Origin of the sequence: Escherichia sp. WS338 (genome assembly GCF_046486405.1) — a bacterium.
Classification (GTDB): domain Bacteria; phylum Pseudomonadota; class Gammaproteobacteria; order Enterobacterales; family Enterobacteriaceae; genus Escherichia; species Escherichia coli.
This window is the reverse complement of sequence record NZ_JBJQLL010000027.1, coordinates 1-43448: the sequence shown is the minus strand read 5'-3', so window position 1 is coordinate 43448 and position 43448 is coordinate 1. Positions and strand designations below refer to the sequence as shown.

General features: G+C 51.2%; 41 protein-coding genes. 22 read left to right on the top strand and 19 right to left on the bottom strand.

Annotation, left to right across the window (positions count from 1 at the left end):
• The first annotated feature begins 179 nt into the window (after window positions 1-179).
• The 6 genes from pabC to ptsG all read left to right on the top strand — a co-directional run bounded on the left by pabC (window position 180) and on the right by ptsG (window position 6182).
• The gene (gene pabC, locus ACJHWT_RS19485) at window positions 180-989 is read left to right on the top strand and encodes an aminodeoxychorismate lyase (protein WP_000478679.1); all 810 of its coding nucleotides are present in this window, start codon (window positions 180-182) and stop codon (window positions 987-989) included.
• Between the two features lie 2 nt (window positions 990-991).
• The gene (gene yceG / locus ACJHWT_RS19480) at window positions 992-2014 is read left to right on the top strand and encodes a cell division protein YceG (RefSeq protein ID WP_000756841.1); all 1023 of its coding nucleotides are present in this window, start codon (window positions 992-994) and stop codon (window positions 2012-2014) included.
• Window positions 2004-2645 carry a dTMP kinase gene (tmk, locus tag ACJHWT_RS19475; protein ID WP_001257002.1) on the top strand — a complete coding sequence of 214 codons (642 nt, stop codon included), beginning with the start codon at window positions 2004-2006 and terminating at the stop codon, window positions 2643-2645. Before yceG ends, tmk begins: the two co-directional genes overlap by 11 nt.
• Window positions 2642-3646, top strand: coding sequence for a DNA polymerase III subunit delta' (holB, locus tag ACJHWT_RS19470; RefSeq protein WP_001267936.1), 1005 nt, complete (start codon window positions 2642-2644; stop codon window positions 3644-3646). Before tmk ends, holB begins: the two co-directional genes overlap by 4 nt.
• Before the next feature lie 10 nt (window positions 3647-3656).
• Window positions 3657-4454: a metal-dependent hydrolase gene (locus ACJHWT_RS19465; protein WP_000480245.1), complete on the top strand. Its 798-nt coding sequence runs from the start codon at window positions 3657-3659 to the stop codon at window positions 4452-4454.
• Between the two features lie 294 nt (window positions 4455-4748).
• Window positions 4749-6182, top strand: a complete 1434-nt coding sequence (gene ptsG, locus ACJHWT_RS19460; protein ID WP_000475719.1) for a PTS glucose transporter subunit IIBC — start codon at window positions 4749-4751, stop codon at window positions 6180-6182.
• 59 nt (window positions 6183-6241) lie between these two features.
• On the opposite strand, the gene fhuE is transcribed toward ptsG, so the two are convergent.
• Window positions 6242-8431: a ferric-rhodotorulic acid/ferric-coprogen receptor FhuE gene (fhuE, locus tag ACJHWT_RS19455; protein ID WP_000953492.1), complete on the bottom strand. Its 2190-nt coding sequence runs from the start codon at window positions 8429-8431 to the stop codon at window positions 6242-6244.
• Between the two features lie 333 nt (window positions 8432-8764).
• On the opposite strand from fhuE, the gene hinT reads away from it, so the two are divergent.
• From hinT to ACJHWT_RS19415, 8 genes are all read left to right on the top strand, one after another.
• Window positions 8765-9124 (top strand): purine nucleoside phosphoramidase, encoded by a 360-nt coding sequence (hinT, locus tag ACJHWT_RS19450; protein WP_000807125.1) that lies wholly within the window; start codon window positions 8765-8767, stop codon window positions 9122-9124.
• A gap of 2 nt (window positions 9125-9126) precedes the next feature.
• Window positions 9127-9504 carry a YcfL family protein gene (locus ACJHWT_RS19445; RefSeq protein ID WP_001225292.1) on the top strand — a complete coding sequence of 126 codons (378 nt, stop codon included), beginning with the start codon at window positions 9127-9129 and terminating at the stop codon, window positions 9502-9504.
• Window positions 9505-9517: 13 nt separating this feature from the next.
• On the top strand, window positions 9518-10159 hold the full coding sequence (gene lpoB, locus ACJHWT_RS19440; protein ID WP_000164455.1) for a penicillin-binding protein activator LpoB: 642 nt from the start codon (window positions 9518-9520) through the stop codon (window positions 10157-10159).
• Complete coding sequence (gene thiK / locus ACJHWT_RS19435; RefSeq protein ID WP_001116587.1) at window positions 10140-10964, top strand: thiamine kinase; 825 nt, start codon at window positions 10140-10142, stop codon at window positions 10962-10964. Before lpoB ends, thiK begins: the two co-directional genes overlap by 20 nt.
• Before the next feature lie 10 nt (window positions 10965-10974).
• Window positions 10975-12000 carry a beta-N-acetylhexosaminidase gene (gene nagZ / locus ACJHWT_RS19430; RefSeq protein ID WP_000529306.1) on the top strand — a complete coding sequence of 342 codons (1026 nt, stop codon included), beginning with the start codon at window positions 10975-10977 and terminating at the stop codon, window positions 11998-12000.
• Between the two features lie 22 nt (window positions 12001-12022).
• Window positions 12023-12565 carry an alpha/beta hydrolase YcfP gene (gene ycfP, locus ACJHWT_RS19425; RefSeq protein WP_000587933.1) on the top strand — a complete coding sequence of 181 codons (543 nt, stop codon included), beginning with the start codon at window positions 12023-12025 and terminating at the stop codon, window positions 12563-12565.
• A 330-nt stretch (window positions 12566-12895) separates the two neighbouring features.
• On the top strand, window positions 12896-14200 hold the full coding sequence (gene ndh / locus ACJHWT_RS19420) for an NADH-quinone dehydrogenase (protein WP_001295966.1): 1305 nt from the start codon (window positions 12896-12898) through the stop codon (window positions 14198-14200).
• Between the two features lie 226 nt (window positions 14201-14426).
• A complete protein-coding gene (locus ACJHWT_RS19415; protein ID WP_001043460.1) occupies window positions 14427-14966 on the top strand; it encodes a glycine zipper 2TM domain-containing protein in 540 nt (179 codons plus the stop codon).
• Between the two features lie 61 nt (window positions 14967-15027).
• Here ACJHWT_RS19415 and comR read toward each other — a convergent pair whose 3' ends face one another.
• On the bottom strand, window positions 15028-15660 hold the full coding sequence (gene comR / locus ACJHWT_RS19410; RefSeq protein WP_001298465.1) for a TetR family copper-responsive transcriptional repressor ComR: 633 nt from the start codon (window positions 15658-15660) through the stop codon (window positions 15028-15030).
• Window positions 15661-15900: 240 nt separating this feature from the next.
• Here comR and bhsA point away from each other — a divergent pair, with 240 nt between their 5' ends.
• Window positions 15901-16158: a multiple stress resistance protein BhsA gene (bhsA, locus tag ACJHWT_RS19405; RefSeq protein ID WP_000800153.1), complete on the top strand. Its 258-nt coding sequence runs from the start codon at window positions 15901-15903 to the stop codon at window positions 16156-16158.
• An 82-nt stretch (window positions 16159-16240) separates the two neighbouring features.
• Here the strand turns inward: bhsA and ldtC are convergent, their stop codons facing one another.
• From ldtC to ACJHWT_RS19390, 3 genes are all read right to left on the bottom strand, one after another.
• Window positions 16241-17203 (bottom strand): L,D-transpeptidase LdtC, encoded by a 963-nt coding sequence (gene ldtC / locus ACJHWT_RS19400; protein WP_001300895.1) that lies wholly within the window; start codon window positions 17201-17203, stop codon window positions 16241-16243.
• A gap of 143 nt (window positions 17204-17346) precedes the next feature.
• Window positions 17347-20793, bottom strand: a complete 3447-nt coding sequence (gene mfd, locus ACJHWT_RS19395; RefSeq protein WP_001317768.1) for a transcription-repair coupling factor — start codon at window positions 20791-20793, stop codon at window positions 17347-17349.
• 127 nt (window positions 20794-20920) lie between these two features.
• On the bottom strand, window positions 20921-21994 hold the full coding sequence (locus ACJHWT_RS19390) for an acyltransferase family protein (protein WP_000810221.1): 1074 nt from the start codon (window positions 21992-21994) through the stop codon (window positions 20921-20923).
• Between the two features lie 261 nt (window positions 21995-22255).
• Between ACJHWT_RS19390 and lolC the strand changes: the two genes are divergently transcribed.
• Genes lolC through cobB form a run of 5 tightly spaced genes read left to right on the top strand, consistent with a single transcriptional unit; the run spans window position 22256 to window position 27170 of the window.
• Window positions 22256-23455 (top strand): lipoprotein-releasing ABC transporter permease subunit LolC, encoded by a 1200-nt coding sequence (gene lolC / locus ACJHWT_RS19385; RefSeq protein WP_000284714.1) that lies wholly within the window; start codon window positions 22256-22258, stop codon window positions 23453-23455.
• On the top strand, window positions 23448-24149 hold the full coding sequence (gene lolD, locus ACJHWT_RS19380) for a lipoprotein-releasing ABC transporter ATP-binding protein LolD (RefSeq protein WP_001033695.1): 702 nt from the start codon (window positions 23448-23450) through the stop codon (window positions 24147-24149). The genes lolC and lolD overlap by 8 nt, the downstream gene beginning before the upstream one ends.
• Window positions 24149-25393: a lipoprotein-releasing ABC transporter permease subunit LolE gene (gene lolE, locus ACJHWT_RS19375; RefSeq protein WP_001251361.1), complete on the top strand. Its 1245-nt coding sequence runs from the start codon at window positions 24149-24151 to the stop codon at window positions 25391-25393. Before lolD ends, lolE begins: the two co-directional genes overlap by 1 nt.
• Before the next feature lie 28 nt (window positions 25394-25421).
• Complete coding sequence (gene nagK, locus ACJHWT_RS19370; protein WP_000291301.1) at window positions 25422-26333, top strand: N-acetylglucosamine kinase; 912 nt, start codon at window positions 25422-25424, stop codon at window positions 26331-26333.
• Between the two features lie 15 nt (window positions 26334-26348).
• Entirely contained in the window at window positions 26349-27170 is an 822-nt protein-coding gene (gene cobB, locus ACJHWT_RS19365; RefSeq protein ID WP_000952746.1) for a Sir2 family NAD+-dependent deacetylase, read from the top strand.
• A gap of 125 nt (window positions 27171-27295) precedes the next feature.
• On the opposite strand, the gene ACJHWT_RS19360 is transcribed toward cobB, so the two are convergent.
• From ACJHWT_RS19360 to potA, 6 genes are read right to left on the bottom strand one after another with little or no spacing between them, the layout of a single operon-like run.
• A complete protein-coding gene (locus ACJHWT_RS19360) occupies window positions 27296-28084 on the bottom strand; it encodes a hypothetical protein (RefSeq protein ID WP_000723292.1) in 789 nt (262 codons plus the stop codon).
• The gene (locus ACJHWT_RS19355) at window positions 28081-28542 is read right to left on the bottom strand and encodes a DUF3592 domain-containing protein (RefSeq protein WP_001317769.1); all 462 of its coding nucleotides are present in this window, start codon (window positions 28540-28542) and stop codon (window positions 28081-28083) included. The genes ACJHWT_RS19360 and ACJHWT_RS19355 overlap by 4 nt, the downstream gene beginning before the upstream one ends.
• Window positions 28543-28599: 57 nt before the next feature.
• Window positions 28600-29646 carry a spermidine/putrescine ABC transporter substrate-binding protein PotD gene (potD, locus tag ACJHWT_RS19350; RefSeq protein ID WP_000759310.1) on the bottom strand — a complete coding sequence of 349 codons (1047 nt, stop codon included), beginning with the start codon at window positions 29644-29646 and terminating at the stop codon, window positions 28600-28602.
• Window positions 29643-30437: a spermidine/putrescine ABC transporter permease PotC gene (gene potC / locus ACJHWT_RS19345; protein WP_000580316.1), complete on the bottom strand. Its 795-nt coding sequence runs from the start codon at window positions 30435-30437 to the stop codon at window positions 29643-29645. Before potC ends, potD begins: the two co-directional genes overlap by 4 nt.
• Window positions 30434-31291, bottom strand: coding sequence for a spermidine/putrescine ABC transporter permease PotB (gene potB, locus ACJHWT_RS19340; protein WP_000799412.1), 858 nt, complete (start codon window positions 31289-31291; stop codon window positions 30434-30436). Before potB ends, potC begins: the two co-directional genes overlap by 4 nt.
• On the bottom strand, window positions 31275-32411 hold the full coding sequence (gene potA, locus ACJHWT_RS19335; protein WP_000531594.1) for a spermidine/putrescine ABC transporter ATP-binding protein PotA: 1137 nt from the start codon (window positions 32409-32411) through the stop codon (window positions 31275-31277). Before potA ends, potB begins: the two co-directional genes overlap by 17 nt.
• Window positions 32412-32660: 249 nt before the next feature.
• Between potA and pepT the strand changes: the two genes are divergently transcribed.
• The gene (gene pepT, locus ACJHWT_RS19330; protein ID WP_000359447.1) at window positions 32661-33890 is read left to right on the top strand and encodes a peptidase T; all 1230 of its coding nucleotides are present in this window, start codon (window positions 32661-32663) and stop codon (window positions 33888-33890) included.
• 145 nt (window positions 33891-34035) lie between these two features.
• Here pepT and roxA read toward each other — a convergent pair whose 3' ends face one another.
• The 8 genes from roxA to rluE form a co-directional block, all read right to left on the bottom strand.
• Window positions 34036-35157 (bottom strand): [50S ribosomal protein L16]-arginine 3-hydroxylase, encoded by a 1122-nt coding sequence (roxA, locus tag ACJHWT_RS19325; RefSeq protein WP_001295435.1) that lies wholly within the window; start codon window positions 35155-35157, stop codon window positions 34036-34038.
• Between the two features lie 75 nt (window positions 35158-35232).
• Window positions 35233-36693 carry a two-component system sensor histidine kinase PhoQ gene (gene phoQ / locus ACJHWT_RS19320; protein ID WP_000735412.1) on the bottom strand — a complete coding sequence of 487 codons (1461 nt, stop codon included), beginning with the start codon at window positions 36691-36693 and terminating at the stop codon, window positions 35233-35235.
• The gene (phoP, locus tag ACJHWT_RS19315) at window positions 36693-37364 is read right to left on the bottom strand and encodes a two-component system response regulator PhoP (RefSeq protein ID WP_001265481.1); all 672 of its coding nucleotides are present in this window, start codon (window positions 37362-37364) and stop codon (window positions 36693-36695) included. The genes phoQ and phoP overlap by 1 nt, the downstream gene beginning before the upstream one ends.
• Window positions 37365-37532: 168 nt before the next feature.
• Complete coding sequence (gene purB / locus ACJHWT_RS19310) at window positions 37533-38903, bottom strand: adenylosuccinate lyase (protein WP_000423742.1); 1371 nt, start codon at window positions 38901-38903, stop codon at window positions 37533-37535.
• Window positions 38904-38906: 3 nt separating this feature from the next.
• Window positions 38907-39548, bottom strand: coding sequence for a high frequency lysogenization protein HflD (hflD, locus tag ACJHWT_RS19305; protein WP_001317771.1), 642 nt, complete (start codon window positions 39546-39548; stop codon window positions 38907-38909).
• A 35-nt stretch (window positions 39549-39583) separates the two neighbouring features.
• Complete coding sequence (gene mnmA, locus ACJHWT_RS19300; protein ID WP_001317772.1) at window positions 39584-40690, bottom strand: tRNA 2-thiouridine(34) synthase MnmA; 1107 nt, start codon at window positions 40688-40690, stop codon at window positions 39584-39586.
• 53 nt (window positions 40691-40743) lie between these two features.
• The gene (nudJ, locus tag ACJHWT_RS19295; protein WP_000476093.1) at window positions 40744-41205 is read right to left on the bottom strand and encodes a phosphatase NudJ; all 462 of its coding nucleotides are present in this window, start codon (window positions 41203-41205) and stop codon (window positions 40744-40746) included.
• A 9-nt stretch (window positions 41206-41214) separates the two neighbouring features.
• Window positions 41215-41868, bottom strand: coding sequence for a 23S rRNA pseudouridine(2457) synthase RluE (rluE, locus tag ACJHWT_RS19290; RefSeq protein WP_001248691.1), 654 nt, complete (start codon window positions 41866-41868; stop codon window positions 41215-41217).
• Window positions 41869-42039: 171 nt separating this feature from the next.
• Here rluE and icd point away from each other — a divergent pair, with 171 nt between their 5' ends.
• On the top strand, window positions 42040-43290 hold the full coding sequence (icd, locus tag ACJHWT_RS19285; RefSeq protein WP_000444487.1) for an NADP-dependent isocitrate dehydrogenase: 1251 nt from the start codon (window positions 42040-42042) through the stop codon (window positions 43288-43290).
• Window positions 43291-43448: the final 158 nt, after the last annotated feature.

The window sequence follows — 43448 nt, the reverse complement described above, 5'->3', positions numbered from 1 at the left end:
ACGAAGTTGGATGCAAATGTCAGATCGTGTGCGCCTGTTAGGGCGCGGCTGGTAAGAGAGCCTTATAGGCGCATTTGAAAAACCTCCGGCTATGCCGGAGGATATTTATTAGCTTTTATTCCGACTTGTTCCGTAGTGAACATGCTGCCACACTAACAATTCTCTGATAAGGAGCCGGTATGTTCTTAATTAACGGTCATAAGCAGGAATCGCTGGCAGTAAGCGATCGGGCAACGCAGTTTGGTGATGGTTGTTTTACCACCGCCAGAGTTATCGACGGTAAAGTCAGTTTGTTATCGGCGCATATCCAGCGACTACAGGATGCTTGTCAGCGGTTGATGATTTCCTGTGACTTCTGGCCTCAGCTTGAACTAGAGATGAAAACGCTGGCAGCAGAACAGCAAAATGGTGTGCTGAAAGTGGTGATCAGTCGCGGTAGTGGCGGGCGAGGATACAGCACATTGAACAGCGGACCGGCAACGCGGATTCTCTCCGTTACGGTTTATCCCGCACATTACGACCGTTTGCGTAACGAGGGGATGACGTTGGCGCTAAGCCCGGTGCGGCTGGGGCGCAATCCTCATCTTGCAGGTATTAAACATCTTAATCGGCTTGAGCAAGTATTGATCCGCTCTCATCTTGAGCAGACAAACGCTGATGAGGCGCTGGTCCTTGACAGCGAAGGGTGGGTTACGGAATGCTGTGCGGCTAATTTGTTCTGGCGGAAGGGCAACGTAGTTTATACGCCGCGACTGGATCAGGCAGGTGTTAACGGCATTATGCGACAATTCTGTATCCGTTTGCTGGCACAATCCTCTTATCAGCTTGTCGAAGTGCAAGCCTCGCTGGAGGAGGCGTTGCAGGCAGATGAGATGGTTATTTGTAATGCGTTAATGCCAGTGATGCCCGTACGTGCCTGTGGCGATGTCTCCTTTTCGTCAGCAACGTTATATGAATATTTAGCCCCACTTTGTGAGCGCCCGAATTAGTCATGAAAAAAGTGTTATTGATTATCTTGTTATTGCTGGTGGTACTGGGTATCGCCGCTGGTGTGGGCGTCTGGAAGGTTCGCCATCTTGCCGACAGCAAATTACTTATCAAAGAAGAGACGATATTTACCCTGAAGCCAGGGACCGGACGTCTGGCGCTCGGTGAACAGCTTTATGCCGATAAGATCATCAATCGCCCACGGGTTTTCCAATGGCTGCTGCGTATCGAACCGGATCTTTCTCACTTTAAAGCCGGGACTTACCGCTTTACACCGCAGATGACCGTGCGCGAGATGCTGAAATTGCTGGAAAGCGGTAAAGAAGCACAGTTCCCTCTGCGACTGGTAGAAGGGATGCGTCTGAGCGATTACCTCAAGCAATTGCGTGAGGCCCCCTATATCAAGCACACGCTGAGCGACGATAAGTACGCCACCGTAGCGCAGGCACTTGAACTGGAAAACCCGGAGTGGATTGAAGGTTGGTTCTGGCCAGACACCTGGATGTATACCGCCAATACCACCGATGTCGCGTTACTCAAGCGAGCGCACAAGAAAATGGTGAAAGCGGTCGATAGCGCCTGGGAAGGGCGTGCGGACGGTCTGCCTTATAAAGATAAAAACCAGTTGGTGACGATGGCATCAATTATCGAAAAAGAAACCGCCGTTTCCAGCGAACGCGATCAGGTTGCCTCGGTATTTATCAACCGTTTACGCATTGGTATGCGCCTGCAGACCGACCCAACCGTGATTTACGGGATGGGAGAGCGTTATAATGGCAAACTTTCTCGTGCAGACCTGGAAACGCCGACAGCGTATAACACCTATACCATTACCGGTTTGCCGCCAGGTGCGATAGCGACGCCGGGGGCGGATTCGCTGAAGGCTGCTGCGCATCCGGCAAAAACGCCGTATCTCTATTTTGTGGCCGATGGTAAAGGTGGTCACACGTTTAATACCAATCTTGCCAGTCATAACAAGTCTGTGCAGGATTATCTGAAAGTGCTTAAGGAAAAAAATGCGCAGTAAGTATATCGTCATTGAGGGGCTGGAAGGCGCAGGCAAAACTACCGCGCGTAACGTGGTGGTTGAGACGCTCGAGCAACTGGGTATCCGCGACATGGTTTTCACTCGGGAACCTGGCGGTACGCAACTTGCCGAAAAGTTAAGAAGCCTGGTGCTGGATATCAAATCGGTAGGCGATGAAGTCATTACCGATAAAGCCGAAGTTCTGATGTTTTATGCCGCGCGCGTTCAACTGGTAGAAACGGTCATCAAACCTGCGCTGGCTAACGGCACCTGGGTGATTGGCGATCGCCACGATCTCTCCACTCAGGCGTATCAGGGCGGCGGACGTGGTATTGACCAACATATGCTGGCAACACTGCGTGATGCTGTTCTTGGGGATTTTCGCCCCGACTTAACGCTCTATCTCGATGTTACCCCGGAAGTTGGCTTAAAACGCGCGCGTGCACGCGGCGAGCTGGATCGTATTGAGCAAGAGTCTTTCGATTTTTTTAATCGCACCCGCGCCCGCTATCTGGAACTGGCAGCACAAGATAAAAGCATTCATACCATTGATGCCACCCAGCCGCTGGAGGCTGTGATGGATGCAATCCGCACTACCGTGACCAACTGGGTGAAGGAGTTGGACGCATGAGATGGTATCCATGGTTACGACCTGATTTCGAAAAACTGGTAGCCAGCTATCAGGCCGGAAGAGGTCACCATGCGCTGCTCATTCAGGCGTTACCGGGCATGGGCGATGATGCTTTAATCTACGCCCTGAGCCGTTATTTACTCTGCCAACAACCGCAGGGCCACAAAAGTTGCGGTCACTGTCGTGGATGTCAGTTGATGCAGGCTGGCACGCATCCCGATTACTACACCCTGGCTCCCGAAAAAGGGAAAAATACGCTGGGCATTGATGCGGTACGTGAGGTCACCGAAAAGCTGAATGAGCACGCACGCTTAGGTGGTGCGAAAGTTGTCTGGGTAACCGATGCTGCCTTACTAACCGACGCCGCGGCTAACGCATTGCTGAAAACGCTTGAAGAGCCACCAGCAGAAACGTGGTTTTTCCTTGCTACCCGCGAGCCAGAACGTTTACTGGCAACATTACGTAGTCGTTGTCGGTTACATTACCTTGCGCCGCCACCGGAACAGTACGCCGTGACCTGGCTTTCACGCGAAGTGACAATGTCACAGGATGCATTACTTGCCGCATTGCGCTTAAGCGCCGGTTCGCCTGGTGCGGCACTGGCGTTGTTTCAGGGAGATATCTGGCAGGCTCGTGAAACATTGTGTCAGGCGCTGGCATATAGCGTGCAATCGGGCGACTGGTATTCGCTGCTAGCAGCCCTTAATCATGAACAAGCTCCGGCGCGTTTACACTGGCTGGCAACGTTGCTGATGGATGCGCTAAAACGCCATCATGGCGCTGCGCAGGTTACCAATGTTGATGTGCCGGGCCTGGTCGTCGAACTGGCAAACCATCTTTCTCCCTCGCGTCTGCAGGCTATACTGGGGGATGTTTGCCACATTCGTGAACAGTTAATGTCTGTCACAGGTATTAACCGCGAGCTTCTCATCACCGATCTTTTACTGCGTATTGAGCATTACCTGCAACCGGGCGTTGTGCTACCGGTTCCTCATCTTTAAGAGAGACATCATGTTTTTAGTCGACTCACACTGCCATCTCGATGGTCTGGATTATGAATCTTTGCATAAGGACGTGGATGACGTTCTGGCGAAAGCTGCCGCACGCGATGTGAAATTTTGTCTGGCAGTCGCCACAACATTACCAGGTTATTTACACATGCGGGATCTGGTAGGCGAACGTGACAACGTCGTATTTTCTTGTGGCGTGCATCCACTCAACCAGAATGATCCCTACGATGTAGAAGATTTACGCCGTCTGGCGGCAGAAGAGGGCGTTGTTGCGCTGGGTGAAACCGGGCTGGATTATTATTACACGCCGGAAACTAAAGTACGTCAGCAAGAGTCCTTCATCCATCATATCCAGATTGGTCGTGAACTGAACAAGCCGGTTATCGTCCACACCCGTGACGCCCGCGCCGATACGCTGGCAATTCTGCGCGAAGAAAAAGTGACGGATTGCGGTGGCGTACTACACTGTTTTACAGAGGACAGAGAAACGGCGGGCAAATTACTGGATCTCGGATTTTACATCTCCTTTTCCGGCATTGTGACCTTCCGTAATGCGGAGCAACTGCGCGATGCTGCGCGTTATGTCCCCCTGGATCGGTTACTGGTGGAAACTGACTCACCTTACCTTGCGCCGGTACCGCATCGAGGAAAAGAGAATCAACCTGCGATGGTTCGTGACGTTGCAGAATACATGGCTGTGTTGAAAGGTGTTGCCGTTGAAGAACTGGCGCAGGTAACCACCGATAACTTCGCCCGTCTGTTTCACATCGACGCTTCCCGCCTTCAATCCATCCGTTGAATGAGTTTTTTTAAAGCTCGTAATTAATGGCTAAAACGAGTAAAGTTCACCGCCGAAAATCGGGCGGTGAATAACCACGTTTGAAATATTGTGACATATGTTTTGTCAAAATGTGCAACTTCTCCAATGATCTGAAGTTGAAACGTGATAGCCGTCAAACAAATCGGCACTGAATTATTTTACTCTGTGTAATAAATAAAGGGCGCTTAGATGCCCTGTACACGGCGAGGCACTCCCCCCTTGCCACGCGTGAGAACGTAAAAAAAGCACCCATACTCAGGAGCACTCTCAATTATGTTTAAGAATGCATTTGCTAACCTGCAAAAGGTCGGTAAATCGCTGATGCTGCCGGTATCCGTACTGCCTATCGCAGGTATTCTGCTGGGCGTCGGTTCCGCGAATTTCAGCTGGCTGCCCGCCGTTGTATCGCATGTTATGGCAGAAGCAGGCGGTTCCGTCTTTGCAAACATGCCACTGATTTTTGCGATCGGTGTCGCCCTCGGCTTTACCAATAACGATGGCGTATCCGCGCTGGCCGCAGTTGTTGCCTATGGCATCATGGTTAAAACCATGGCCGTGGTTGCGCCACTGGTACTGCATTTACCTGCTGAAGAAATCGCCTCTAAACACCTGGCGGATACTGGCGTACTCGGGGGGATTATCTCCGGTGCGATCGCAGCGTACATGTTTAACCGTTTCTACCGTATTAAGCTGCCTGAGTATCTTGGCTTCTTTGCCGGTAAACGCTTTGTGCCGATCATTTCAGGCCTGGCTGCCATCTTTACTGGCGTTGTGCTGTCCTTCATTTGGCCGCCGATTGGTTCTGCAATCCAGACCTTCTCTCAGTGGGCTGCTTACCAGAACCCGGTAGTTGCGTTTGGCATTTACGGTTTCATCGAACGTTGCCTGGTACCGTTTGGTCTGCACCACATCTGGAACGTACCTTTCCAGATGCAGATTGGTGAATACACCAACGCAGCAGGTCAGGTTTTCCACGGCGACATTCCGCGTTATATGGCGGGTGACCCGACTGCGGGTAAACTGTCTGGTGGCTTCCTGTTCAAAATGTACGGTCTGCCAGCTGCCGCAATTGCTATCTGGCACTCTGCTAAACCAGAAAACCGCGCGAAAGTGGGCGGTATTATGATCTCCGCGGCGCTGACCTCGTTCCTGACCGGTATCACCGAGCCGATCGAGTTCTCCTTCATGTTCGTTGCGCCGATCCTGTACATCATCCACGCGATTCTGGCAGGCCTGGCATTCCCAATCTGTATTCTTCTGGGGATGCGTGACGGTACGTCGTTCTCGCACGGTCTGATCGACTTCATCGTTCTGTCTGGTAACAGCAGCAAACTGTGGCTGTTCCCGATCGTCGGTATCGGTTATGCCATTGTTTACTACACCATCTTCCGCGTGCTGATTAAAGCACTGGATCTGAAAACGCCGGGTCGTGAAGACGCGACTGAAGACGCAAAAGCGACAGGTACCAGCGAAATGGCACCGGCTCTGGTTGCTGCATTTGGTGGTAAAGAAAACATTACTAACCTCGACGCATGTATTACCCGTCTGCGCGTCAGCGTTGCTGATGTGTCTAAAGTGGATCAGGCTGGCCTGAAGAAACTGGGCGCAGCGGGCGTAGTGGTTGCTGGTTCTGGTGTTCAGGCGATTTTCGGTACTAAATCCGATAACCTGAAAACCGAGATGGATGAGTACATCCGTAACCACTAATCCGTAAGACGTTGGGGAGACTAAGGCAGCCAGATGGCTGCCTTTTTTACAGGTGTTATTCAGAATTGATACGTGCCGGTAATGCTGAAATTACGCGGTGCGCCGTAGACAATAGAACCTTCCACGTTGGTATCGTAGGTTTTGTCGAACAGGTTATTGACATTCCCCTGTAACGAGAAGTTTTTCGTCACCTGGTAGCGGGTGAAGAGATCCACCAGCGCGTAGCTACCTTGCTCGGCGCGGAAGGTGCCATACGGTGTCACGGTGTCGGTATACACGCGATTTTGCCAGTTAACACCACCGCCGACCGTCAACTCTGGCATGACAGGCAACCGGTAGCTGGTGAACATTTTAACCGTGGTGCGTGGCAGATTAGGATTAACGGCGTTTCCTTCGTTATCCTCTGCAATATAGCGCGTTGCGCCAAACGTCAGCTGCCAGTTGTCGGTAATTGCGCCGTTGAGTTCAAATTCCACACCTTTACTGACTGTCCCATCCACCGCTTTATAGGCGGTTTCGCCGTTGCTGCCGGGGATAGGTGTACCGGTGGACTGAGCGACATTATCCTGCTCAATACGGAAGATGGCTAACGTGGTGGTCAGACGGCTATTCATCCAGTCCGATTTCAGACCCAGCTCGTAGTTGTTACCGGTGATTGGAGCCAGATATTTGCCTGAACTGTCACGATCATTTTGCGGCTGGAAAATAGAGGTATAGCTGGCGTAGGTCGACCAGTTGTCATTGATGTCAAACACCAGACCAGCGTAAGGCGTGGTGTGGTTTTTCTCCATGCTGTAAGTCAGCGTATCAACCCGCCAGTTGGTATAACGTGCGCCGAGGATCAGATGCAGCGGATCGGCAAGGGTGACACGAGTGGCAGCATATAACGATTTCATATGTGTGGTATCGTCCTGCGCCAGGCTCTGTGGTGACCAGTCGGTTTGTGGGAAATTGCCATTAAAGTTGTAGAAACTGCCAATTTCATCCGGGAAGATGTAGGCCCATGAACTGAAGTAACGATTGTTTTGTTTGCTGTAACTGCCACCAAACATTAGATTGTGCTGACGACCAAACAATTCATAACTACCGTCAGCAAACAAATCCAGCGCATCAACTTTACGTTTGCCGCTGTTCCAACCGGTACCGCCGACATAATCAAAGCCAGGTCCATAATTACTGTATGGCCCAACCAGCATACCATCCGCTTTGTTTACATAGGCATCGACATACATCATTTTACTGTCAAATTCGACTTCGGAGTGGGTGGCATTCAGTGTCGCTTGCCAGGTATCAGCAAACCGCTGCTTGAGGGTCATAAAGACCTTGTTGATCTCTTTATCGTTATACGCCCAGTCAGGTGCGGTACTGCGTGCGCGATCGTAACTGTTGCTGCTGCCATCAGTATTCCAGCGCGGTAAACCGCCCCAGGTTGGGCTATTAACATCAATGCGCTGATATTCGTAACCGGCTGAAAGCGTCGTAAGATCGCCTAAATCAGCATCGACAATGCCGGAGAAGAAGGTCTTTTCACTGTTGTAGCGGTCCAGCCATGAGTCGTTATTCTGGTAGCCGCCGACAATTCGTGCGCGGATTTTACCATCTTCGGTGAGTGGGCTTTGTAAATCCGCCACATACCGTTCTTTGTTCCAGCTACCGTATTCCGCCGAGACATCGCCTTTAAATTCACGACTGGTCGCGTGTTTTCGAACCATATTAATTGCCGCAGATGGATTACCCGTCCCGGTCATGAGTCCTGTCGCGCCACGCACTACTTCTACGCGTTCAAACAGTGCCATATCAGAAAGTGCGTCGCCCAGATTCCAGCGCGATTCAAAATAGGTGGGGATACCATCAACCATATAGTTATCGATCTGGAATCCGCGGGAATAATAAAGAGCACGATCGGAATCCGCTTGGCTTTTGCTGATCCCCAGCGTGTTTTCCATCACTTCGCCCAGCGTTTGTAACTGCTGATCTTCCATCCGCTGCTGACTAACAATAGTGACCGACTGAGGAATATCACGTTGAGTCATCTGCATTTTGGTACCCGCAGAGGTAGACGTTACGCTGTAATCATTTTCGTCATCAACTGGAGTAGTGGCTGAACCCTCAACAATCACCGTTTCTTCAGTGGCTGGTGCAGCAAAAGCGGCGGAAGGTAAGAGTGCCAGTGCTATGCAGGCGGCAAGCAGTGACGGTTTGGAGGTGGTTTGATATTGATTATCCCTGTTAAATTGTGTTGAAAGCATCTGAAATCTCTTGGTTTATGTTGTCGTCAGGCTCATGCCGGAGGAGGGTGATGAGCGGTTATATTTAGTGTGCGAATAATTTTGCATGTAAATGCAAATGAGAAATATACGCATTCATATTTGACGTGTAAACCAAACAGAGAATGTCTTTTCAGCGCATTCGCAGGCAGAAATGGGAATAATGGCGATATATACGGCAGCAAAACGATTTTTTGCTTAAGAAATCGTGAGTTAAGGTTGAAAGAGCAGGTTTAACTCGACCATACTCTATACTCGCAGTGTGGCGCGGCGTAGCATGGCGCAACGCATGGCTATTTGAAAAAGGAAAATGTCGTGGCAGAAGAAACTATATTCAGCAAAATTATTCGTCGTGAGATCCCCTCCGATATCGTCTACCAGGATGATCTGGTAACGGCGTTTCGCGATATTTCGCCGCAAGCGCCAACGCATATTCTGATCATTCCGAATATCCTCATTCCGACTGTGAACGACGTGTCAGCTGAGCATGAGCAGGCGCTGGGACGCATGATCACCGTAGCGGCAAAAATTGCTGAGCAAGAAGGTATTGCCGAAGATGGCTATCGTCTGATCATGAACACCAACCGCCATGGCGGACAAGAGGTTTACCACATCCATATGCACTTGTTGGGTGGCCGTCCGCTGGGACCAATGCTGGCGCATAAAGGTCTGTAACAATGAGAAAAGGATGCTTTGGGCTGGTGTCTCTGGCGTTGTTAGTGCTGGTGGGCTGTCGTTCACATCCGGAAATTCCGGTGAATGATGAGCAATCGCTGGTGATGGAGTCATCTTTATTGGCTGCGGGCATCAGTGCAGAAAAGCCCGTCCTTTCGACGTCTGATATTCAACCTTCAGCATCCTCAACGCTTTATAACGAAAGGCAAGAACCCGTTACCGTTCATTATCGTTTTTACTGGTATGACGCCAGAGGGCTGGAGATGCATCCTCTGGAAAGGCCACGCAGCGTTACCCTTCCCGCACATTCGGCGGTAACGCTGTACGGCAGCGCCAATTTTCTGGGGGCGCACAAAGTCAGACTTTATCTATATTTGTAAGGGGTGAATCTTGATGACAAAAATGAGTCGCTACGCCTTGATTACCGCGCTGGCGATGTTTCTTGCCGGGTGTGTGGGGCAACGTGAATCTGCGCCGGTAGAAGAAGTGAAACCAGCGCCGGAACAACCAGCCGAGCCGCAACAGCCTGTCCCCACAGTGCCATCGGTGCCGACAATCCCGCAGCAGCCAGGCCCAATTGAGCACGAAGATCAAACTGCACCGCCTGCGCCGCATATTCGCCATTATGATTGGAATGGCGCAATGCAGCCGATGGTCAGTAAGATGCTTGGGGCTGACGGCGTGACTGCGGGTAGCGTCCTGCTGGTTGATAGCGTTAACAACCGTACTAACGGTTCGCTGAATGCCGCAGAAGCGACCGAAACGCTGCGAAATGCGCTGGCTAATAACGGTAAATTTACCCTGGTTTCCGCCCAGCAGCTGTCGATGGCAAAGCAACAGTTAGGTTTGTCGCCGCAGGACAGTTTAGGCACCCGTAGTAAAGCCATAGGCATTGCCCGCAATGTCGGCGCTCATTACGTGCTGTACTCCAGCGCCTCTGGCAACGTTAACGCTCCGACCCTTCAAATGCAGCTGATGCTGGTGCAGACGGGCGAAATTATCTGGTCAGGTAAAGGTGCCGTTTCGCAGCAATAATCCCATCACGCGCGACGAATTGCTGTCGCGCTTTTTCCCGCAGTTTCATCCCGTCACGACGTTTAATAGTGGGCTTAGTGGCGGGAGTTTTCTCATTGAACATCAGGGCCAGCGTTTTGTTGTGCGTCAGCCGCACGATCCTGATGCGCCGCGGTTCGCGTTCTTGCGCCAGTATCGGGCTTTATCACAACTACCCGCATGCATTGCACCGAAGCCGCATTTATATCTCCGTGACTGGATGGTGGTCGACTATCTGCCCGGCGAGGTAAAAACGTATTTGCCGGATACCAACGAACTGGCAGGCTTGCTGTATTATCTACATCAACAACCGCGTTTTGGCTGGCGAATAACGCTGTTGCCGTTACTGGAACTGTACTGGCAGCAAAGCGATCCGGCGCGGCGGACAGTGGGTTGGCTGCGAAGGTTAAAACGTCTGCGCAAAGCGCGGGAACCACGGCCTTTACGCTTAAGTCCATTGCATATGGATGTCCACGCCGGAAATTTAGTGCATAGCGCGTCAGGGTTAAAACTCATCGACTGGGAGTATGCCGGAGATGGTGATATCGCGCTGGAACTGGCGGCGGTGTGGGTGGAAAATACTGACCAGCACCGGCAATTGGTCAATGACTATGCCACTCGCGCGAAGATTTATCCGGCGCAATTATGGCGTCAGGTCAGGCGATGGTTTCCCTGGCTGCTGATGCTCAAAGCAGGGTGGTTTGAGTACCGCTGGCGACAAACCGGCGATCAACAATTTATCAGGCTGGCCGATGACACCTGGCGGCAGCTATTAATAAAACAATAAGGAGAGCAGTGTGGGTCCAGTAATGTTGGATGTCGAAGGTTACGAACTGGACGCGGAAGAGCGTGAAATACTGGCGCATCCGCTGGTGGGAGGGCTGATTCTCTTTACGCGTAACTATCATGATCCTGCCCAGTTACGTGAACTGGTGCGCCAGATCCGCGCAGCTTCGCGCAATCATCTGGTGGTGGCGGTTGATCAGGAAGGTGGACGCGTGCAGCGTTTTCGTGAAGGTTTTACCCGCTTGCCAGCGGCACAATCATTTGCTGCGCTGTTGGGAATGGAAGAAGGCGGAAAACTGGCGCGAGAGGCAGGTTGGTTGATGGCCAGCGAAATGATTGCTATGGATATTGATATCAGCTTTGCGCCAGTGCTGGACGTCGGGCATATCAGCGCGGCGATTGGCGAGCGTTCTTATCATTCCGATCCCGAAAAAGCCCTGGCAATTGCCAGCCGGTTTATTGATGGTATGCATGAAGCCGGAATGAAAACGACCGGGAAACACTTTCCAGGACACGGTGCAGTAACGGCAGACTCACACAAAGAAACACCGTGCGACCCACGTCCGCAAGCGGAGATTCGCGCTAAAGATATGTCGGTCTTCAGTTCCTTAATCCGCGAAAATAAACTCGACGCCATTATGCCTGCGCATGTGATCTACAGTGATGTCGATCCGCGTCCGGCGAGCGGTTCTCCCTATTGGCTGAAAACCGTTTTGCGTCAGGAACTGGGTTTTGATGGCGTGATTTTCTCTGACGATTTATCGATGGAAGGAGCCGCGATTATGGGCAGTTATGCCGAACGCGGGCAGGCATCACTGGACGCGGGTTGCGATATGATCCTGGTCTGCAATAATCGTAAAGGGGCCGTCAGCGTGTTAGATAATCTGTCACCGATCAAGGCAGAACGTGTTACACGTTTGTATCATAAAGGTTCATTTTCGCGACAGGAACTGATGGACTCGGCTCGCTGGAAAGCGATCAGCGCCCGTCTGAATCAGTTACATGAACGCTGGCAGGAAGAGAAAGCAGGTCACTAACCCTGGCTTATGTGAGGAAGCGATGATTATCTATTTACACGGTTTTGACTCTAACAGTCCGGGTAACCACGAGAAAGTCTTACAATTGCAGTTTATTGACCCGGATGTACGCTTGATAAGCTACAGTACGCGGCATCCGAAACATGATATGCAGCATCTGCTCAAAGAAGTGGACAAAATGTTGCAACTGAACGTCGACGAGCGTCCGCTGATTTGCGGCGTTGGTCTGGGCGGATACTGGGCGGAACGGATTGGTTTTCTTTGCGATATCCGCCAGGTGATCTTCAACCCTAATTTGTTCCCTTATGAGAACATGGAAGGCAAGATTGATCGCCCGGAAGAGTATGCCGATATTGCCACTAAGTGTGTGACCAACTTCCGCGAAAAGAATCGCGATCGTTGCCTGGTGATTTTGTCGCGTAATGATGAAGCGCTTAACAGCCAGCGGACATCTGAAGAGCTGCATCATTATTACGAGATTGTCTGGGACGAAGAGCAGACGCACAAATTCAAGAATATCTCCCCGCATTTACAGCGTATTAAAGCGTTCAAAACCCTCGGGTAAATGCCCTCGTCGCATCAGGTAACCTTGCCGGTACCTGATGCGCATTTTATCAGGCCTACCAAACGTCCTCCATACACCCCTCACGCTATACCACTCTCATAAATTCGCTCAAATAATAAACAATAAGCTCTGTTTTTTGATCTCGCCCGGTAAAGTCGCCTATCTTTTCAGCAACAAAACTTGATTAACATCAATTTTGGTATGACCAATGCACCATTCATGTTATTCTCAATAGTGAAGAACATTTTCATTGTTGTAACCTGTTGTTAATTAAGAGCTATGTTAATAACCATTAATTAACAATTGGTTAATAAATTTAAGGGGGTCACGTTGACTACGCCATTGAAAAAAATTGTGATTGTCGGCGGCGGTGCTGGTGGGCTGGAAATGGCAACACAGCTGGGGCATAAGCTGGGACGCAAGAAAAAAGCCAAAATCACGCTGGTCGATCGTAACCACAGCCACCTGTGGAAACCGCTGCTGCACGAAGTGGCGACTGGCTCGCTTGATGAAGGCGTCGATGCGTTGAGCTATCTGGCCCATGCGCGCAATCATGGTTTCCAGTTCCAGCTGGGTTCCGTCATTGATATTGATCGTGAAGCGAAAACAATCACTATTGCAGAACTGCGCGACGAGAAAGGTGAACTGCTGGTTCCGGAACGTAAAATCGCCTATGACACCCTGGTAATGGCGCTGGGTAGCACCTCTAACGATTTCAATACGCCAGGTGTCAAAGAGAACTGCATTTTCCTCGATAACCCGCACCAGGCGCGTCGCTTCCACCAAGAGATGCTGAATCTGTTCCTGAAATACTCCGCCAACCTGGGCGCGAATGGCAAAGTAAACATTGCGATTGTCGGCGGCGGCGCGACGGGTGTAGAACTCTCCGCTGAATTGCACAACGCGGTCAAGCAACTGCACAGTTACGGTTATAAAGGTCTGACCAACGAAGCCCTGAACGTAACGCTGGTAGAAGCGGGCGAACGTATTTTGCCTGCATTGCCGCCACGTATCTCTGCTGCGGCCCATAGTGAGTTAACGAAACTTGGCGTTCGCGTGCTGACGCAAACCATGGTCACCAGTGCTGATGAAGGCGGCCTGCACACTAAAGATGGCGAATATATTGAGGCTGATCTGATGGTGTGGGCAGCCGGGATCAAAGCGCCAGACTTCCTGAAAGATATCGGTGGTCTTGAAACCAACCGTATCAACCAGCTGGTGGTGGAACCGACGCTGCAAACCACTCGCGATCCAGACATATACGCTATTGGCGACTGCGCGTCATGCCCGCGTCCGGAAGGGGGCTTTGTTCCGCCGCGCGCTCAGGCCGCACATCAGATGGCAACCTGCGCAATGAACAACATTCTGGCGCAGATGAACGGTAAGCCGCTGAAAAATTATCAGTATAAAGATCACGGTTCGCTGGTATCGCTGTCGAACTTTTCCACCGTCGGTAGCCTGATGGGTAACCTGACACGCGGCTCAATGATGATTGAAGGACGAATTGCGCGCTTTGTATACATCTCGCTGTACCGAATGCACCAGATTGCGCTGCATGGTTACTTTAAAACCGGATTAATGATGCTGGTGGGGAGTATTAACCGCGTTATCCGTCCACGTTTGAAGTTGCATTAATCGGCTTGTACTGGCGGATGGGGCATAAACGCCTTATCCGCCCTGGACAAATGGTACGAGCGGTAGGCCTGATAAGACGCGTTAAGTGTCGCATCAGGCATTCCTTCAGACTCCTCCGAATCCCTAAGTATTTCCAGCCATTCCCGCGCTTTTCATCTTCTGTCTGATAGCTGCTTTTCTCCTTCGCTTGCATGATTGGCATAACTGCAAAGAAGGAGGTATTCCCGTGAATAAATCAATGTTGGCGGGTATCGGGATTGGTGTCGCAGCTGCGTTGGGCGTAGCGGCAGTGGCCAGTCTGAACGTGTTTGAACGTGGCCCGCAATACGCTCAGGTTGTTTCTGCAACCCCAATCAAGGAAACGGTTAAAACACCGCGTCAGGAGTGTCGCAACGTCACAGTGACCCATCGTCGACCGGTGCAGGATGAAAATCGCATTACCGGGTCGGTGCTCGGCGCTGTTGCTGGTGGCGTGATAGGGCATCAGTTTGGTGGTGGTCGCGGTAAAGATGTCGCTACTGTTGTGGGGGCGCTGGGTGGTGGATATGCCGGTAACCAGATCCAGGGCTCTCTCCAGGAAAGCGATACTTACACGACTACGCAACAGCGTTGTAAAACGGTGTATGACAAGTCAGAAAAAATGCTCGGTTATGATGTGACCTATAAGATTGGCGATCAGCAGGGCAAAATCCGCATGGAACGCGATCCGGGTACGCAGATCCCGCTAGATAGCAACGGGCAACTGATTTTGAATAACAAAGTATAACAAGGCTGTACTCTGCAATTTGGCCCCTCATTCGCTCAGGCTGAGGGGCTTTTTTTGCGACTTATTTCAGCAGTTCCGGCCATAAACGCAAAGTCGTTCGGGCAATTTGCATCAGTTTTTCCAGCGATGCACCTTCGCGTGCGCTGATCGACATCCCCTGAATAATACAATTAAGGAATTCTGCCAGATGCGTCACGTCACAGTGGGTCGGGATTTCCCCGCGCGCTTGTCGTTGACATAAAAACTGCTGCAAAGTGCGCTCTTGCATCGCATGGCGTGATTTCAGCGTATTGGCGATATCTCCTGAATCCGGGGAGAGGGTGGTGCAGTTGTTGATCATGAAGCAGCCTGCCGGGGTGTCTTTGCTGGTAAAGCAGTTGGCGATGGCAGCAAAATAGTCAGCCAGCGCAGACTCCACGCTTTTCTCTTCACAAAACAGCTGTGCTTCATGCTTAGCGGCAAAACGATCGATATAACGGTCGAGTACGGCGCGAAATAACCCCTCTTTGTTGGTAAATTCCGCGTATAGCGTGGGCGCTTTGGCTCCGGTCGCTTCGACGAGGTCCGCAAGAGAAGTCGCTTCATAACCGTGCTGCCAGAACAATTTCATGGCCTTATCAAGCGCGGCATCCCTGTCGAACACTTTTGGGCGGCCGCGGCTTTTTTTTACACATTGTGTTGAGTCAGTTGCCATGATGCCGTTGTACCTGGTGACTGTGAATGAAAGGTTATTATAAAAATAATCACCTCCGTTCACCAGTCCACAAACCATAAAAATAATTGCTTTCTATTTAACTGAAATTTAAAGATTTTTAAATTAATTAATGATTGTTATAAAAAATATCTTGTATGTGATCCAGATCACATCTATCATTTAGTTATCGATCGTTAAGTAATTGCTTGCGACGTCATTCATCTGCATAAGGCCACTATTATGAAAAACGTAAAAACCCTCATCGCTGCGGCGATTTTAAGCTCAATGTCATTTGCCAGCTTTGCGGCTGTCGAAGTTCAGTCAACGCCAGAAGGCCAACAAAAAGTCGGTACTATCAGTGCTAACGCGGGGACAAATCTGGGATCGCTGGAAGAGCAGCTGGCGCAAAAAGCGGATGAGATGGGCGCAAAATCTTTCCGTATTACTTCTGTAACCGGTCCGAATACCCTCCATGGAACAGCAGTAATTTATAAATAAGCATTAACCCTCATTAATGCCTGCTACTGCTGATTTTTTTCCCCGCGACATGCCGTGTCGCGGGGATTTTTTTATCCGAGCTTTACAGAGTTTGTGGGCTCACTTGATGACGGCGGACATCCACCGGCATCCCGGAACGGACATCCATCACATGTTGCATCACTTCAGCGTCAGTTTGTGCTGCATCTTTAAATGATTGCATTGCGCTATTCAGCGTAATTGGCAGCAGCTGCGGATCGTCATCAATCTTCTCTGACAGCGGCTGATGTACTTCAACCAGACGCGCACCGTTTGGTTCGGCAGAGACTTTTATCGGAGTGTTGATGATATTCACTTTGGTGCCTGGGGTGACCTGGCTAAAGAGTGTTTTGATATCGTCATCCCGCAGACGAATACAGCCAGAACTTACCCGCATGCCAATGCCGAAATCGGCGTTCGTACCGTGGAGCAAATAAACGCCGCCATAGGCCGCCAGGCGAATCGCATGATGGCCCATTGGATTATCCGGTCCAGCCGGAACTACCGCAGGCAACTCAATTCCCTGTGCTTTATAACGGGCGCGGATGTTTGCCGTTGGCGTCCAGGTTGGGTTTGCACGTTTGTCTGAAACGGTGGTCACCATTGTCGGCGTCAGCGTGTCACCACCTAACTGACCAATGCCGATGGGATACACGGTTACCGAATTTTTACCCGGCGGGTAGTAATAGAGACGCAGTTCCGCAATATTGATCACAATGCCTTCGCGCGGCGCATCTGGAAGTAGGGTTTGCAACGGGATCGTTAACACGCTGCCCGCGCGCGGTACGTAAGGATCAACGCCGGGGTTAGCCTGTAACAGAGCGAGAAAGCCGACGTTATATTTTTTGGCGATGGCTTCCAGAGAACCACCGTCATTTTCCACCACATGAAATTTGTTTTCGCCAACCAGACGACTGCCCGCTGGCGGCAGCGGCCAGGTGTTGGCTTTTGCCGGTAGCGCCAGCGCCACGGCAGCGGCGAACGTAAAAAACGTTAGCCAGCGAGAAAAACGCGTTTTGATCATCACCAAAAATCCATAATAAATATAAGGTTATTGTAATAAACAGATAAGCCTGAATTATGGATGGTGACAGTGTCGGATAGTGCAGGGAAGTGCAAAGAATTTGTAAATGTTGCAGATGGGGGCGCAGAAACGCCCCCGATTTACCATTAAGCGATCGCGTTCTCTTCCAGTTCACGCATAAACTGGCGTACCCATTCGATACGCGTTTTCCGCTCACTCAAATCCTGAATAAACTTCAGGCGCGTCGGACCATCGAGGCGATAATGCTGCGGCTGTTTTTGCAGCAAACCAATCAACCAGGCCGGATTAACGTGATTCTTCTCGGCAAATTCGATCACGCCGCCTTTCTCATTACCTTCCAGCTTCCTGATCCCCAGTTTCTGCGCTTGCTGGCGCAGACGGGCAATATCCAGCAGGGTACGCGCCGGATCCGGCAGCAGGCCGAAGCGATCGATAAGCTCGACTTTGATCTCTTCCAGTTCGTTTTCCGTTTTGGCGCTGGCAATACGTTTGTAGAACGACAGACGCGTGTTCACGTCAGGGATGAAATCATCGGGCAATAGCGACGGCATCCGCAGCTCGACTTCTGTTTGCTGACTGGTGAGATCTTCCAGCGACGGCTCGCGTCCGGCTTTCAGCGCATCGACAGCGTTTTCCAGCAACTCCATATACAGCGAGAAACCGATGGTTTCCATTGAGCCGCTTTGTTCTTCGCCAAGCAGTTCACCTGCGCCGCGGATCTCCAGATCGTGCGTTGCCAGCGCAAAACCTGCCCCGAGATCTTCCAGCGAGGCAATCGCTTCAAGACGTTTTTGCGCATCGGTAGTCATCGCTTTTGGATGCGGCGTCAGCAGCCATGCATATGCCTGGTGGTGCGAACGCCCGACGCGACCGCGTAACTGGTGCAACTGTGCCAGACCGAAGTGATCCGCGCGTTCAATGATAATGGTGTTGGCGGTAGGAATGTCGATCCCGGTTTCGATAATGGTGGTACAAACCAGCACGTTGAAACGTTGATGATGGAAATCATTCATCACCCGTTCCAGTTCGCGCTCACGCATTTGCCCGTGACCGATGGCAATCCGCGCTTCAGGTACCAGTTCTGCCAGCCGTTCGGCGGCTTTCTGGATGTTTTCCACATCATTGTAGAGATAATAAACCTGTCCTCCGCGCAAAATTTCACGCAGGATCGCCTCCCGGACCACCAGACTGTCATACTCACGGACAAAGGTTTTAACTGCCAGACGACGGGCGGGCGGCGTGGCGATAATCGACAGGTCACGCATTCCGCTCATTGCCATATTCAGCGTACGTGGGATCGGCGTTGCAGTAAGCGTCAGAATATCCACGTTCGCGCGCATCGCTTTAATGCGCTCTTTATGACGCACCCCGAAGCGGTGTTCTTCATCGACAATCAGCAGGCCTAAATCTTTAAACTTGACGTCACTTTGCAGCAGTTTGTGCGTACCGATCAGAATATCGATTTTCCCTTCCGCTACTTCCGCAAGGATTTGCGTCTGCTCTTTGGCGCTGCGGAAACGGGAGATCATTTCGATACGTACCGGCCAGTTGGCGAAACGGTCGCGGAAGTTGTCGTAATGCTGCTGCGCGAGAAGGGTGGTTGGCACCAGCACCGCCACCTGCTTGTGGTTATCTACTGCCAGGAAAGCGGCGCGCATCGCCACTTCTGTTTTACCAAAGCCAACATCGCCGCACACCAGACGATCCATTGCCAGCGGCTGACACATGTCGCTAAGCACCGCATTAATGGCCTGCGCCTGATCCGGCGTGGTTTCAAACGGGAAGCTGTCGCAGAACAACTGATACTGCTCGCGATCGTGTTTAAACGCGAAGCCCTCTTTGGCGGCGCGTTGCGCGTAAATATCCAGTAATTCTGCCGCCACATCACGCACTTTTTCCGCCGCTTTCTGCCGCGCGCGTGACCACGCATCGCCGCCAAGTTTATGCAGCGGGGCGTTTTCTTCCGCGCCACCTGCGTAACGGCTAATCAGATGCAGTGACGACACCGGAACATACAGTTTGGCGTCGTTGGCATAGGTGAGCATCAGGTACTCGCCAGTAATACCGCCCGCTTCCAGCGTGGTCATTCCGGCATAGCGCCCGACACCGTGCTCCAGATGGACCACCGGCTGACCAATATGCAGCTCCGCGAGGTTACGGATCAGTGTATCGGGGTTGATGGCGCGGCGAGAATCCTGACGACGACGGGCAACGCGTTCACCGAGCAGATCGCTTTCGCAAATCAGCGCCAGATTACGTACCGTATCGACAAAACCATGTTCGGCAGCGCCAATCATCAAATAACGCCCACGGTCGCTGGCTTCATCAAGACGCATAATGCGTTGCGGAGCAATTTTAATTCGCGCGAGCAGTTCACCCAGCGCTTCACGGCGACCTTCACTTTCTACCGAGAACACCACCGGACCGTCGAAAGACTCGAGGAACTTACGCAGCGCATCCAGCGGTGCTTTTTGTTGTGCCTGAACGGCCAGGTCTGGCAGTTTCTGGAAACATAAATTGGCATTCGCGGCTTTTGTCGGTAAATGTTCAGTTTTTAGCTGCACACGCGGCCAGTTTTTCAGCTCTGAAAAGAGCTCGTCTACCCGCAGCCAGAGCGATTGTGGTGGCAACAGTGGGCGCATCGGATCGACGCCGCGATTTTCAAAACGCGCCAGCGTGTCAGCCTGGAAACGTTCGGCACTGTTTTCCAGATCGCCAGTATTCACCAACAGCGTATTGGCAGGGAAATAACTGAACAGTGGCGGCAGCGGTTCGCTGAAGAATAGCGGCTGCCAGTACTCGATCCCGGCAGGTAATGTGCCTTTACTCACTTGCTGATAAATATGTTCCGGATCGCGCTTCACTTCGAAGGTATCGCGCCACTGGCTGCGAAACAGTTCAATTGCCGCTTTATCGGTCGGAAATTCGTGCGCGGGCAGCAGATTGATCTCTTCTACTTCCTCCAGCGTGCGCTGGCTATCGACGTCAAACACTCGCAGGCTGTCGATTTCATCATCAAAGAAATCAAGACGATAAGGCAGCTCACTGCCCATCGGGAAGAGATCCAGCAACGCGCCGCGCGTGGCGTATTCGCCGTGCTCCATTACCTGGTCAACATGGCGATAACCGGCGCTGTCCAGTTGGGTTCGTAATGCATCTCGTGACAGGCGCTGACCTTTTTTCATCACCAGCGCATGACCGTGGAGAAAACTGTGCGGGCAAACGCGCTGCATAAGCGTATTCACCGGAACAATCAGTACGCCACGCTGCATGGTCGGTAGCTGGTAAAGGGTGGAAAGGCGCGAGGAGATAATGTCCTGATGAGGCGAAAAACTGTCGTAGGGAAGGGTTTCCCAGTCCGCCAGATTCATCACCATCTGATCGGTAAACTGGCTGATTTCATCATGCAAACGCAGAGCATTTTGCATATCTGGTGCAATAAGTACCACCGGACCGGCGTGACGTTCGGCAATTTCCGCTACCAGCGTCGCGCAGGCAGCGCCGGTTAACTCGCCCAGCAGACGCTGCTCACCCGCTTTGACGGGCAGCGTATAACGATATTGTTCAGGCATAACGGTTGTCAGATTCTCGTTAGGATATGCCTCAACATATGGGGGCATATCTCTGATAAGCAATGCTGTTCATTATCCGTAATCGACATGGTTTAGCAAATTGAATCGCCCCGGCTGGGGCGATGGCTTAGCGGGAGTAACTGACGGCAGCGGGCAGTGAAGGCGGGGAGAACAACAGATCGCTGAATGCACGCTGTGAAAGTTTTCTTACCAGCAAGCCCGCAACAGTACAGATGAACAAACTGACAAAGGGATAAACCATCAGGAGTGTCAGTTCGACTTGCGGCGACCAGCGTGCCGCGTTCATTGGCGCAAGCAGAGTTAAGCTGAATATCTCTACCAGAATGCGATGGGTGGTGTAGATAGCAATGGTGTTGGTGCCAATCACATTCAGCAGGCTGGTGGAGCGCATACCGAAACGTTGCTCGTATTGATAAAACAGCTTCATGATCACCACAATCGATACCAGCGACAACAGCAGCGAGATAGTAAACAACCAGGCACCGACCGCCAGAACGGTCAGCAAAGAAGCCATCAGCAGATGGCGGCGCAACGGCACCTCTTTAACGTAGGTCATTAATGTTGCGCCAAACCATGCGCCAAGGCTGTAATAAGGCAAATTGCGGATCACACTGTTCATTCCCCACCACGGCGTGGGAACGAAATTAACCGCCACACTCATCAGTACAAACAAGGCGAATAGTGGCAGCGCCAGACGGCTAAAAATTTTACATACCACGAAATAAACAATTAACGCATACAGATACCACAAACTGGTGCTGGCGGTGATCATCCCGTGCAGGAACTCACCGGTGGAATCGGCATACGCGGCATTGGAGGCATTGCTTAAATCGCGCTCAGGTGCCAGCCACTGGTTCAGCGCACTTAACGCCAGCCACTGCACCACGCCCCAAAGCGCCAGCACCCAGAAGATGTTCCAGATCCGTTTATCGAGACAATTTCCCCACGGTACGCTGTCGATATAACGGCGAATCAAATAGCCGGATATAAAGAAAAAAACCGGCATACGAAAGGGTGCAAGGTAAAGATTGAAATAGATCCAGCATTTGCTCAGGACTTCCGATAACGGATGCTGAAAAGTGCTCAGATGCGGATAAAAGGTAATCACCGAGTGATAAATCACTACCAGACAAATACATAATCCTTTGATCTGGTTAATCCATAGCTCTTTTTGTTTCATCAGGACAACACGCTCTTTTTATTTAACATGCTGTTGATCCTGAGGGGCCAGTCGCGTGGTGTAATGCGTATCTGTCTGTATTTGGTTATTTTTCAGATAAAGATCAGGCTACAAGGCCGATGAGAAAATGAGGCCCTTTAGCCGATTGATTTGCTGGCACTTTTCAGATTAGCCCTGACGATCACTTACAGTTCAGACGTTTACCCATCCCGCTTTCGCTTATATACTCGTGTCTTTGCTAACAGCAACCAGACGGATTTCATGTACCAACCTGTCGCTCTATTTATTGGCCTGCGTTACATGCGTGGGCGTGCAGCGGATCGCTTCGGTCGTTTCGTCTCCTGGCTTTCTACCATCGGCATTACCCTCGGGGTGATGGCGCTGGTCACAGTATTGTCAGTGATGAACGGCTTTGAGCGCGAGCTACAAAACAACATCCTTGGCCTGATGCCACAGGCAATTCTCTCTTCTGAGCATGGCTCTCTTAACCCGCAGCAACTCCCGGAAACGGCAGTCAAACTGGACGGCGTTAATCGCGTCGCACCTATTACTACCGGTGATGTGGTACTGCAAAGCGCGCGCAGCGTGGCGGTCGGGGTGATGCTGGGTATCGACCCGGCACAAAAAGATCCACTAACGCCGTATCTGGTCAATGTGAAACAAACTGACCTCGAGCCGGGGAAATATAATGTCATCCTCGGTGAACAGCTGGCCTCACAGTTGGGCGTCAATCGCGGTGATCAAATCCGCGTGATGGTGCCATCTGCCAGCCAGTTCACGCCGATGGGGCGTATTCCAAGCCAGCGCCTGTTCAATGTGATTGGCACTTTCGCCGCCAACAGTGAAGTCGATGGCTATGAAATGCTGGTGAATATTGAGGATGCCTCGCGTCTGATGCGTTATCCGGCAGGCAATATTACCGGCTGGCGTTTGTGGCTGGATGAGCCGCTGAAAGTCGACTCATTAAGTCAACAAAAACTGCCTGAAGGCAGCAAATGGCAGGACTGGCGTGACCGTAAAGGCGAGCTGTTCCAGGCCGTACGCATGGAAAAAAATATGATGGGCTTGCTGCTGAGCCTGATTGTTGCCGTAGCGGCGTTTAACATTATTACCTCGCTGGGGCTAATGGTGATGGAGAAGCAGGGCGAAGTCGCGATCCTGCAAACGCAAGGCTTAACTCCGCGACAAATCATGATGGTCTTTATGGTGCAAGGGGCCAGCGCCGGGATTATCGGTGCGATCCTCGGAGCGGCGCTTGGCGCACTGCTTGCCAGCCAGTTAAATAATCTGATGCCGATAATCGGCGTCCTGCTTGATGGCGCGGCGCTGCCGGTCGCTATCGAACCTTTACAGGTCATTGTTATTGCGCTGGTGGCGATGGCTATCGCGCTGCTGTCTACGCTTTACCCTTCATGGCGCGCTGCCGCCACACAACCCGCTGAGGCTTTACGTTATGAATAAGATCCTGTTGCAATGCGACAACCTGTGCAAACGCTATCAGGAAGGCAGTGTGCAAACCGATGTGCTGCACAATGTCAGTTTCAGCGTGGGCGAAGGTGAAATGATGGCAATTGTCGGTAGCTCTGGTTCCGGTAAAAGTACCTTGCTGCACCTGTTAGGCGGGCTGGATACGCCAACCTCCGGCGATGTGATCTTTAACGGTCAGCCGATGAGCAAACTGTCGTCGGCGGCGAAAGCAGAACTGCGCAACCAGAAGCTGGGCTTTATTTATCAGTTTCACCACCTGCTGCCGGATTTTACTGCCCTGGAAAACGTGGCTATGCCGCTGCTGATTGGCAAGAAAAAGCCCGCTGAAATCAACAGCCGTGCGCTGGAGATGTTAAAAGCGGTGGGGCTGGAGCATCGTGCGAATCACCGCCCATCTGAACTTTCTGGCGGCGAACGCCAGCGCGTGGCGATTGCCCGTGCGCTGGTCAATAACCCGCGGCTGGTGCTGGCGGATGAACCTACTGGTAACCTCGATGCACGTAACGCCGACAGCATCTTCCAGTTGCTTGGAGAATTGAATCGCTTGCAGGGCACCGCCTTCCTGGTGGTTACTCACGACCTGCAACTGGCAAAACGTATGAGCCGCCAACTGGAGATGCGTGATGGTCGTCTGACGGCGGAACTGAGCCTGATGGGGGCGGAGTAATGGCGATGCCTTTATCGTTATTGATTGGCCTGCGTTTTAGCCGCGGACGGCGGCGCGGCGGCATGGTGTCGCTGATCTCCGTCATTTCTACCATTGGCATTGCCCTTGGCGTGGCGGTATTGATCGTCGGCTTAAGCGCGATGAACGGCTTTGAACGCGAACTGAATAACCGCATTCTGGCGGTGGTGCCGCATGGCGAAATAGAGGCGGTGGATCAACCGTGGACTAACTGGCAGGAAGCCCTGGATAACGTGCAAAAAGTGCCAGGTATTGCCGCCGCTGCGCCGTATATCAATTTCACCGGACTGGTAGAAAGTGGTGCCAATCTGCGCGCAATCCAGGTGAAGGGCGTTAACCCGCAACAGGAACAGCGTCTGAGCGCATTACCCTCGTTTGTTCAGGGGGATGCCTGGCGCAATTTTAAAGCGGGCGAACAGCAAATTATCATCGGCAAAGGCGTGGCGGATGCGCTGAAAGTGAAGCAGGGCGATTGGGTGTCGATTATGATCCCCAACTCGAATCCCGAGCATAAACTGATGCAGCCAAAACGTGTGCGTTTGCACATTGCCGGTATTTTGCAGTTGAGTGGTCAACTCGATCACAGTTTTGCCATGATCCCGCTGGCCGATGCTCAGCAATATCTTGATATGGGTTCCAGCGTGTCAGGTATTGCCCTTAAAATGACGGATGTTTTCAACGCCAATAAGCTGGTACGCGATGCGGGGGAAGTGACCAACAGCTATGTTTATATTAAAAGCTGGATTGGTACTTACGGCTATATGTATCGCGATATCCAGATGATCCGCGCCATTATGTATCTGGCGATGGTACTGGTGATTGGTGTGGCCTGTTTCAACATCGTCTCCACCTTAGTGATGGCGGTGAAAGACAAGAGTGGCGATATCGCAGTATTAAGAACGCTGGGGGCGAAAGATGGCTTAATTCGCGCCATCTTTGTCTGGTATGGATTGCTGGCAGGGCTGTTCGGCAGCCTGTGTGGTGTGATTATCGGCGTAGTGGTTTCACTGCAACTTACCCCGATTATTGAGCGGATTGAAAAGCTGATCGGTCATCAGTTCCTCTCCAGCGATATCTATTTTATTGACTTCCTGCCATCGGAATTGCACTGGCTGGACGTCTTCTACGTACTGGTCACAGCATTGTTGCTGAGTCTTTTGGCAAGTTGGTATCCGGCGCGGCGCGCCAGTAATATTGACCCTGCGCGAGTCCTTAGCGGCCAGTAAAGGCAGTACATTAAAACAAGGAGCGGCAATGTATTACGGGTTTGATATTGGTGGAACAAAAATTGCGCTAGGCGTGTTTGATAGCGGTCGGCAGTTGCAGTGGGAAAAGCGGGTGCCGACACCGCGTGACAGCTATGACGCATTTTTAGATGCAGTGTGCGAGCTGGTAGCCGAAGCTGACCGGCGTTTTGGCTGTAAAGGTTCTGTCGGCATCGGTATTCCGGGAATGCCGGAAACAGAAGATGGTACGCTGTATGCCGCCAATGTCCCTGCTGCCAGCGGTAAACCGCTGCGTGCCGACCTGAGCGCACGTCTTGATCGCGATGTACGCCTTGATAACGATGCCAACTGTTTTGCCCTTTCTGAAGCATGGGATGATGAATTTACTCAATATCCACTGGTGATGGGGTTGATTCTCGGCACCGGCGTTGGCGGCGGGCTGATTTTCAACGGTAAACCCATTACCGGTAAAAGCTATATTACCGGCGAGTTTGGCCATATGCGTCTGCCGGTTGATGCGTTAACCATGATGGGGCTGGATTTCCCGTTACGCCGCTGCGGCTGTGGTCAGCATGGCTGCATTGAAAATTATCTGTCTGGTCGCGGTTTTGCGTGGCTGTATCAACACTATTATCATCAACCGTTGCAGGCTCCTGAGATCATTGCGCTTTATGATCAAGGCGATGAGCAGGCAAGGGCGCACGTTGAGCGTTATCTGGATTTATTAGCGGTTTGTCTGGGAAATATCCTGACCATTGTTGACCCTGACCTGGTCGTCATTGGTGGTGGCTTATCGAATTTCCCGGCAATCACAACGCAACTGGCGGAAAGGTTGCCTCGTCATCTCTTACCTGTAGCTCGTGTTCCGCGCATTGAACGCGCGCGCCACGGTGATGCGGGGGGAATGCGTGGTGCGGCCTTCCTACATCTAACCGATTAATCAACAGAGGTTGCTATGCTGTCGCGTCGGGGTCATCGGTTAAGTCGTTTTCGTAAAAATAAACGCCGCCTGCGCGAGCGTTTGCGTCAGCGTATTTTTTTCAGAGATAAAGTGGTGCCGGAAGCAATGGAAAAACCAAGAGTACTCGTACTGACAGGGGCTGGGATTTCTGCGGAATCAGGTATTCGTACCTTTCGCGCCGCAGATGGCCTGTGGGAAGAACATCGGGTTGAAGATGTGGCAACGCCGGAAGGTTTTGATCGCGATCCTGAACTGGTGCAAACGTTTTATAACGCCCGTCGTCGACAGTTGCAGCAGCCAGAAATTCAGCCTAACGCTGCACATCTTGCGCTGGCGAAACTGCAAGATGCTCTCGGCGATCGCTTTTTGCTGGTGACGCAGAATATCGACAATCTGCATGAACGCGCAGGCAATACCAATGTGATTCATATGCATGGGGAACTGCTGAAAGTACGTTGTTCGCAAAGTGGCCAGGTCCTCGACTGGACCGGAGACGTTACGCCAGAAGATAAATGCCATTGTTGCCAGTTCCCGGCACCCTTGCGCCCGCACGTAGTGTGGTTTGGCGAAATGCCACTCGGCATGGATGAAATTTATATGGCGTTGTCGATGGCCGATATTTTCATTGCTATTGGTACTTCGGGGCATGTTTATCCGGCGGCTGGGTTTGTTCACGAAGCGAAACTGCATGGCGCGCACACCGTGGAACTGAATCTTGAACCGAGTCAGGTTGGTAATGAATTTGCCGAGAAATATTACGGTCCGGCAAGCCAGGTGGTGCCAGAGTTTGTTGAAAAGTTGCTGAAGGGATTATAAAGCGGGAAAAATTGCCTGATGCGCTACGCTTGACAGGCCTGTGAAGGGGCGAAATTAATTGAATTTGCGGGTTTTGTGGGCCGGATAAGGCGTTCGCGCCGCATCCGGCAACTTTACTGCCTCTTTTACCGTTTACTCGTCCATAGTAACGCGGCAATAAACGTACAGACACCAATCAGCCCTGCCCAGAGTGGCGATATTCTGGTAATCGCAAAGCTGTTATCGATATACAAACATAAAGCCTGATAACCCATATTGGCAACAGCCATCGCCACTGCAAATTTTAACGCATAATAAAGGCGCGTTGTGTAGTTAAAAAATGTAGCAAAGACGATGAATGCAACTGCCCAGGCAAAAAGGCCTAATGTCGTGGTACTGCCGGGTGGATCATTTTCATGCTGTTGTCCGGGATGCGGATAATATGTCAGTGGTGGCGTCGGTTGTTTTAATATCTGTGCTTGTAAAACAGCCAATGCATTATTGATATCCTGATACCAGAGATCCGCATGTAAATAAGCCAGCGTGTGATTTTCTACCAGAAGGCCGAGATGTTTATCGTCCATACTGCTTTCGACCTGGCCGTTGGTTATCATAATTAACCGTGGCTCGCGGGTAGTAAAGAGTAACAGAACACTTCCTTTTACATTACTCATTGAAGATGCCGCATGCGCCAGCATCGCTTTGCCATTTTGCCTGAGACTGGCTTCATTATTAATGTCGGGTAAAACCACAATAAACGGTACAACTCCGGTTTGTTGGCGAAAAAGTTCGGCTTTATGCGCGATCTCTTCAGCATCTGGTACAGTACCGGTAACATCCGTAAAAAGTGTCTTCATTATTGGAATTAAGGGCTTACTGATTGCCGTCAGAGGCAGGAACATCAGTAAACTGAGCAGTATCATGATTTTTTTCATGGGCGGGACTTCCGTTTCCTGCGTGTCTTTTTAGAGGAGGGCATACTGATTAATAAACCGACGGCGATAAAAATAACGCCCATAATGCCGATAAACCCCCATTTAAAAAAATTAACCCACGGGTTATTTATCTCAGCCTTTTCAGGATGTCCTGGAGAATAATAAACATTAACTTTATCGCCTTCGCTGTCTTCATAAAAATCGCTGCCAATACTCGAATTGAAAATTAGCGTGTAATCTGGCGTCGGACGAAAGGCAATGACGGGATACCACGAACCATTTTTACCCGTGCGATGAGAATGACTGGAGTGCCAGACGGTATCAACAATGACGCCTTCAGTATGAATCGCGTCTTTGCTATAGGTGAACTGGTTATAAAAGATAACAACAGAAATGAGGATCAGTACCAGACCGATACCGAAGAATATACGAAAGAAAACTCTACTGTCCTGGCTCATTAGCCACATCCTTGCTAAATAAAAAACGGGCGGTAATACCACCGCCCACTTGCTGAATTAACGTCCTGCTTTCAGCTTCTGATAATACTCTTCATAAATGCTGCTGGCGGAGCCTACGTCATTTTGCCATTCACCATTTTTAATGGTTTCAGCATCCGGGTAGAGCGTTTTATCGTTCGCCACTTCCGGACTTAACAGCTTACGCGCCGCAAGGTTTGGCGTTGGATAACCGATAGTTTCAGCAACCTGTTTTGCCACATCCGGGCGCAGCAGGAAGTTGATCAATTTCAGCGCGCCTTCTTTGTTTTTGGCATTTGCCGGGATCGCCAGGCTGTCCATCCAGAAAATGCCGCCTTCTTTCGGCCATACCACATCAATTGGCGTACCCGCCTGGCGTGCAACGAAAGCAGAACCGTTCCAGATCATGCCGAGGTTAACTTCGCCTTCCATATACGGGTTAGCGGGGTTATCGGAGTTAAACGCCGCGACGTTTGGCATCAGTTTTTTCAGCTCGTTGTATGCAGCTTCAATCTCTTTCGGATCGGTGGTGTTACCGGAGTAGCCCAGCTTACGCAGCGCCATCTGGAACACTTCACGGGCATCGTCGGTCAGCAGCAGGCTGCCTTTGTACTCAGGCTTCCACAGATCGGCCCAGCTGGTGACAGATTTCGGATCCACCGCATCACCGTTAACGCCAATCGCCGTTGCACCCCAGATATACGGAATGGAATAGTCGTTATTCGGGTCAAACGGCTTGTTGAGCATGTCTGGATCGAGGTTGCTGAAATTGCTTAACTTCGACTTGTCGATCTTCTGGATCATCCCTTCTTTACGCATTTTATCGACGTAATAGGTTGAAGGAACCACCAGGTCATAGGCACCGTCTTTGTACGTTTTCAGCTTCGCGTACATGGTTTCGTTCGACTCGTAAGTCGAATAGATAACCTTAATACCGGTTTCTTTGGTGAACTGTTCAAGCAGTCCTGGCGGCACGTACTCGGTCCAGTTGTAGAAATACAGCGTGTTGTTGTCATCGGCGTGAGCGGCGCTCATGCCCAGTGCCAGAGCACCCGCCGCGAGCAGGTGGCGTGACCATTTTTTCATTTAACGTCCCCTGTGTTACCTTTCGTTTTATCACGAGCAATAAGCTGGCTGGCAATTACCATCACCAGCGACAGCACCAGTAATATGGTTGCCAGCGCGTTAACTTCCGGCGATACGCCGACTTTGACCATCGAATAAATTTTTAACGGCAGAATTTCATAACTCGGCCCGGTGACAAACGAAGAAACCACCACGTCGTCCATCGACAGGGTAAAGCTTAACACCCAGCCCGCCGCTACCGCTGGCATTGCCAGAGGCAGAATGATTTTTCGCAGAATGGTAAATTCGCTGGCACCGAGATCTTTCGCCGCTTCCAGCATTCGCACGTCAAAACCTTTCAGGCGCGAATACACTGTCACCACCACAAATGGCAGGCAGAAGGTGATATGCGAGAACAGCAGCGACCAGAAGCCAAGCTGAATACCCAGCAGCATAAACAGCACCAGCAGCGAAATCGCCATCACGATATCTGGTGACATCATCACCACAAACAGCATTCCGCTAACGAACGGCTTACCACGAAAGCGATAACGGTACAGCGCAACTGCCGTCAGTGAACCGATAAGCGTAGCAAACGTCGCCGAAAACACCGCCATTGTTAGTGAATGCTGCGCTGCCTGTAACAGGCTGTCGTTGTTCATCAGCAGGCTATACCATTTGGTGGTAAAACCCTGCCAGTTGATGCCAAAGCGCGAGCTGTTAAAGGAGTTCACAATCAAAATAATGATTGGGATATACAGGTACGCGTAGATAGCGGTCATAAAACCGCCGCGAAGCAGTCGACCGATCATTCGAGTTCCACCTTCTTATTCAGCAGACGAGAAGCGCGCCAGTAAACCAGCAACATCAGGCCCATTACGATAGTCAGCGTAATGCTGGTGGCTGCACCAAACGGCCAGTCACGAATATTGAGGAACTGTACCTTGATGACGTTACCGATCAGCAGGTTTTTCGCACCGCCCATCAGGTCGGACACATAGAACAGGCCCATCGCTGGCAGCATCACCAGCAGACATCCGGCAATAATTCCCGGCATCGTTAGTGGGATAATGATGCGGATAAAGGTCTGCAACTTGCTGGCACCGAGATCGCGCGCCGCCTCAAGCAACGGCTTATCCAGTTTTTCGATACTGGAGTACAGCGGCATCACCATAAACGGCAGCAGAATGTAAACCAGACCGATAATCACCGCACTAGGCGTGAACATGATGCGAATTGGTGTATCGATAACGCCCAGCCAGAGCAAAAACTCGTTGAGATAGCCTTTGGTGCTGAGGAAAATTTTCAGCCCGTAAATACGAATCAATGAGTTGGTCCAGAACGGAACAATCAGCAGAAACAGCAGCAGCGGACGCACCTTGTGTGGCAGCTTCGCCAGAAACCAGGCAAAAGGATAGCCCAGCACCAGGCTGGCGAGGGTGGCGATCAGCGCCATATTCAGCGAGTGCAATAGCACTTCAAAATAGAGCGGATCGAGCAGACGCGTGTAGTTATCCAGCGTAAAGACCATTTTGACGAAACTGGCGTCGTCGCGGGTCAAAAAGCTGGTGCCAATGATCATCAGGTTGGGCAGAAAGACAAACAACACAAGCCAACCGACAATAGTGACAATCACTACATTCTGGAACTTACTTGTGTTCTTCATCAGCCAGTACGACCTCCCAGCTTTCTACCCAATTAATGGCCATTTTTTGGTCGAGAGAGTGGTCAAAGTCAGGATCGTCTTCATTGAAGAATTCGCTGACCATCACCATCTTGCCATTTTCCAGCTCAACAACCGACTCCAGCGTCATGCCTTTGTAGTTACGCTCGCGAACGTAACCAATCAGCCCTTCGGCGTGGTTGTCGTCGTTAATCTCTTCAACACGTAAGTCTTCCGGGCGCAGCAGAACATGCAGTTTTTGCCCCGGTTCAACGGCGAAGTTAACGTAGATATTACATTCGCGGCCTTCAACGTTGGCGCGTACGCGCTGCTCGTCGAGACGTTCGATGACAGTGGCGTTAAACATATTGATTTCGCCAATAAACCCGGCAACAAACAGGTTTTTCGGCTCTTCGTAGATTTCACGCGGCGTGCCGTCTTGCTCAATGCGACCATCGCGCATCACCACGATCCTGTCCGACATGGTAAGTGCTTCTTCCTGGTCGTGAGTTACGAACACGAATGTAATGCCAAGCTTACGCTGTAACGCTTTCAGCTCGTTCTGCATTTGCTTGCGCAGTTTGTAATCCAGCGCTGAGAGCGACTCATCCAGCAACAACAGACGAGGCTTGTTAACCACCGCGCGAGCAATGGCGACGCGTTGCTGTTGACCACCAGAGAGCTGATGCGGTTTGCGTTGAGCGAAGGTTTCCAGCTGCACCATCCGCAGGGCTTCCATCACGCGGGGCGTAATTTCAGCAGCGGGGGTTTTTTGCATGCGCAACCCAAAGGCCACATTTTCGAACACGGTCATGTGGGGGAAAAGTGCGTAGCTTTGGAAAACAGTGTTCACGTAGCGGTTTTCCGCCGGAACGTGGGTGATGTCCTCGTTATCCAGCATGATGCGTCCGGAATCAACAGTTTCCAGACCTGCAATCAGGCGAAGAACGGTTGTTTTACCGCAGCCAGAAGGGCCAAGCAGCGTGAGGAACTCGCCATTGTTGATAGTCAGATCCAGCTGGGGAATGACCTCTTTACCATCAAAGCATTTGCGAATTCCCGCCAATTGCACCAGCGGTGAAAGCGAACTCGGTTGTTTATTCAATTTTTTACTCTGTCCCATGTAAACGCAACGGATGGCTTACCGATGCGGGGTTTGTGGTTAACCACCTTGGTGACTCTTAATGAGGGCGGTAATTCTACGGCAAACCGCTTGAATCGCCAATCTTTGTTGTGAATTACTGGCTTAGCTTTATATTCATTAAGGTAATGCTGATAAATATTCCCGCTTGCAGGGCTAAAAGTGACCTGACGCAATATTTGTCTTTTCTTGCTTCTTAATAATGTTGTCACAAAAAGTGAGGGTGACTACATGGATAAACTACTTGAGCGATTTTTGAACTACGTGTCTCTGGATACCCAATCAAAGGCAGGGGTGAGACAGGTTCCCAGCACGGAAGGCCAATGGAAGTTATTGCATCTGCTGAAAGAGCAGCTCGAAGAGATGGGGCTTATCAATGTGACCTTAAGTGAGAAGGGCACTTTGATGGCGACGTTACCGGCTAACGTCCCTGGCGATATCCCGGCGATTGGCTTTATTTCTCATGTGGATACCTCACCGGATTGCAGCGGCAAAAATGTGAATCCGCAAATTGTTGAAAACTATCGCGGTGGCGATATTGCGCTGGGTATCGGCGATGAAGTTTTATCACCGGTTATGTTCCCGGTGCTGCATCAGCTACTGGGTCAGACGCTGATTACCACCGATGGTAAAACCTTGTTAGGTGCCGATGACAAAGCAGGTATTGCAGAAATCATGACCGCGCTGGCGGTATTGCAACAAAAAAACATTCCGCATGGTGATATTCGCGTCGCCTTTACCCCGGATGAAGAAGTGGGCAAAGGGGCGAAGCATTTTGATGTTGACGCCTTCGATGCCCGCTGGGCTTACACCGTTGATGGTGGTGGCGTAGGCGAACTGGAGTTTGAAAACTTCAACGCCGCGTCGGTCAATATCAAAATTGTCGGTAACAATGTTCACCCGGGCACGGCGAAAGGAGTAATGGTAAATGCGCTGTCGCTGGCGGCACGTATTCATGCGGAAGTTCCGGCGGATGAAAGCCCGGAAATGACAGAAGGCTATGAAGGTTTCTATCACCTGGCGAGCATGAAAGGCACCGTTGAACGGGCCGATATGCACTACATCATCCGTGATTTCGACCGTAAACAGTTTGAAGCGCGTAAACGTAAAATGATGGAGATCGCCAAAAAAGTGGGCAAAGGGTTACATCCTGATTGCTACATTGAACTGGTGATTGAAGACAGTTACTACAATATGCGCGAGAAAGTGGTTGAGCATCCGCATATTCTCGATATCGCCCAGCAGGCGATGCGTGACTGCGATATTGAACCGGAACTGAAACCGATCCGCGGCGGTACCGACGGCGCGCAGTTGTCGTTTATGGGATTACCGTGCCCGAACCTGTTCACTGGCGGTTACAACTATCATGGTAAGCATGAGTTTGTGACTCTGGAAGGTATGGAAAAAGCGGTGCAGGTGATCGTCCGTATTGCCGAGTTGACGGCGCAACGGAAGTCGTGATTGCCCGATGCGTATGTGGACTGCCAATTACCGGGATGAAACCTTTATATTGACACTGGTCCACATACTTATCGTGCCTACAGGCGTTCAGTGCATGTAGGCACGATAAGGCGCAATCAGCGCCGCATCCGGCTTAAATCCAAACTTACCCTTCGAAGAACCAGTATCCGCTATTGACCAGCGCCGCGAGCATCGCGAGGAATGACGGATCTTCCAGCGCATCGCCAAAATTCTCCGCGGTCAGCGCAATGTTGCTGGCGAGCGCATCCAGTGCCGGACGGTGCGGGGAATCGATCTTCTCACCATTGGCATACACGTCGTCGCCAATGCGCAATACGCGCAGACCCCCCAGGCGCACCAGCACATCACCTTGTTTCAGCGCATCGTAGATTTCATCCGGCTGATAAGGCGGCTCTGGCGGCGCGATATCCAGTTCATGACGTGACTGGGATATAAACTCGCCAAACCATTGCTTAAAGTGTTCCGGCTGGTTGATCAATTCGAGCATCATCTCACGCAGTTTATCCATCTCTTGCGGCAGAACGTCCGCAGGATGAGCGCGAGGTGGAACATCAGGATCGCTGTAGTAGTTGCCGCCCAGTTCACGTTGCAGCACATAATCGGCAAATCCACTAATCAGTTCCCGCGTATTTGGCGCGCGAAAACCCACGGAATAGTTCATCGCATTTTCCAGCGCGTAGCCTTCATGCGGGAATCCTGGCGGAATATAAAGAATATCGCCTGGCTCCAGTTCTTCATCAATGATGGCTTCGAACGGATCAACCTGTAACAGATCCGGGTGCGGGCAGTGCTGTTTCATTTGCAGCTTTTCGCCCACTCGCCAGCGACGGCGACCAGTACCCTGAATGATAAACACGTCGTACTGATCGAGATGCGGGCCGACGCCGCCGCCAGGTACGGAAAAAGAGATCATCAGGTCATCAATACGCCAGTCCGGCAGTTCACGGAACGGTCGCATCAGCGCGGCGGTCGGCTCATGCCAGTGGTTCACTGCCTGCACTAACAATGACCAGTTAGTTTCACCGAGATGATCGTAGCTTTCGAACGGGCCGTGGCTGACCTGCCATTTGCCATCCTGGTGACTGACCAGTCGACTGTCGACTTCGCTTTCCATCGCCAAACCCGCCAACTCGTCTGGAGAGATCGGGTCAATAAAATTATTAAAGCCGCGTTTTAACACCACCGGACGTTTCTGCCAGTGACGTTCAAGAAAATCGGGCCAGTTTAGAGTGAGTTGGTATTCCATGTTAAGCATCCACAGGCTGGTATCTGCAACCGATTATAACGGATGCTTAACGTAATGCGTGAAGTATGGACATATTTATTCATCTTTCGGCGCAGAATGCTGGCGACCAAAAATCACCTCCATCCGCGCACCGCCCAGCATGCTCTCTCCGGCGACGATTTTACCCTCATATTGCTCGGTGATTTCGCGGGCTACCGCCAGCCCTACACCTTGCCCAGGGCGTAAAGTATCAACCCGTTGACCACGGTCGAAAATGACCTCTCGCTTGCTTAATGGAATACCGGGGCCATCATCCTCGACCACAATATAGAGATGCTCGTCGGTTTGCCTTGCAGAAATTTCGACAAACTCGAGGCAATATTTACAGGCATTATCCAGCACATTGCCCATCACCTCGACAAAATCGTTCTGCTCACCGACAAAGCTGATCTCTGGCGAAATATCGAGAGAGATATTGACCCCTTTGCGTTGATACACTTTGTTCAGCGCCGAGGTGAGATTGTCCAGCAGTGGAGCGACCGGATGCAGCTCGCGGCTGAGCAATGTCCCGCCGCGCATACTGGCACGATGCAGGTAGTAGCCAATTTGCTGTGAAATGCGGCTGATTTGCTCCAGCATTACCGGTTCAGCATCACTGACGCTCATCTTTTCACTACGCAGAGAACGCAGCGTACTTTGCAGCACCGCCAGTGGCGTTTTCAGACTATGGGTCAGGTCGGTGAGCGTCGTACGATATTTGTCGTAACGTTCGCGTTCACTTTTTAACAATCGGTTCAGGTTTCGTACCAGACTGGTCAGTTCTCGCGTTGTGGCTGGATTGAGCAATTCGCGGTTATGTTCTTCCAGTTCGCGGACTTCTTTTGCCAGGGCTTCGATGGGGCGTAAACTCCACCAGGCGGCGACCCACAGCAGCGGGATCACTAACAGCAGATTGGCTGAGAGCACATAGATAAACCAGCTCCAGACCATATAGGAACTTTTTAGCTCCACCGGAATGGTATCCACCACCACAATGGTCAACTTTGGCATCCGCGATGTTGCCGGGTAGACGTTTACCGCCACCGAGTGGGTCATCTCCGCGTCGTCATCATCTTCCCGCACTTCCTGCAACTGTTGCTGTATCGAATGATCTCCACTCAGCAAGAGGCTGGTATCGTTAACATCCGCTTCAATTTCATGAAAACCATTCGATTTCAGCCAGTCAGGCTGGATCATCTTCATCAGCCAGGGCACGTCACGTTGCGCCCATAAAAGCTGCCCGTTCTCATCATAAATTAGTGTCATCGTGGGGCTTTGCTTGTCGATATTTTCGGGTAACTCGACATGCAACTTATTGTTTTCCCACTTCGCAAGGGTATAGAACAGATTGCTCTCGCCACGTAACAGCCGAAACGTGGTTTTATCGAAACTGACGCTATAACCGATCAGCGCGACCATTCCGTAGGCAAGCGAAAGCACCAGTACTACCGCTGCCGTTGCCAACAGAAAACGTACCCGCAGCGAGAGCGGGAAAAAAAGACGCAGTAATTTTTTCATCAGCGCAATTCGAACAGATAGCCCTGGCCGCGAACGGTGGTAATCACTTCTTGCGGATATTGTGCCTGAATTTTTTTGCGCAGACGTCCCATCAGTACATCAATGGTATGGCTTTCCCGCAGCTCCGCATCCGGATAGAGTTGGAGCATTAACGAATCTTTGCTCACCACTTTGCCATTATTGCGTATCAACGTTTCCATAATGGTGTATTCGAACGCGGTCAGTTTGATCACTTCGTCATTAATAGATAATTCACGGCGAGAGAGATCAACCTGAAACGGTGGTAGCGAAATGACCTGTGAAGCCAGACCGCTATTACGCCGCATTAATGCCTGCATTCGCGCCATCACCTCTTCAATATGAAACGGTTTAGTCACGTAATCATCAGCGCCAGCACTTAATACTTCGACTTTGTCCTGCCAGCTTTCACGGGCGGTTAATACCAGAATCGGCAGTGAAACATCATTGCTACGCCAGCGGCGAATCAGTGACAGACCGTCCTCGTCAGGCAAACCGAGATCGACAATCGCAATATCCGGTAAATGTTCATTGAGATAATAATCGGCTTCTTTGGCATCTTCTGCGTCATCGACCTGATGACCAGCATCCTGAATCTGAACTTTAAGATGGTGACGTAACAACGCATTGTCTTCAACAACCAGTACGCGCATTTTTATTTCTCCCTGTCTTAATTATTAAAATAGTGTAACGCGATTATGTGGTTATGGGGGTAAACATTAAATAAACCAGCGGGAAGGGGAGGTAAAGTGAAAAAACAAAAAGTGGATAATCTTAATAAGCAGGCCGGACAGCATCGCCATCCGGCACTGATTTGAGGCTTATTTCAGCTCATCAACCATGGTGATGGCGCGACCAATATAGTTAGCCGGCGTCATCGCTTTCAGGCGGGCTTTCTCTTCTTCTGGCAACGCCAGACCGTCGATAAACTGCTTCATGCCTTCGGCGTCAACGCGCTTACCGCGAGTCAGCTCTTTCAGCTTCTCGTACGGTTTTTCGATGCCATAGCGACGCATAACTGTCTGGATTGGCTCAGCCAGCACTTCCCAGTTGTGATCCAGTTCATCCAGCAGATGGTCACGGTTCACTTCCAGTTTGCTCACCCCTTTCAGGGTGGATTGATACGCAATCAGCGCATAACCGATACCCACGCCGAGGTTACGCAGCACGGTGGAGTCGGTCAGGTCACGCTGCCAGCGGGAAACCGGCAGTTTGCTTGCCAGATGCTGCAATACCGCGTTGGAAAGGCCCAGATTCCCTTCGGAGTTTTCGAAGTCGATCGGGTTAACTTTATGCGGCATGGTGGAAGAACCAATCTCACCAGCAATGGTTTTCTGTTTGAAGTGGTTAAGGGCGATATAACCCCAGACGTCACGGTCAAAGTCGATCAGAATGGTGTTGAAGCGCGCAACGCAATCAAACAGCTCGGCAATGTAGTCGTGCGGTTCGATCTGGGTAGTGTACGGGTTCCACTGAATACCCAGCGAGGTGACGAACTCTTCGCTGAACTGATGCCAGTCAACTTCCGGGTAAGCGGCGATGTGGGCGTTATAGTTACCGACTGCGCCGTTGATTTTACCGAGGATCTCCACCTGATTAAGCTGGCGGTACTGGCGCTCCATACGGTAGGCGACGTTAGCCATCTCTTTACCGATGGTTGACGGCGTGGCTGGCTGACCGTGGGTACGGGACAGCAGCGGGATATCGCGATACTGAACGGCGAGATCTTTAATGCCATCAATCAGTTGACGCCAGTACGGCAGGATCACTTCATCACGCGCGGTTTTCAGCATCAACGCGTGGGAGAGGTTATTGATATCTTCCGAAGTACAGGCAAAGTGGATGAATTCAGAAACCGCATGCAGTTCCGGGATCTCCGCCACTTTTTCTTTCAGGAAATACTCAACCGCTTTAACGTCGTGGTTAGTGGTACGCTCGATGGTTTTGATGCGTGCTGCATCTTCTTCGCTGAAACTGGCGACAATTGCATCAAGGTAACCGATTGCGTCGGCAGCAAAAGCAGGAACTTCCTTGATCGCTGCGTGCGCGGCCAGTTTTTGCAGCCAACGTACTTCAACTTGTACACGGAATTTCAGCAAACCATATTCGCTGAAAATCCCGCGCAGCGCGCTGACTTTATCGCCGTAGCGTCCATCGACAGGGGAAACGGCGGTCAGTGAGGATAATTCCATAGATCACAACTCCGGGGTTAAATGAGCAAGAATTTGTTTTGCCTGAGTGGTCAGGCGATTACGAGAAAACATCAGTTGCAGACGTCCGCCGCCGACCTGGTGCCAGAGCACGGCGGCGCGAATGCCTGCCAGCAGGGTAGCGCGAACTTTCGCCTGCACTTGTGGGCTTTGCAGTACAGCAGGGGAACCGGTGACCTGAATGCGCGGGCCAAGCGGGCTAATCACATCAACATAGATAGCAGCCATCGCGCTCATCAGCGTTTCGGACTGTAAATCGAAGTGTTCGAGCTGGCGTTGCAGGCCGTTGATCCCGTTGCCCAGAGTGTCGAGCGCACCTTTCGCTGAGGAGAGTTTGCGCTCAAGCACCATCAGGCTGAGTGTGTAGCGGGTTAACTCAGCGTTTAAGCCCTGGCGACTGCTGGCATTGAGCACGCCGAGCAAGGTTTCCAGCCCGACGCGCAGGTTGGCTTCGCTACCGCCAAAAACCGCCAGCGTCGAGCTGGGGTTCATATCAATAATACTGTTGAGTGAGACGTGTAGCGCATCGGCATCACAATGCCCCTGGTGAGCGAGTTGTTGCACCAGGCGTGCCGACTGACAAATACCGGCCAGAGCGAGGGTGATGTCATAGTAATTCTTTGCCACGTTCACTGCTTCCTTGTTTTAAGTAAAGAAAATAATCAGACCGGCAGCGGCAGACGCTGCTCAATAATACCGCCACCGAGGCACACTTCACCGTCATAGAAGACGGCAGACTGGCCCGGCGTCACGGCGGCAACCGGCTCATCGAAAATCACTTCAATGCGATCATCGTCCAGCGCCTTGACGGTGCACGGAATGTCGGTCTGGCGATAGCGGGTTTTTACCGTGCAACGCATAGTGCCGGTGAATGGTTCGCGATCGACCCAGTGCAACTGCTGGGCAATCAGACCGACAGACATCAGACGCGGGTGTTCATGGCCCTGCGCAACAATCAGAATGTTGTTTTCGACGTCTTTATCGACCACATACCACGGTTCTTCGGTGCCTTCTTTGGTGCCACCAATACCCAGACCTTTACGCTGACCGAGGGTGTGATACATCAGCCCCTGGTGTTCACCAATTTCATCGCCATCGACGGTAATGATTTTGCCCGGTTGCGCCGGGAGATAACGGCCCAGGAACTCGCGGAATTTACGCTCGCCGATAAAGCAGATACCGGTAGAGTCTTTTTTCTTCGCGGTGACCAGACCGAGATCTTCAGCAATCTTACGCACCTGCGGTTTTTCCAGTTCGCCGACCGGGAACAGGCTTTGCGCAATTTGCTCATGGCTGAGCGTATAAAGGAAGTAGCTCTGGTCTTTATTGCTGTCCAGGCCACGCAGCAGGCGGCTCTTGCCATCGACATCTGCCCGACGTACGTAATGACCGGTAGCGATATAATCGGCACCTAAATCTTCGGCGGCAAATTCGAGGAAAGCTTTAAATTTGATCTCTTTGTTGCACAGAATATCCGGATTTGGCGTGCGACCGGCTTTATATTCGGCAAGGAACAGTTCGAAGACGTTGTCCCAGTACTCGGCAGCAAAGTTAACGGTGTGCAGTTCAATGCCGAGCTTGTCGCAGACAGCCTGGGCATCAGCCAGATCCGCTGCCGCTGTGCAATATTCCTCACCGTCGTCTTCTTCCCAGTTCTTCATAAACAGGCCTTCGACCTGATATCCCTGTTGTTGCAACAGCCAGGCAGAAACGGAGGAATCGACACCGCCGGACATGCCGACGATTACTTTTTTTGCGGTTTCAGACATTGGATCACTCACGACATTGAACTTCAAGGCGGCGTATTCTATCACGCAGCCTTTTAGATGACACCCTTTGTAAAAGGCCAGTTAAAATCGCCAATCATCTCCAGCGGATAGCGTTGCCCGCTTTGATAACAACGAATACTTTCCGCCACCAGCGGCGAACGCAGATTTGACGCCTGTAAAATTTCTTCGGCGCTGACCCAACGGCAGCAGTCGATATCGCTGTCATGAGGCTGGGTCGGGCATATTTGCTCAAGCTCAATAGCAAACAGGAAACGCAAAAACGGCGTTTTATCTGGCGCAATCCACTGATGCATACGAATAAAGTGTTGCGGCTGCGCGCTGATGCCGGTTTCTTCCCACAGCTCACGGGCGGCGGCTTCCACTAAGGTTTCATCGGCTTCCAGATGCCCGGCAGGTTGGTTCCATAACGCTTTACCATTAATCGTCTCTTCAACGACTAAAAATTTGCCTTCTGCGTGCACCACGCAAGCAACGGTAACGTGCGGTTTAAACATTTTGCATCCTTAATCTGTCACTTCTCGCCATTCGCCATTGGCAAGATTATCCAAAGAGTAATCACCCATCGCATAGCGAATCAGTCGCAGCGTGGGGAAACCAACATGGGCGGTCATGCGGCGCACCTGGCGATTACGTCCTTCATATAAGGTGATCTTCAGCCAGCTGGTGGGAATACTTTTGCGTTCACGAATTGGTGGATTCCGCGGCCATAACCACGCAGGTTCGTCAACCAGCTCCGCGCCGGCGGGCAGGGTAGGGCCATCATTTAAGGTTACGCCATTGCGCAAGGCTTCAAGTGCGTCTTGTGTGGGAATACCTTCCACCTGCACATAATAGATTTTTCCGGTGCGTTTACCCGGCTGGGTTAAACGCGCCTGCAACGCGCCGTTATTGGTCAGTACCAGTAACCCTTCGCTATCGCGGTCAAGACGACCTGCCGCATAAACGCCCTGAACCGGGATGAATTCTTTTAATGTTTTGCGTCCGGCTTCATCGGTGAACTGCGGAAGAACATCGTAGGGTTTATTGAACAGGATCACACGCGTGGGCTGGTTTTCAGGTTTACGCCTGGTAGAACGTTGCGAGCTGAATCGCTTAACCTGGTGATTTCTAAAAGAAGTTTTTTGCATGGTATTTTCAGAGATTATGAATTGCCGCATTATAGCCTAATAACGCGCATCTTTCATGACGGCAAACAATAGGGTAGTATTGACAAGCCAATTACAAATCATTAACAAAAAATTGCTCTAAAGCATCCGTATCGCAGGACGCAAACGCATATGCAACGTGGTGGCAGACGAGCAAACCAGTAGCGCTCGAAGGAGAGGTGAATGGAAAGTAAAGTAGTTGTTCCGGCACAAGGCAAGAAGATCACCCTGCAAAACGGCAAACTCAACGTTCCTGAAAATCCGATTATCCCTTACATTGAAGGTGATGGAATCGGTGTAGATGTAACCCCAGCCATGCTGAAAGTGGTCGACGCTGCAGTCGAGAAAGCCTATAAAGGCGAGCGTAAAATCTCCTGGATGGAAATTTACACCGGTGAAAAATCCACACAGGTTTATGGTCAGGACGTCTGGCTGCCTGCTGAAACTCTTGATCTGATTCGTGAATATCGCGTTGCCATTAAAGGTCCGCTGACCACTCCGGTTGGTGGCGGTATTCGCTCTCTGAACGTTGCCCTGCGCCAGGAACTGGATCTCTACATCTGCCTGCGTCCGGTACGTTACTATCAGGGCACTCCAAGCCCGGTTAAACACCCTGAACTGACCGATATGGTTATCTTCCGTGAAAACTCGGAAGACATTTATGCGGGTATCGAATGGAAAGCTGACTCTGCCGACGCCGAGAAAGTGATTAAATTCCTGCGTGAAGAGATGGGCGTGAAGAAAATTCGCTTCCCGGAACATTGCGGTATCGGTATCAAGCCGTGTTCTGAAGAAGGCACCAAACGTCTGGTGCGTGCAGCGATCGAATACGCAATTGCGAACGATCGTGACTCTGTGACCCTGGTGCACAAAGGCAACATCATGAAGTTCACCGAAGGCGCGTTTAAAGACTGGGGCTACCAGCTGGCGCGTGAAGAGTTTGGCGGTGAACTGATCGACGGCGGCCCGTGGCTGAAAGTTAAAAACCCGAATACCGGCAAAGAGATCGTCATTAAAGATGTGATTGCTGATGCATTCCTGCAACAGATCCTGCTGCGTCCGGCTGAATATGATGTTATCGCCTGTATGAACCTGAACGGTGACTACATTTCTGACGCTCTGGCTGCACAGGTCGGCGGTATCGGTATCGCCCCAGGCGCAAACATCGGTGACGAATGCGCCCTGTTTGAAGCCACCCACGGTACTGCGCCGAAATATGCCGGTCAGGACAAAGTTAACCCTGGCTCTATTATTCTCTCCGCTGAGATGATGTTACGCCATATGGGCTGGACTGAAGCCGCAGACCTGATTGTTAAAGGTATGGAAGGCGCGATTAACGCGAAGACCGTAACCTATGACTTCGAGCGTCTGATGGAAGGCGCTAAACTGCTGAAATGCAGCGAGTTTGGTGATGCGATCATCAAGAACATGTAATCTCTACATGTGTTAAATATTGAAACGGGCGTATAACACGCCCGTTGTTTTTGTGCACAGAAAACCCCCAGCTAGGCTGGGGGTTCCGGAAAGCTTTCAGCTTTGAGCCAGTTATTAAAACCCCTTTTGATTTGTTAAAACACCTTGCGGTCTGGCAA

Excerpts from the sequence above, each read along its gene's own strand:
- pabC (WP_000478679.1), top strand. The coding sequence starts at position 180 with ATGTTCTTAATTAACGGTCATAAGCAGGAATCGCTGGCAGTAAGCGAT.
- yceG (WP_000756841.1), top strand. The coding sequence starts at position 992 with ATGAAAAAAGTGTTATTGATTATCTTGTTATTGCTGGTGGTACTGGGT.
- tmk (WP_001257002.1), top strand. The coding sequence starts at position 2,004 with ATGCGCAGTAAGTATATCGTCATTGAGGGGCTGGAAGGCGCAGGCAAA.
- holB (WP_001267936.1), top strand. The coding sequence starts at position 2,642 with ATGAGATGGTATCCATGGTTACGACCTGATTTCGAAAAACTGGTAGCC.
- ACJHWT_RS19465 (WP_000480245.1), top strand. The coding sequence starts at position 3,657 with ATGTTTTTAGTCGACTCACACTGCCATCTCGATGGTCTGGATTATGAA.
- ptsG (WP_000475719.1), top strand. The coding sequence starts at position 4,749 with ATGTTTAAGAATGCATTTGCTAACCTGCAAAAGGTCGGTAAATCGCTG.
- fhuE (WP_000953492.1), bottom strand. The coding sequence starts at position 8,431 with ATGCTTTCAACACAATTTAACAGGGATAATCAATATCAAACCACCTCC.
- ACJHWT_RS19445 (WP_001225292.1), top strand. The coding sequence starts at position 9,127 with ATGAGAAAAGGATGCTTTGGGCTGGTGTCTCTGGCGTTGTTAGTGCTG.
- lpoB (WP_000164455.1), top strand. The coding sequence starts at position 9,518 with ATGACAAAAATGAGTCGCTACGCCTTGATTACCGCGCTGGCGATGTTT.
- ycfP (WP_000587933.1), top strand. The coding sequence starts at position 12,023 with ATGATTATCTATTTACACGGTTTTGACTCTAACAGTCCGGGTAACCAC.
- comR (WP_001298465.1), bottom strand. The coding sequence starts at position 15,660 with ATGGCAACTGACTCAACACAATGTGTAAAAAAAAGCCGCGGCCGCCCA.
- bhsA (WP_000800153.1), top strand. The coding sequence starts at position 15,901 with ATGAAAAACGTAAAAACCCTCATCGCTGCGGCGATTTTAAGCTCAATG.
- mfd (WP_001317768.1), bottom strand. The coding sequence starts at position 20,793 with ATGCCTGAACAATATCGTTATACGCTGCCCGTCAAAGCGGGTGAGCAG.
- ACJHWT_RS19390 (WP_000810221.1), bottom strand. The coding sequence starts at position 21,994 with ATGAAACAAAAAGAGCTATGGATTAACCAGATCAAAGGATTATGTATT.
- lolC (WP_000284714.1), top strand. The coding sequence starts at position 22,256 with ATGTACCAACCTGTCGCTCTATTTATTGGCCTGCGTTACATGCGTGGG.
- lolD (WP_001033695.1), top strand. The coding sequence starts at position 23,448 with ATGAATAAGATCCTGTTGCAATGCGACAACCTGTGCAAACGCTATCAG.
- lolE (WP_001251361.1), top strand. The coding sequence starts at position 24,149 with ATGGCGATGCCTTTATCGTTATTGATTGGCCTGCGTTTTAGCCGCGGA.
- nagK (WP_000291301.1), top strand. The coding sequence starts at position 25,422 with ATGTATTACGGGTTTGATATTGGTGGAACAAAAATTGCGCTAGGCGTG.
- cobB (WP_000952746.1), top strand. The coding sequence starts at position 26,349 with ATGCTGTCGCGTCGGGGTCATCGGTTAAGTCGTTTTCGTAAAAATAAA.
- ACJHWT_RS19360 (WP_000723292.1), bottom strand. The coding sequence starts at position 28,084 with ATGAAAAAAATCATGATACTGCTCAGTTTACTGATGTTCCTGCCTCTG.
- ACJHWT_RS19355 (WP_001317769.1), bottom strand. The coding sequence starts at position 28,542 with ATGAGCCAGGACAGTAGAGTTTTCTTTCGTATATTCTTCGGTATCGGT.
- potD (WP_000759310.1), bottom strand. The coding sequence starts at position 29,646 with ATGAAAAAATGGTCACGCCACCTGCTCGCGGCGGGTGCTCTGGCACTG.
- potC (WP_000580316.1), bottom strand. The coding sequence starts at position 30,437 with ATGATCGGTCGACTGCTTCGCGGCGGTTTTATGACCGCTATCTACGCG.
- potB (WP_000799412.1), bottom strand. The coding sequence starts at position 31,291 with ATGAAGAACACAAGTAAGTTCCAGAATGTAGTGATTGTCACTATTGTC.
- potA (WP_000531594.1), bottom strand. The coding sequence starts at position 32,411 with ATGGGACAGAGTAAAAAATTGAATAAACAACCGAGTTCGCTTTCACCG.
- pepT (WP_000359447.1), top strand. The coding sequence starts at position 32,661 with ATGGATAAACTACTTGAGCGATTTTTGAACTACGTGTCTCTGGATACC.
- roxA (WP_001295435.1), bottom strand. The coding sequence starts at position 35,157 with ATGGAATACCAACTCACTCTAAACTGGCCCGATTTTCTTGAACGTCAC.
- phoQ (WP_000735412.1), bottom strand. The coding sequence starts at position 36,693 with ATGAAAAAATTACTGCGTCTTTTTTTCCCGCTCTCGCTGCGGGTACGT.
- phoP (WP_001265481.1), bottom strand. The coding sequence starts at position 37,364 with ATGCGCGTACTGGTTGTTGAAGACAATGCGTTGTTACGTCACCATCTT.
- purB (WP_000423742.1), bottom strand. The coding sequence starts at position 38,903 with ATGGAATTATCCTCACTGACCGCCGTTTCCCCTGTCGATGGACGCTAC.
- mnmA (WP_001317772.1), bottom strand. The coding sequence starts at position 40,690 with ATGTCTGAAACCGCAAAAAAAGTAATCGTCGGCATGTCCGGCGGTGTC.
- nudJ (WP_000476093.1), bottom strand. The coding sequence starts at position 41,205 with ATGTTTAAACCGCACGTTACCGTTGCTTGCGTGGTGCACGCAGAAGGC.
- rluE (WP_001248691.1), bottom strand. The coding sequence starts at position 41,868 with ATGCGGCAATTCATAATCTCTGAAAATACCATGCAAAAAACTTCTTTT.
- icd (WP_000444487.1), top strand. The coding sequence starts at position 42,040 with ATGGAAAGTAAAGTAGTTGTTCCGGCACAAGGCAAGAAGATCACCCTG.